The sequence below is a fragment of the Chloroflexus islandicus genome, from assembly GCF_001650695.1.
Classification (GTDB): domain Bacteria; phylum Chloroflexota; class Chloroflexia; order Chloroflexales; family Chloroflexaceae; genus Chloroflexus; species Chloroflexus islandicus.
The window spans coordinates 1-57,671 of sequence record NZ_LWQS01000050.1; the positions used below are offsets into that span (position 1 = coordinate 1).

At 62.7% G+C, this 57,671-nt stretch carries 38 protein-coding genes; 22 read left to right on the forward strand and 16 right to left on the reverse strand.

All coding sequences use genetic code 11. From position 1 onward, the window contains the following. Positions 1-282 precede the first annotated feature (282 nt). From cbiB to A6A03_RS09420, 14 genes are all read left to right on the forward strand, one after another. Entirely contained in the window at positions 283-1,230 is a 948-nt protein-coding gene (gene cbiB, locus A6A03_RS09355; RefSeq protein WP_066786925.1) for an adenosylcobinamide-phosphate synthase CbiB, read from the forward strand. After that, positions 1,223-2,620 carry a sirohydrochlorin chelatase gene (locus A6A03_RS09360; protein WP_066786928.1) on the forward strand — a complete coding sequence of 466 codons (1,398 nt, stop codon included), beginning with the start codon at positions 1,223-1,225 and terminating at the stop codon, positions 2,618-2,620. Before cbiB ends, A6A03_RS09360 begins: the two co-directional genes overlap by 8 nt. Then, positions 2,617-3,141, forward strand: a complete 525-nt coding sequence (locus A6A03_RS09365) for an NAD(P)H-dependent oxidoreductase (protein WP_066786931.1) — start codon at positions 2,617-2,619, stop codon at positions 3,139-3,141. The genes A6A03_RS09360 and A6A03_RS09365 overlap by 4 nt, the downstream gene beginning before the upstream one ends. Beyond that, positions 3,138-3,797 (forward strand): precorrin-8X methylmutase, encoded by a 660-nt coding sequence (locus A6A03_RS09370; protein ID WP_066786933.1) that lies wholly within the window; start codon positions 3,138-3,140, stop codon positions 3,795-3,797. Before A6A03_RS09365 ends, A6A03_RS09370 begins: the two co-directional genes overlap by 4 nt. A gap of 498 nt (positions 3,798-4,295) precedes the next feature. Then, positions 4,296-5,531 (forward strand): cobalt-precorrin-5B (C(1))-methyltransferase, encoded by a 1,236-nt coding sequence (locus A6A03_RS09375; protein ID WP_066786937.1) that lies wholly within the window; start codon positions 4,296-4,298, stop codon positions 5,529-5,531. Then, on the forward strand, positions 5,528-6,754 hold the full coding sequence (locus tag A6A03_RS09380; RefSeq protein WP_066786944.1) for a bifunctional cobalt-precorrin-7 (C(5))-methyltransferase/cobalt-precorrin-6B (C(15))-methyltransferase: 1,227 nt from the start codon (positions 5,528-5,530) through the stop codon (positions 6,752-6,754). The genes A6A03_RS09375 and A6A03_RS09380 overlap by 4 nt, the downstream gene beginning before the upstream one ends. A 302-nt stretch (positions 6,755-7,056) precedes the next feature. Next, on the forward strand, positions 7,057-7,779 hold the full coding sequence (gene cobI / locus A6A03_RS09385; protein ID WP_066786946.1) for a precorrin-2 C(20)-methyltransferase: 723 nt from the start codon (positions 7,057-7,059) through the stop codon (positions 7,777-7,779). Next, on the forward strand, positions 7,776-8,579 hold the full coding sequence (cobM, locus tag A6A03_RS09390) for a precorrin-4 C(11)-methyltransferase (RefSeq protein WP_066786948.1): 804 nt from the start codon (positions 7,776-7,778) through the stop codon (positions 8,577-8,579). Before cobI ends, cobM begins: the two co-directional genes overlap by 4 nt. A gap of 112 nt (positions 8,580-8,691) precedes the next feature. Beyond that, a complete protein-coding gene (cobJ, locus tag A6A03_RS09395) occupies positions 8,692-11,028 on the forward strand; it encodes a precorrin-3B C(17)-methyltransferase (protein ID WP_066786952.1) in 2,337 nt (778 codons plus the stop codon). 791 nt (positions 11,029-11,819) lie between these two features. After that, positions 11,820-12,602 (forward strand): uroporphyrinogen-III C-methyltransferase, encoded by a 783-nt coding sequence (gene cobA / locus A6A03_RS09400; RefSeq protein ID WP_066786955.1) that lies wholly within the window; start codon positions 11,820-11,822, stop codon positions 12,600-12,602. Beyond that, positions 12,599-13,987: a cobyrinic acid a,c-diamide synthase CobB gene (locus A6A03_RS09405; RefSeq protein ID WP_172812298.1), complete on the forward strand. Its 1,389-nt coding sequence runs from the start codon at positions 12,599-12,601 to the stop codon at positions 13,985-13,987. The genes cobA and A6A03_RS09405 overlap by 4 nt, the downstream gene beginning before the upstream one ends. 319 nt (positions 13,988-14,306) lie before the next feature. Next, positions 14,307-14,858 (forward strand): bifunctional adenosylcobinamide kinase/adenosylcobinamide-phosphate guanylyltransferase, encoded by a 552-nt coding sequence (gene cobU / locus A6A03_RS09410; RefSeq protein WP_066786958.1) that lies wholly within the window; start codon positions 14,307-14,309, stop codon positions 14,856-14,858. Further along, a complete protein-coding gene (locus A6A03_RS09415) occupies positions 14,840-15,913 on the forward strand; it encodes a pyridoxal phosphate-dependent aminotransferase (protein ID WP_066786960.1) in 1,074 nt (357 codons plus the stop codon). The genes cobU and A6A03_RS09415 overlap by 19 nt, the downstream gene beginning before the upstream one ends. Before the next feature lie 30 nt (positions 15,914-15,943). Next, positions 15,944-17,419, forward strand: coding sequence for a cobyric acid synthase (locus A6A03_RS09420; protein WP_066786963.1), 1,476 nt, complete (start codon positions 15,944-15,946; stop codon positions 17,417-17,419). On the opposite strand, the gene A6A03_RS09425 is transcribed toward A6A03_RS09420, so the two are convergent. The 3 genes from A6A03_RS09425 to A6A03_RS09435 all read right to left on the reverse strand — a co-directional run bounded on the left by A6A03_RS09425 (position 17,411) and on the right by A6A03_RS09435 (position 23,766). Continuing rightward, the gene (locus tag A6A03_RS09425) at positions 17,411-18,415 is read right to left on the reverse strand and encodes a tetratricopeptide repeat protein (RefSeq protein WP_066786966.1); all 1,005 of its coding nucleotides are present in this window, start codon (positions 18,413-18,415) and stop codon (positions 17,411-17,413) included. The two genes, A6A03_RS09420 and A6A03_RS09425, sit on opposite strands and share 9 nt — an antisense overlap. Positions 18,416-18,439: 24 nt before the next feature. Beyond that, positions 18,440-19,864, reverse strand: coding sequence for a tetratricopeptide repeat protein (locus tag A6A03_RS09430; RefSeq protein ID WP_066786969.1), 1,425 nt, complete (start codon positions 19,862-19,864; stop codon positions 18,440-18,442). A 242-nt stretch (positions 19,865-20,106) separates the two neighbouring features. Further along, the gene (locus tag A6A03_RS09435) at positions 20,107-23,766 is read right to left on the reverse strand and encodes an SDR family NAD(P)-dependent oxidoreductase (protein WP_066786971.1); all 3,660 of its coding nucleotides are present in this window, start codon (positions 23,764-23,766) and stop codon (positions 20,107-20,109) included. A 187-nt stretch (positions 23,767-23,953) separates the two neighbouring features. Here A6A03_RS09435 and A6A03_RS09440 point away from each other — a divergent pair, with 187 nt between their 5' ends. From A6A03_RS09440 to A6A03_RS09475, 8 genes are all read left to right on the forward strand, one after another. Continuing rightward, positions 23,954-25,297 carry a cytochrome P450 gene (locus tag A6A03_RS09440; RefSeq protein ID WP_245668928.1) on the forward strand — a complete coding sequence of 448 codons (1,344 nt, stop codon included), beginning with the start codon at positions 23,954-23,956 and terminating at the stop codon, positions 25,295-25,297. A 56-nt stretch (positions 25,298-25,353) separates the two neighbouring features. After that, on the forward strand, positions 25,354-26,340 hold the full coding sequence (ygfZ, locus tag A6A03_RS09445; protein WP_066787036.1) for a CAF17-like 4Fe-4S cluster assembly/insertion protein YgfZ: 987 nt from the start codon (positions 25,354-25,356) through the stop codon (positions 26,338-26,340). Beyond that, positions 26,337-30,308 (forward strand): GAF domain-containing protein, encoded by a 3,972-nt coding sequence (locus A6A03_RS09450; RefSeq protein ID WP_066786977.1) that lies wholly within the window; start codon positions 26,337-26,339, stop codon positions 30,306-30,308. Before ygfZ ends, A6A03_RS09450 begins: the two co-directional genes overlap by 4 nt. A gap of 743 nt (positions 30,309-31,051) precedes the next feature. Beyond that, the gene (locus A6A03_RS09455; RefSeq protein ID WP_245668930.1) at positions 31,052-33,778 is read left to right on the forward strand and encodes a VWA domain-containing protein; all 2,727 of its coding nucleotides are present in this window, start codon (positions 31,052-31,054) and stop codon (positions 33,776-33,778) included. A gap of 58 nt (positions 33,779-33,836) precedes the next feature. Then, positions 33,837-34,160, forward strand: a complete 324-nt coding sequence (locus tag A6A03_RS09460; protein ID WP_066786986.1) for an ATP-dependent Clp protease adaptor ClpS — start codon at positions 33,837-33,839, stop codon at positions 34,158-34,160. Between the two features lie 373 nt (positions 34,161-34,533). Continuing rightward, the gene (locus tag A6A03_RS09465; RefSeq protein ID WP_245668931.1) at positions 34,534-36,063 is read left to right on the forward strand and encodes a serine hydrolase; all 1,530 of its coding nucleotides are present in this window, start codon (positions 34,534-34,536) and stop codon (positions 36,061-36,063) included. Continuing rightward, positions 36,060-37,982, forward strand: a complete 1,923-nt coding sequence (locus A6A03_RS09470) for a hypothetical protein (RefSeq protein ID WP_066786990.1) — start codon at positions 36,060-36,062, stop codon at positions 37,980-37,982. The genes A6A03_RS09465 and A6A03_RS09470 overlap by 4 nt, the downstream gene beginning before the upstream one ends. A 38-nt stretch (positions 37,983-38,020) precedes the next feature. After that, entirely contained in the window at positions 38,021-38,365 is a 345-nt protein-coding gene (locus A6A03_RS09475) for a hypothetical protein (RefSeq protein ID WP_245668932.1), read from the forward strand. A gap of 55 nt (positions 38,366-38,420) precedes the next feature. On the opposite strand, the gene A6A03_RS09480 is transcribed toward A6A03_RS09475, so the two are convergent. From A6A03_RS09480 to A6A03_RS09550, 13 genes are all read right to left on the reverse strand, one after another. Beyond that, positions 38,421-40,004 (reverse strand): choice-of-anchor I family protein, encoded by a 1,584-nt coding sequence (locus A6A03_RS09480; protein WP_066786993.1) that lies wholly within the window; start codon positions 40,002-40,004, stop codon positions 38,421-38,423. A gap of 192 nt (positions 40,005-40,196) precedes the next feature. Continuing rightward, on the reverse strand, positions 40,197-42,572 hold the full coding sequence (locus tag A6A03_RS09485; RefSeq protein ID WP_066786994.1) for a LamG-like jellyroll fold domain-containing protein: 2,376 nt from the start codon (positions 42,570-42,572) through the stop codon (positions 40,197-40,199). Between the two features lie 119 nt (positions 42,573-42,691). After that, positions 42,692-43,300 carry a 3-isopropylmalate dehydratase small subunit gene (gene leuD / locus A6A03_RS09490; RefSeq protein WP_066786997.1) on the reverse strand — a complete coding sequence of 203 codons (609 nt, stop codon included), beginning with the start codon at positions 43,298-43,300 and terminating at the stop codon, positions 42,692-42,694. A gap of 65 nt (positions 43,301-43,365) precedes the next feature. Next, entirely contained in the window at positions 43,366-44,790 is a 1,425-nt protein-coding gene (gene leuC / locus A6A03_RS09495) for a 3-isopropylmalate dehydratase large subunit (RefSeq protein ID WP_066787000.1), read from the reverse strand. Beyond that, positions 44,787-45,662, reverse strand: coding sequence for a prephenate dehydratase (pheA, locus tag A6A03_RS09500; RefSeq protein ID WP_066787003.1), 876 nt, complete (start codon positions 45,660-45,662; stop codon positions 44,787-44,789). The genes leuC and pheA overlap by 4 nt, the downstream gene beginning before the upstream one ends. Before the next feature lie 47 nt (positions 45,663-45,709). Further along, a complete protein-coding gene (locus tag A6A03_RS09505) occupies positions 45,710-47,416 on the reverse strand; it encodes a 2-isopropylmalate synthase (protein WP_066787005.1) in 1,707 nt (568 codons plus the stop codon). A gap of 980 nt (positions 47,417-48,396) precedes the next feature. Then, positions 48,397-49,419, reverse strand: a complete 1,023-nt coding sequence (gene ilvC, locus A6A03_RS09510) for a ketol-acid reductoisomerase (protein ID WP_066787007.1) — start codon at positions 49,417-49,419, stop codon at positions 48,397-48,399. A 99-nt stretch (positions 49,420-49,518) separates the two neighbouring features. Continuing rightward, positions 49,519-50,058 (reverse strand): acetolactate synthase small subunit, encoded by a 540-nt coding sequence (ilvN, locus tag A6A03_RS09515; protein WP_066787009.1) that lies wholly within the window; start codon positions 50,056-50,058, stop codon positions 49,519-49,521. 37 nt (positions 50,059-50,095) lie between these two features. Continuing rightward, positions 50,096-51,838 carry a biosynthetic-type acetolactate synthase large subunit gene (ilvB, locus tag A6A03_RS09520; RefSeq protein ID WP_066787011.1) on the reverse strand — a complete coding sequence of 581 codons (1,743 nt, stop codon included), beginning with the start codon at positions 51,836-51,838 and terminating at the stop codon, positions 50,096-50,098. A 626-nt stretch (positions 51,839-52,464) separates the two neighbouring features. Then, a complete protein-coding gene (locus A6A03_RS20355; protein WP_156525309.1) occupies positions 52,465-53,346 on the reverse strand; it encodes a hypothetical protein in 882 nt (293 codons plus the stop codon). A 964-nt stretch (positions 53,347-54,310) separates the two neighbouring features. Then, positions 54,311-55,438: a hypothetical protein gene (locus A6A03_RS09540; RefSeq protein WP_066787022.1), complete on the reverse strand. Its 1,128-nt coding sequence runs from the start codon at positions 55,436-55,438 to the stop codon at positions 54,311-54,313. Positions 55,439-55,549: 111 nt separating this feature from the next. Beyond that, a complete protein-coding gene (locus A6A03_RS09545) occupies positions 55,550-56,599 on the reverse strand; it encodes a glycosyltransferase family 4 protein (protein ID WP_066787026.1) in 1,050 nt (349 codons plus the stop codon). A 250-nt stretch (positions 56,600-56,849) separates the two neighbouring features. Next, on the reverse strand, positions 56,850-57,227 hold the full coding sequence (locus A6A03_RS09550; RefSeq protein WP_066787029.1) for a 6-pyruvoyl trahydropterin synthase family protein: 378 nt from the start codon (positions 57,225-57,227) through the stop codon (positions 56,850-56,852). Positions 57,228-57,671: the final 444 nt, after the last annotated feature.

Genomic DNA, 57,671 nt, shown 5'->3' on the forward strand with positions numbered 1-57,671 from the left:
GGGGGAGGGGGGAGAGGCCCCCACCCCCGGCCCCTCCCCCGCTGGGGGAGGGGGGATTGGCCCCCACCCCCGGCCCCTCCCCCGCTGGGGGAGGGGGGTTAACGCAAGGGCGCGGAGGGATATATGTCATTGCGAGGGCGTGGAGCGCCCGAAGCAATCTCCCGCTCATACGAGAAGAATGTTATGGAGTGCGGCAGTTTGACTGCCGCAAACGCATTGGCTGAAGTTCGCTTGGTCTGGCGTGCGGCAGTTTAACTGCCGCAGTCCATAAATACAGTATCTATGCCACCTCTACCTCACCTCATCCAACAGCGCGCCGCAGCGGCGTTAGCAGCCTTAGCCATAGATGCCGTTTTCGGCGATCCGCCCAACCACCTGCATCCGGTCGGGGTGATGGGGCGCTGGTTGCGCTGGGGTGAACGGCTGGCGCCGGCTGCGCCGGGGGCGCGGTTAGTGTGGGGGGCGGTGTGGCTGGCCGGTGGTTGGGTGGTGTTCGGCGGTGTCGCCGTGCTCGCACCGCGCCATTGGCTGGCGCATGGGGCGCTGGCGTCGCTGTTGTTGGCCTATCGCGGTCTCGATCGGGCGGTGGCTGAGGTGGAAGCGGCTTTGGCGGTTGGTGATCTGGCCGAAGCGCGCCGGTTGCTCGGTTGGCATTTAGTGAGCCGGCCAACCAACGATCTGAGCACCGCTGAGGTGGCTGGGGCGGCGATCGAGTCGCTGGCCGAGAATCTGAGTGATAGCGTAGTGGCGCCGTTGCTGGCCTTGCTTGCCGGTGGGTTGCCGGGGATGGTGATCTATCGCTTGACCAATACTGCCGACGCGATGTGGGGTTATCGCACCGAGCGGTTCGAGCATCTGGGCAAGGTTGCGGCTCGTTGCGATGATGGGTTTAATCTGGCGCCGGCCCGCTTGACGGCGCTGCTGATTGCGCTGGCCGCGCAGCTTGCCAACCGGCGCGGCGGCGCGGCGCTGGCGGTGGCGTGGCGTGACGCGCGTCGCACCGCTTCGCCAAACGCCGGCTGGCCGATGGCGGCGATGGCCGGTGCGCTGGATACGGTGTTGACTAAGCGTGATCACTATGCGCTCGGCGATGGCCAGCGCCTGCCTGATGCCGCTATGATCGGCGAGGCGCGCCGGTTGGGACGGTTGGTGATGGCGCTGGTCAGCATTGGCTGGTTGGGAGCTTTGGCGTTCGCACGTTTCACGAATCGAGGTCGCCACGATGACTGATACCGCTCTGTTGCTGATCGGCCACGGCACCGACGATGCCGCTGGAGTAGAGGAATACCACCAACTGGCCGCGTTGGTGCAACAACGGCTCGATCTCTTTGTCCAACCTTGCTTTCTCGAATTGGCCGATCCACCGATTGGGCAGGCGATTGACGCTTGCGCTCGCGCCGGTTATCAGCGCATCGTCGCATTGCCGCTCTTGCTCGGCGCTGCCGGCCATCAAAAGAACGATATTCCGGTCGCGTTGCGCGAGGCGCGCGCGCGCTGGCCCGAACTCACCATCCACTATGGCGCGCCGCTAGGGGTGCAGTATTCACTGCTCAAAGCCCTTGGCGACCGCTTGGCTGAAGCTGAAGCGGCAGCGCCGCCAGTACCGCGCGCTGAGACGGCGCTGGCCTTGATTGGCCGTGGCAGCAGTGATCCCGATAGCAATGCCGATGTGGCCCGCATGGCCCGCTTGCTGTGGGAAGGGCGCGGTTATGCGCGGGTATTGTACGGCTTCTACAGCATCACTACCCCGCGCGTGCCGGAAACGATCGATGCCTGTATCGCGCTCGGTGCGCGGCGGGTGATGATCATTCCATACCTGATCTTTACCGGGCGGATTTTGCAACGGATTGAGCAGCAGGTCATTGCTGCTCGCCAACGCTATCCCGATCACGATCTCGTCCTCACCGGCCATCTTGGTCTGCACGAGGGAGTGATCGCGGCGATCGAGCAGCGGTTCCGTGAAGCGGTGCAAGGCCAAGCGGCGGTCAATTGCGATGTGTGCAAATACCGCCGCCTCTTCCCCGGCTTTACCGCCGATTTTGGCCGCCCGCAGACCAGCGATCACGATCACGGCCTGCGCGGCGAGCCGCCGGCGCGCGGGATCGAGGCGATCTTACCACCTCGCTACCGCGGTGGCCGTCCGGTCAGCGCCGCGCCGATGACCGCGGCGCCGCTGGTGTTCGATGAACAGGGGCAGGTGGCATGGGATCGAGTGTGGGGCGGGGATGACCCCAATAACCCCTTCTGCGAATTGGCGCTGGCCGGCGGCCCGCCCCATCGCGGCACCCTGCTCGAACCGGTCGATCCGGCTACGGTGCAGGCCGATCCCGCCGGCTATGCTCACGTGATTGCCGAACTCTCCCGCGCGCTGACGATGGTGACTGACCTGCCGGTGAAGACCGATGTCGCTCCCGGCTGGATCGGCCTCGTTTGCGAGAGTGAAGAGATGGCGATCTGGCTGTTGCGGGCGATTATCGTGGAAAATGTCAGTGTGCGGCGTGAAGATCGGGTCTTGCTGTTGCCGGCGGGGCCGCAGTTCCGGCTCGAAGCCGAGATCAAGAATGTCGTGACCGCTGTCGCCAAGACCTACCACTACTGGAAGGAGCATATCCGCCAATGACTGATGTGACGTGCCGCATCTTTATTTTGCACGATGTTGGCGATCACGTGGCCCAATTAGCCCAAGCCATCGCCGCCGGCGTAGCGACCGTTCCCGGCGCCGAGGTGAAGGTGCGCTTGCCTAACCACGCCACCAAAGCCGATCTGCTCGAAGCTGACGGGATCATTATCGGTACGCCGAACTGGACGGGTATCAAGGGCACGTTGAAGCGCTGGCTCGACACGACCGGCGATCTGTGGGAAGAGGGAAGCTTAGCCGGCAAAGTAGGCGCGGCCTTTACCAGCAGCGCCGGACGCCATTCCGGCACCGAGTTTACCCTGCTCTCGGTGTTGCACTGGATGCTCGGCGGCGGCATGATCATCGTTGGTCTGCCGTGGACGCCGCTGATGGAGCAGGCCGGTTCCTATTACGGTGCGACGTCGGTTGGTGAGATGACCGAAGCCGATCTATTGCAGGCGCAAGCCTTGGGCCGGCGGGTGGCGCAGGTTGCTTTGCAGTTGCGCCGGGGAGCGAACCTATGACCGAGCACGTGCCTGTGGCTGGCGCCGAGATCGCCGCTCGCTCGTTCGCGATCATCCGCGCCGAGCTGGCCGAACGCGGGATCACCTTGCCGCAACCGTTGGCGACGGTCGTCGAGCGGATCATTCACACCACCGCCGACTTCGAGTTCGCCACGATGACCCAAGCTAGTCCCGGTGCGATCGAGGCCGGCGTCGCTGCGTTGCAACGCGGTTGCGCGGTGATCACCGATGTGCAGATGGCGCGGGTTGGCATCGACCAGCGGCGGCTGCACCGCTTCGGCGGCGTGGCGCACTGCTTCAACGACCTGCCGGACGTTATCCAACTCGCTGCGGCGACCGGTCTCACCCGCAGCGCCGCCGCCTTGCGTTGGGCCTACGAACAGGGCCATCTGGCCGGCGCGATTGTGGCGATCGGCAACGCACCGACCGCCTTGTTCGAGCTGCTCGATCTGCTTGACCGCGGCGCGCAGCCGGCGTTGATCATCGGTGTGCCGGTTGGCTTCGTCAACACCGCCGAAAGCAAAGCGGCGCTCATGGCCCGCCAAGATGTGGCGTGGATCGTCACCGCTGGTCGCAAAGGCGGTTCACCGGTGGCGACGGCGATTGTCAATGCACTGCTGCGGTTGGCGCTCGGTGAGGACAACCGCGATGTGTGACGTTAAGGCGCAGAGGGGGCGAAGGCGCAGGGACAATAAACGCAAAGGCGCGAAGGGCGCAGAGAGCGCAAAGAGTTTTAACGCAAAGGCGCGAAGGGCGCAGAGAGCGCAAAGGGTTTTGGGGGATGGCAACCAGTACGCCAACCTCTGCGCCCCCTGCGGCCTCTGCGGTAAAAAACCAGCAAGCGCGAAGGGCGCAGAGAGCGCAAAGAGTTTTAACGCAAAGGCGCGAAGGGCGCAGAGAGCGCAAAGGGTTTTGGGGGATGGCAACCAGTACGCCAACCTCTGCGCCCCCTGCGGCCTCTGCGGTAAAAAACCAGCAAGCGCGAAGGGCGCAGAGAGCGCAAAGGGTTTTAACGCAAAGGCGCGAAGGATGCAGAGAGCGCAAAGGGTTTTGGGGATGGCAACCAATACGCCAACCTCTGCGCCCTCTGCGCCCCCTGCGGTACAAACCACCTGCGCCCTCTGTGGTGAAACATGGACATACGGAGACACGCGATGGCCGATATGGTTCCGCCCCGCAACAAACGCGGTTCGCGCACCGGCTACACCACCGGCAGCAACGCCTCAGCCGCCGCCAAAGCGGCTGCAATTGCCCTCTTGAGCGGGCAGTGGCCGGCGCAAGTGACGATCACCTTGCCGATTGGCGAAACCGCGACGATGACACCCGCCGTCACCCGGCTCGATGAGAACGGCGCCTATTGCTGTATGCGCAAAGATGCCGGTGACGATCCCGATGTCACCCACGGCGCGTTGATCTGCGCGCAGGTGCGGCTCGTGACCGCGCCGGGCATTCATCTGGAAGGCGGCGAGGGGGTGGGGCGGGTGACGCTGCCCGGTTTGGGGTTGCCGGTCGGCGGGCCGGCGATCAACCCGGTGCCGCGCCAGCAGATTACCGCTAACGTCCTCGATGCTGTGCGTGAGTATGCTCCCGGCGGCGAAGCGTTTCTGGAGCAGGCCGGGCTAGAGGTGATTATCAGCGTGCCCGGCGGCGAGCAGATCGCGCAAAAGACGCTCAACCCGCGCCTTGGCATTATCGGCGGGATTAGCATTCTCGGCACCACCGGCAAGGTCTTTCCCTACAGCACCGCTGCGTGGCGGGCCAGCGTGATCCAAGCGGTCGAAATGGCGGCTCGCAATGGCGTCCAGAAGATGATCCTCTGCACCGGTGCCCGCTCCGAGAAGTTTGCGATGCGCATCTTTCCTGAGCTGCCAGAGATCGCCTTTGTCGAATTGAGCGTCTTTACCGGCGATGCGCTTAAAACCTGCATTGCCCATGGCGTACCGTCAGCCGTGTTTGTGGGCATGATCGGCAAGATGATCAAGACCGCGCAAGGTTATATGCAAACTCACGTAGCCGGTAATCAGGTCGATTTCGCCTTTCTGGCGCAGGTCTGCCGTGAAGTGGGTGCGCCGGACGAGTTGGTGCAGGCGGTGGCGCAGGCGAATACTGGCCGCCATTTTCTTGAGTTGTGCCAGCAGTATGGCCAGCAAGCGCCGTTGCAGCGGATCGTCGATTTGGCCCTCGACCAGTGCCTGCGCTTCATTGCCGCCCACGGCGGCGCGATGGATTTCGAGACCATTCTGGTCGATTTTGATGGCACGGTGCTGGCTCGCGCTGCGGCAGTCGCTGCCGATCACGCGCATCCTGCGACTCTGCCGCCGCCGTTGATCGAGCGCTTGCCAACCGATCCGTTGCCCGAAGATGATACGATCGTGGAGGGTGAGCCATGAGCCGGCGCGTGCCAATTCTGGTGGTCGGTCTGACCGATGCCGGCGCTGATGGTTTGCCGGCTAAGCTTCTTCAGCGGATCGCCCGCGCCGATCTGCTGGTAGGCGGGAAGCGCCATCTGGCTGCGTTTCCTGAGGTGGCCGCCGAGCGGCTGGCGGTCGAAGCGAGTGTGGAGCCGGCGCTGGCCCGGTTGCAACAGGCGTGGGAAGCTGGTCAAACGGCGGTGGTGCTGGCGTCAGGTGATCCGCTCTGGTACGGCATTGGCGCCAGTTTGCGGCGGGTGTTTCCGCCCGAAGCGCTCGACATTGTGCCGGCTCCGACTTCGGCCCAACTCGCCTTTGCCGCGCTGGCCGAGCCGTGGCACGATGCGGTCTTGCTCAGTGCCCACAACCGTCCGGTGGCCGCGATGATTCCGGCGGTACTGGCCGCGCCCAAAGCGGCGATTCTGACCGATCGCCAGCAGACGCCGGCAGTGATCGCGCAAGCATTGATCGCTGCCGGGATGGATCCCGCCAGCCGCTGCGCGGTCTGCGAGCAGCTTGGCGGGCCGCGCCAGCGCGTCGTCTCCGCTACCCTCGCCGCTCTCGTCACCGCCGAATTTGATCCGCTCAATGTGCTGGTGGTCTGGAACGACCGGCCCGTGCGTCCCATCCCTCCCGGCCTGCCTGACGAGGCTTTCAGCACCGAAGCCGGCCAGATCACCAAGCGCGAAGTGCGTTTGCTTAGTCTGGCCGAGCTGGCCTTGCAACCCGGCGAGGTGTTGTGGGACATCGGCGCCGGTAGTGGTGCGGTGGCGATCGAGGCGGCTCGCGCCTGCCCAACCGCACGGGTCTACGCGGTCGAGCGGCGTGCGGTGTTTGTCGAACATATTCACGCTAATCTGCGCCGTTTTCCCGCGCCTAACCTGCACGCGGCCCACGGCGAAGCGCCGGAGGCGTGCGCCGATTGGCCCGACCCCGATGCGATCTTCGTCGGCGGGAGCGGCGGGAGGTTGGAGGCAATCATCGCGCTGGCCCAGCAACGGCTGCGCGCCGGCGGCCGGCTGGTGCTCAACCTCGTGACCGCCGGTCATCTCGCTACGGCGCTGGCCCTCTTGCCGGCGGCGCGGGTGGTGCAAGTGCAAATCAACCGCGGCGCGCCGATCCAGTCCGATCTGCGCTTTGCCGCACTCAATCCGGTCTTTATCGTGACATGGGTAAAGGCGCAAAGCGAGCAAAGACGCTAAGAACGCTAAGGTTTTAAACGCAAAGACGCTAAGAACGCGAAGATTTTATGGAGGTAGCAAAAGCGTGCTTATGCCAAATCTCAAAAAACCTTGCGCCCTTTGCGGAGCCGGACAGCCGTCCGGCTCTACAGCGCCTTTGCGTCTTGGGGAGCCGGACAGCCGTCCGGCTCTACAGCGCCTTTGCGTCTTGGGGAGCCGGACAGCCGTCCGGCTCTACAGCGCCTTTGCGTCTTGGGGAGCCGGACAGCCGTCCGGCTCTACAGCGCCTTTGCGCACTCTGCGCCTTACAGTTAGGTGTTGGTATGAATGCTGAACTCACTGCGGTCGGGCTTGGCCCCGGCGACCCCGAACTGATTACGCTCAAAGGCCTGCGCGCTGTGCAGGCGGCTGATGTCATCTTTGCGCCGCAGAGCCGCGACGGCGATGCTAGCATTGCGCTGCGCATCGCGACGCCGTGGATCGATCCTTCCCGCCAAGAAGTGGTGACATTGCCGCTGCCGATGACGCGCGATTCCGGCCAACTACGTCCGGCGTGGCAAGCCGCCGCCGAAGTGATGGCCGCGACCCTCGGCGCCGAGCGGCGCGGGGTCTATCTCTTGCTCGGCGATCCGCTGCTCTACGGCACCTTTTTCTACCTGTGGCGCGAGTTGCGGGTGTGCGCTCCCACCCTGCCGGTCAAAGTCATTCCCGGCGTCACGTCATTCGCCGCCGCTGCCGCCGCCGCCGGCATGCCGCTCGCTATGGCCGACGAGCGGCTGATTGTGCTGCCGGCCAGCTACGAGACTGATGCCGCCACCTTGCAGCGCCTCCTCACCGAGTTTGCTACGGTTGTGTTGATGAAGGCCGGTGCTGCGGCGCCGTCCATCCTCACGGCGCTTGAACAACTTGGCCTCCTTGACCACGCCCTCTATGCCGAGAGAGTGGGACTGGAGGGTGAATTTATTACGCGCGATTTGCGGACACTCGACCCGCACCATCGCCCGTACCTGTCGCTCGTTATTGTTCGCCGCGGAGAAGTGCTATGACCTACCCCGTCGTTCCCGGAACTGTCTATTTTGTCGGGGCCGGCCCCGGCGCGCCCGATCTGATTACGGTGCGCGGGCGTGATGTGCTGGCCCAAGCCGATCTGATCCTCTACGCCGATAGTCTGGTTGACGCGGCGCTGCCGGCGGCGTATGCCCGGCCTGAAGCCCGGATCGTCGGTTCGGTTGAGATGCACCTCGACCAGATTGTGGCGCTGATGCGCGAAGCGGCGCAGGCCGGGCAGGTGGTGGCGCGCTTGCACAGCGGCGACCCGGCGCTGTACGGTGCGATCCACGAGCAGATGGCCGCGCTTGATGAAGCTGGGATCCCGTATGAGGTCGTTCCCGGCGTGACCGCCGCTTTCGCCCTCGCGGCCCGTCTCGGCGTCGAGCTGACCGTTCCCGAATTGGTGCAAACGATCATCTTTACCCGGCCCGCCGGACGTACCCCCTTGCCGGAGCGCGAGCAGCTCACCCGGCTGGCCGCGCACGGTGCTTCGCTGGCAATCTACCTCGGCATTACCCGGATTCAGCAAGTGGTGGAAGATTTGCTGGCTGGCGGCGCTTACACGCCGGATACGCCGGTCGTAGTGGCGTACCGGGTGACATGGCCCGACGAAGAGATTATTCACGGCACGCTCGGCGATATTGCTGCCAAAGTCAAAGCGGCTGGCTTCACCCGGCAGGCACTGATTTTGGTTGGCGCGGCCCTTGATCCGGCCCACAAACGCACCGATCGGCCAACCAGCCGACTCTACGATCCAACCTATAGCCATCGTTTGCGCCGGCGGGTAGGGACATAGCGCGATGCCCAAGGGCATCGCAACGCGATGCCCTTGGGCATCGCAACGCGATGCATTGGGTATCGCAACGCGATGCCCCTACCCGTTGGCGTTGACATCATTTGAGGTTCTTATGACCAACATCGCTCTCATCGCTATCACCCGTGCTGGGTTGGCGCTGGCCGGTCGCCTCGCCCCGGCGTTGCCGGCCATTGTGTGGGTGCCGGCCCGCTTTGCGGCTGAGCTGCCCGCCGCCATGCCCTATGCGACCGTCGCCGAAGCGGTGCAGACCGCGTGGACGTCGGCGCGGTCGATTGTCTTCATCGGTTCCGCCGGGATTGCGGTGCGTTCGCTGGCGCCATTGCTGCGCGCTAAAACCGTTGATCCGGCAGTGGTTTGCCTCGACGAGCAGGGCCAGTTTGCGGTGCCGTTGGTGGGCGGCCATCGCGCCGGCGCGAACGAACTCGCCCGCCGGTTGGCCGCGCTGACCGGCGGCCATGCCGTATTGACGACATCCAGCGATACCCAAGGGTTGCCGGCGCTCGATCTGATCGGGCGCGATCGCGGTTGGCGGCTGGCCGCCGATTCGGCGACTACCCACGTCATGGCGTGTCTGGTGAATGGCGAGCCGATCGGGGTGTGGGTTGATCCGGCGTTGCCAACGGCGCGTGATGTGCTGGCCGCCGAACTCGCCGCTGTGCCGGCAGTCGAATGGGTCAGCGAACCGTCTGCTCTTGCCAGTGACTATTTTGCCGCCGCGATTGTGGTGTCCCACCGCCGCTTGGCTGACCTGTGGGAGTCGCTGCGTCCCAAAGCCTTGCGCTATCTGCCGCCAGTCTTGGCGGTGGGGATTGGGTGCCGGCGCGAGACGCCGGTTGGCGAGTTGGCCGAGGCGCTAGCGACGACGCTGGCTGAGGCCGATCTACTGCCGGAGTGCGTTGCGACCATCGCTACCGCCGAGCTGAAAGCGACCGAGCCGGGGATCATCGCGCTCGCGGCCCAACTTGGCGTCCCGCTCACCATCATCTCCACCGAGCAGTTGCGCGCACTCGACCCAGAGGGTTTTAGCCCCAGCGCTGCCAGCCGGTTCGAGTTGCCGGGTGTGGCCGAGCCGTGCGCGGTAGTGGCGGCGCATGGGCCGTTGCTCGCGCCGAAGCGGTCGTTTGCCCGTTGCACCGTCGCCGTTGCCTTGCGCGCACCTGTCGCCAACCCGTGCGATGCCGCTCCCGCTGCCGGCCAACTGGCGCTGGTCAGCATCGGGCCGGGTGATCTGTCCCAGCTCACAGTTGCGGCCCGGCAAGCGCTGGCCCATGCCGAGGTCGTCACCGGCTATGGCCGCTATATCGACCTCATCCGTCCGTTGCTGCGGCCCGACCAAGAGGTCATCGTCACCCCGGCGATGGGTGACGAGATGGGACGGGCGCGGGCCGCCATCGAACTGGCGCGGGCTGGCCGGCGGGTGGCGCTGGTCAGCAGCGGCGACATCGGCATCTACGCGATGGCCGCACCCGTCTTCGAGATCTTGCACGCCGAGGGATGGACTGGCCGCGATCCCGTTGTCGAAGTCATTCCCGGTGTGAGCGCATTTCAGGCGTTGGCGGCCCGCCTTGGCGCACCGGTCAATCACGATCTCTGCCTGATCAGCCTCAGCGATTTGCTCACCCCATGGCCGCTGATCGAGCGCCGGCTGCGCGCCGCGGCCCAAGCCGATTTCGTGATTGCGCTCTACAATCCACGCTCGCAAGGGCGGAACTGGCAATTGGCCGCGGCCCTCGCCATCGTGCGCGAGCATCGTCCGCCGCAAACGCCGGTCGCGTTTGGCCGCCAAGTCACTCGCGCCGATGAGCAGGTTACGCTGACCACCCTCGCCGAAGCCGATCCAGAGCAAGCCGATATGTTGACGGTGGTGCTGATCGGCAATAGCCAGAGCTTTGCCCTAGCCGGCCACATGGTGACGCCGCGTGGCTACACCACCCGCGCCGCTGCGCCAACCCCAACCGCCGCCGCCACACCCGCGCCGGATTACCCAATCGTCTTGACCAAACCGTCGCACATGCCGGCGGTGGTCATTGGCGGCGGCGCTGTCGGCGAGCGCAAAGTGCGCAGCCTGCTCGCCGCCGGCTTTCCAGTGCGGCTGATCAGCCCCACCGCCACGCCGCAACTGGCCGAATGGGCAGCGGCGGGCAGACTGATCTGGGAACAGCGCAGCTATCAAGCCGGCGACCTCACCGGCGCACGGCTCGTCTTCGCCGCCACCGATGATCGCGCTGTCAATGCCCGCATTGCCGCGGCAGCCAGCGCCGCCGGCGCACTCTGCAACGTCGCCGATGATCCCAGCGCCGGCGATTTCCATGTGCCGGCAGTGCATCGCAGCGGCGGCATCACCATTGCCGTGAGCAGCCATGGCGCCGCGCCGGCCCGCGCCGCCGCAATCCGCGACGCGATTGCCGAATGGTTGGCGGAAGCGTGATGTAGCTGTATGGAGTGAAGCAGTTTGCCTGACGCGCAAGGGTATGGAGTGCAGCAGTGTGACTGCCGCACTCCATAAACGGCAAGGTGCATTGCGATGCATTGCGATGACATTCCAAGCGAGCGTATGGACTGCGGCAGTGTAACTGCCGCCAGAATGACATTCCACAGTGTGGCAGTGTGACGGCCGCACTCCATAAACGGTAAAGTGCATTGTGATGCGTTGCGATGACATTCCAAGCGAGCGTATGGACTGCGGCAGTGTAACTGCCGCCAGAATGACGTTCCACAGTGCGGTGTTGAGTGCGGCAGTGTGACTGCCGCACTCCATAAACGGTAAAGTGCATTGTGATGCGTTGCAATGACATTCTAAGCGAGCGTATGGAGTGCGGCAGTGTAACTGCCGCATGAATGACATTCCGAAGTGCGGTATGGACTGCGGCAGTGTGACTGCCGCACTCCATAAACGGCAAGGTGCATTGTGATGCGTTGCGATGACATTCTAAGCGAGCGTATGGAGTGCGGCAGTGTAACTGCCGCATGAATGACATTCCGAAGTGCGGTATGGAGTGCGGCAATTTGCCTGCCGTGCAACGGTATGGAGTGCGGCAGTGTAACTGCCGCATGAATGACATTCCGAAGAGCGTATGGACTGCGGCAGTGTAACTGCCGCACTCCATAAATGGCGAGGTGCATTATGAATTGCGATAACGTTCTCCATTCCGGCCCGATCCGTGGTAATTCGTTTCCATCAGTGTTCATCCGTATCCCATATCCAACCCGGAGTAGCTTATGACCGGTAAAGCCTATCTCGTCGGCGCCGGCCCCGGTCGCGCTGACCTGATTACTGTGCGCGGTTTGGCTGTGCTGCGCCAAGCCGATGCCGTCCTCTACGACCGCCTGATCGCGGCGAGCCTGCTCGACGAAGCGCCGCCTCACGCCGAACGGATCTTCGTCGGCAAGCGGCCCGGCCACCATTCCGTGCGCCAAGACGGGATCACCGAGACGCTGGTGCGCTTGGTGCGTGCCGGGTTGCAGGTGGTGCGGCTGAAGGGCGGCGACCCCGGCGTCTTTGCCCACCTGACCGAAGAAGCGGCGGCGCTGGCGGCTGCCGGTCTGCCCTTCGAGATTGTGCCGGGAGTCTCCTCGGCGCTGGCGGTGCCGCTCCATGCCGGGATCCCGCTCACGTGGCGCGGCGTCGCCTCCGCGTTTACCGTCGTCTCTGGTCACGAAGCTACGCCGCACGGCTGTAGCGGGATCAGTTGGGCCTTGCTGGCCGCGTCGCCGACCCTCGTGGTGTTGATGGCGCTCGAACGGCTGGCGCAGGTGTGTACCTATCTGATCGCCGCTGGCCGCAATCCCGATACGCCGGCGGCGCTGATCAGTCGCGGCGCCAGCGCCGATCAGCGCGTGCTGCGGGCCACGCTCGCTGCCTTGCCGGATCGCCAGCAAGCGGCGCAGTTGCCGCCGCCGGCTGTGCTGGTGGTGGGTGAAGTGGCGTCATTAGCCGATACGTTGGCGTGGTACGATCCGGCCCAATTTCCTGCCAATCCAATGTTGTGGGACGACCTATGATCCACCTGCCCCGCCTGCTATTCGCCGCGCCGATGAGCGGCAGCGGCAAGACGACCATTACCGCCGGCCTGATCGCCGCCTTGCGCCGGCGCGGTCTGCGCATCGCGCCGTTTAAGTGCGGCCCTGACTACATCGATCCCGGCTACCATGCTCTCGCCGCCGGCAGGCCGTGCCACAACCTCGACTCGTGGCTGATCCCGCCTGACCAGATCGCCGGTGTGCTGGCCCGCCGCAGCGCCGAGGCCGATCTGGCCGTGATCGAAGGGGTGATGGGTCTGTTCGATGGCTACGCCGGCGATGACGATACCGGCAGCAGCGCCCACATTGCCCGCCTCACCGCGACGCCGGTGATCATTGTGCTCGATGCGCGCGCGATGGCCCGCACCGCCGCGGCGCTGATCGCCGGCTTGCGCGATTTCGACCGCCGGCTCCAAATCGGCGGCGTCATTCTCAATCGGGTTGGTAGCCCGCGCCATGCTGCGCTGATCCGTGATGCCGTCGAGCAGACGGTCGGGGTGCCGGTGTTGGGCTATGTGCCGCGTCACGATGCGCTCACCTTGCCCGAACGCCATCTCGGTTTGGTGCCGGTGGCCGAGCCGGGCCGCTGGCAAGAGTGGCTCGATGAGGCGGCGGCGCGGGTTGAGCAGACGGTTGACCTTGACCGGCTGCTGGCCATTGCCCATACCGCGCCGCCATTGCCCGTGCCAGTGCCAACTGTGCTCGCGCCGGTGAGCGGTGTGCGACCGGTGATCGCCATTGCCCGCGATGAGGCGTTTAATTTCATCTATCCCGATAATCTCGATCTGTTGCAGGCCGCTGGGGCGGAACTCGCCTTTTTTAGCCCGCTCCACGATACCGCCTTACCGGCAGGGACAGCGGCGATCTATTTGTGCGGCGGTTTTCCTGAACTCTTTGCCGCGCAACTGGGCGCCAATCAGGCGATGCTGGCCGCGATTCGGGAAGCGGCGGCAGCCGGGATGCCGATCTACGCCGAGTGCGGCGGCTTGATGTACCTGACCGAAACGCTGATCGATCAGCACGGCCAAGCCTTTGCGATGGCCGGTGTGTTGCCCGGCCATTCGCGCATGACGCCGCGCCTCACCCTCGGCTACCGCACGATCGTGGCCCAAGCCGAGACGTGGCTGTGGCGCGCTGGCGAAACGGTGCGCGGCCACGAGTTTCACTATTCGGTTTGGGAAGCGCGGCCCACCGATCTGCCGCCGCTCTACGCTTGCTTGCCTGATGCAATGCGTCCGCAACCGGCCAGCGAAGGGGTGGTGATTGGGCAGACGCTGGCGTCGTACATTCATTTGCATTTTCTGGCCTGCCCGTCCATCGCCGAGCGGTTTGTCGCCGCTGCCAGCACATTTGTTAACGCACAGTAGAGCCGGACGGCTGTCCGGCTCCGCAGAGGGCGCAAAAGGGTAAACGCAAAGGCGCAGGGAACGCAAAGGGCGCAAAGGATTTTGATTGTAAGGGTGATAGAAGCAATGTTACGGTTAGCCTCTAATCTAATTAGTGTTTTCATTAAAATGCTTCAAATATCAGTAGTTAAGAATATGTAGAATATGGCAACAACCATGCTATTACCAACATTACAAAACCCTCTGCGATCGTCGCGCCCTTCGCGTCTTTGCGTTAAAACTTCTGCATCTTTGCTCCCTTTGCGCCTTTGCGTTTGCGCCTTCATGATTGAGGTGGCTGATGAGTACAGTTGTCCTCTTTACCGGTGGCGCCCGCAGCGGCAAGAGCCGGTGCGCCGAGCACTACGCGGCCCGCTTGAGCGAGCAGGTGATCTATCTGGCGACCGCTACCGCCGGCGACGATGAGATGCGCGAGCGGATTAGCCGCCATCGCGCTCGCCGCCCGCCAACGTGGTCGACGCGCGAAGCGCCGGCCAATGTCGCCGCTGCGCTCGCCGATTTGCCAGCGGGATCGGTGGTGTTGCTCGATTGTTTGTCGCTGCTGGTGAGCAATCTTTTGCTGGCTAATGAATCCGATCCTGAGCCGGCTATCAATCGTGAACTCGACGATCTGCTGGTGATGGTTGACCAGCGTGATCTGACACTGATCGCCGTCACTAATGAAGTTGGCATGGGGATTGTGCCCGCCTATCCGCTGGGCCGGCAGTACCGCGATCTGCTCGGTCTGGCTAATCAGCGCGTTGCCGCCGCCGCCGCCGAGGTTTATCTAGTTGTCTGCGGTATTCCGGTCGAGCTGCGCGCACTGGAGGCAGCATGGAACCGCACCCCGTAGCGCATGGCGCGCTCGATGAAGCTGAGTTGGCTCAGTTCGGCTTGCACCCCGATCAGGTGATCGATTTCAGCAGCAACATCAATCCTTTCGGCCCGCCTGCCGCCGTCTTGGCCGCCTTGCGCGCGCTCGATCCGGCTCCGTATCCCGACCGGAGCTGCCTGCGTTTGCGGCAACAGTTGGCGCAGCGCCACCGCTGCCGTCTTGAGGCGGTGGTGGCCGGCAACGGCGCGAATGAGTTGATCCATCTGGCGGCGCGGGCCTTGGGGGCGCCGGGAACAACCGCGCTGGTGGCGGCTCCGGCCTATGGCGAGTATGCCCACGCTTGCCGGCTGGCCGGGATGCAGGTGGTGGAGGTGCGCAGTACGGCTGCGACCCAGTTTCAACCCGATCCGGCGGCGCTATTGGCGGCGATTGAACGGTTGCAGCCGCGCTTGCTGTGGCTCTGCTCGCCTAACAATCCGACCGGCGTGCCCGTGGCAATCGCGACCATCGTTGAATTGGCCCACGCCTGCGCCCGCTACGGCGGCTGGCTGATTCTCGACCGGGCCTATCTGTCGTTGGAGCGTGATGTTGCCGGTCACGATCCGCTCGATGACCACGCGCCGGCCAACCTGATCCGCATCTATTCGCTCACTAAGAGCTATGCGGTGGCCGGTTTGCGTATCGGCTACGCGATTGCTGAACCTGAGCCAGCGAGCACGATTGCCCGCTGGCAACCGGCGTGGAGTGTGAGTAGCGCGGCGCAGGCGGCGGCGCTGGCCATGCTGGCCGATACCGCGTTTTTGCCGGCGACGCTGCCGCGCTTGTGGGCCGCCAGCGATGAATTGGCCGCCGGGTTGCGCCAGCTCGGCTTAACTGTGTGGCGGTCAGCGCTGCCGTTTATGCTGGTGCAATGCGCTGATGCCGCGCTCACCCGCCGCCGGTTGCTGGCGCACGGTTGTGTGGTGCGCGATTGCACGTCGTTTGGCTTGCCGGAGTGGGTGCGCATCGCTCCCCGCCTCCCGGCAGACAATGCGCGCTTGGTGGCGGCGTGGCGAGAGATAGCGTCGCTGTGACGTTACACCGCTGCCTTGGAGGAGATACGTATGCCTGCACCTGTCTTGATGGTGGTTGGTACCGCTTCATCGGTTGGCAAGAGCACGCTGGTGGCGGCGCTCTGCCGGTTGGCCGCCCGTCGCGGGTTGCGGGTGGCCCCGTTCAAAGCCCAAAACATGAGCAACAACGCCGCTGTGACGGCTGATGGCGGTGAGATCGCGCGCAGCACGGCGGTGCAAGCCGCGGCTGCCGGCATCGCGCCGACCGTGGCGATGAATCCGATCTTGATCAAGCCTGAAGGCCAGCGCCGCAGCCAGATCGTGGTCGAAGGCAAGCCGTGGCAAACCCTCGCTGCCGCCGATTTTTGGCAACGCAAGGCGCTGCTGTGGCCGGTGATCACCCGCAACCTTGATGCGCTGCGCGCCGAATACGATCTGGTCATCGCCGAAGGGGCCGGCAGTCCGGTTGAGCTCAATCTGAAGGCCGGCGATCTGGTCAATATGCGGGTAGCCGTCTATGCCCAAGCCCGCACCTTATTGGTCGGCGACATCGATCGCGGCGGGATCTTCGCCCAACTGCTCGGCACTTTGATGCTGCTCGAACCGGCTGAACGCCGGTTGATCGAAGGTCTGATCGTCAACCGCTTTCGCGGCGATCCGGCCTTGTTCGTTGATGGCGTGCGCATACTGGAAGAGCGCGGCGGCGTGCCGGTGCTAGGGGTGGTGCCGTGGATCGAGGATCTTGATCTGCCCGCCGAAGATGCGGTGGCGCTCGATCAGGCCCGACCGGCTCCGGCGCACGGTCTCGTGATTGCTGTCATCCGCTTGCCGGCCATCGCCAATTTCGACGACTTCGACCCGCTGGCCCGCGAGCCGGGGGTGACGGTACGCTATATTGATTACCCTTCGCAATTGGCCGGCGCGGCGGCAGTGATTCTGCCCGGCACCAAACACACCCTCGCTGCCCGGCGCTGGTTGCGCGAACGCGGGTTTGATGCGGCGCTGCGCCAGTTTACCGGCGCGATTGCCGGCATCTGTGGCGGCTACCAACTGCTCGGCGAGCGCATCAGCGATCCGCTGGCGGTTGAGGGAGCTGGCGGCGAAGACGACGGTCTCGGTTTGTTGCCGGTCGAAACCGTCTTTGCCCCCGACAAACAGACCACCCAAACCGTAGCGAAGGCGCAGGCGGCGTGGGCCGGCGCCGCCGAACTGCATGGCTACGAAATCCACATGGGCCGCAGCCGCCGGCTTGGGGAAGCGCAACCGTTGCTGCGCATTGTCCGGCGCGGCGCAACACCCGCCGCTGACGACGATGGGTGCCAGAGCGTCGATGGCCGGGTGTGGGGGTGCTATCTGCACGGCCTGTTTGCCAACGACGAGTTTCGGCGGGGATGGTTACGGCAGTTAGGCTGGCAACCGGCGTTCGATCCTCTACCCCAAACCGACCCGCTTGACCGGTTGGCCGATCAAGTGGCGGCGGCATTGGGTTCACCGGTACTCGATCGCCTGTTCACCATTTCACCGTAACGGCCAGCCTTCGCCACCGGCCCACAATCGTACCGGCACGCGATTGGCCGGCAGATCGAACAGCACCGGCACACTGCGCAAGCCGCTCTGCGGCGCAAAGGCGTCTTCGAGCGCCAGATCGCCGTACAACCCGCGCCCAAACTGGTCGAGATACTGGCGCGAAGCGTCCGGCAAGGGGGCATAGCGTTGCCCGCTCTCATCTTCCACCGCGAAAAGGGTGGCGGGCAACACCCGCTCGACCGGCGCTTCGTTACTCACCGCCAACAACGCCACCAACAGGTGTCCCGTTGGCCGGATTGGGCCGAGTTCGCCGTCAATCACCACCACATCCTCGCGCCGCAACAACCCGATCTGCCACTGATCGTAGGTGATCAGTTGTCCCAGCGTGCGCGTGTTAGGTTCCGGCGACGGGGTTGGCGGCGGCGACGGGGTTGGCGGCGGCGGCGAGGGTGTCGGCACGACAGGCGTCGTCACGACAATCCCCGTTGGCAATGGCGTTGGCAGCGGCCCAATTGCCGCCAGTGTGGGGGGCAAATTGGTGGGAAATGGGGTTGGCGGCAGCGACGTAACCGGTTGGCGCTGCCACCAGCTCACCGCCAGCAAGCCCGCGGCGATCAGCAAGAGCATTGCCGGCAGTTGCCATCCCAACCGGCGCTGGTGAGGCTGGCGTTCAGCGCGCGGCTTGGCTGGGGCCAGCCGTGGCGGCAGCGCCGGTTCTACCACTCCTCCCTCCTTGTCCAAGGGAGGGGAGGGCGGGAGGGAGGGTTGAATCTCTGTCGCTACGGGAAGAATGTTTTCAACCCGGCGTAGCGCCTCATCGCGTTCGGCAGCGGTTTCCGCCACCCGGGCCAACCCGATCCACACCCGCCGCTCGTGCGGCGCGATCCGGCTCAGAGCGCGAAAGATGCGGCGTGCCGCCACAACATCACCGCGACGCGCTGCCAGCGCGCCGCGGTGCAGCCACTGCTCAAGATCGAATGTAACCTCGTCCCCCACCCCGCCTCCGTGCCATCACCGGCGTTACACCCGGCTCAGCACCAACCAACCTTGATTGGGATTGCTGCGGGCAAAGAAGACCAGATCGGTTGCGTCAGGCGCAACATCGAACAAGATCGCCACGCTGCGCACAAACCCATCGGCAGGCACCGGTTCGCTCTGGCTCAAGTCGGCATTCACACCGCGGATGACATACGCATCCGACGCATCAAGTCGCGGTGTCCACACCCGGCCTTGCGCGTCTTTGAGCACGAAGAAATCGAGCGGGATCGGCTGGGCTTGGCCAGTAGTATTGCGCACAAACACTAGCACCACCACGAAGCGACCATTGTTCGGCGTTACCCCATTGAGCGACCCGATAATTGGCGCGGCGTAGGTGGGTTGGTTAAAGTCATACGCCCACCCATTGCTGACTAGCTCGGTGCCGGGACTGACCAGATCGGGGTTCGCTTGGGCCGGATCGACCGCTGGCGGCGGTGGCGGCGCCGGTTCTGGCGTTGGCTCGACAGTTGCTGCGGGGGTTGGTTCCTCACTAGCAGCAGCCGTTGGCGTTGGTTCACCGGCTGGCGGCGTCGTCGGCGCCAAGGTTGACTCGGCAGTCGCCGCCATACTGGTTGCAGCTTGGCTCGTCGCCTGTGCCGGCGGCACCGTGGCGGTGCGGTTGCGCTGTGACAGGAAGATGAACCCAAGCCCGATACAACTGATCAGCAGCACGGCGATCAGAGCCATCGTCAACGGCGTTAATCCCTTTTTGGCCGGTACCGTCTCTTCTTCCAGATCGTCATCGCGGCGTGGGGGCGGGCCAGAGCGCCGGAACAAATTGCCGAAATTCAAGCCGCCGCTGCGCGCTGGCTTGGCTGGTTTGGCCGGCTTGCTGCTACTGCTCCCGCGGGCCCAACTGGTGCTGGGCCGGCTGGACCGGCTAGGTGGCGGCTCGCTCGAACGGCTAGGGCGTGAGGGGGCCGGCGCTGGCGCTTGCTCGTTTTCGGCTGCGCTGCCCAGCGTTGGCGCGGGCCGGGGAACGTCAGGATCGCGCCGTACCGGGCCCGCATCGGTCGCCATCACCTCTGAGAGGGCATCGAGTTGGGCAAAGGGGTCGTCTTCGTCAATGTCGGGCATTGCCGGTGCTGCCGGTGGTGGGGTGGCCGGCGCCGGCGGCGTGGCCGGAGCGGCGGGTGCAGCGGGGGGCGCGGCGGCGGGTTTGGGGGTAACACCCAACGCCTGCAACCCTTTCAACGCCATGTCATTCTTGGGATCAAGGCGCAACACTTGCTCGAGTGCGGCCTGTCGCTCTTCCCGATCCTCTGCAACGCCGGCCAGCCAGAGCCACCCCTGAATATTCTCCGGATGTTCACGGGTCAGCAGGCGGAAGAGCTTGCGTGCTTCGTCCTTTTCCCCTTTACGCGCGGCCTCAACGCCAAGCTGCAAGATGCTGTCGGGATCCGCCATGACCTATCCTTCCTTTTACTCCCGCCTGAAGGCAGCGATCAGGATTCTGCGGTAATCGCGCCTATTCTAGCATGGATACTAGCAACGGTCAACACTTTTTCGTGTTAATGTCGCACGCATACGCGCTAGATACTGTACATGGCTGTTAAAAGTGCAAAGAGTTTTTTGCCGATCAAAGCAGAGAGAGACGTTGCATTGCAACGTCTCTCCATTTCGCAGGTTATCCGGCCATTATCGCCTGCTTACACCGTAATCGCGCGGCCGCGGTGGATCCGTCCAGCGTAGCGCGTGTCGGCTTCGGGCGGTAGCGGCGCCGTCACTAGCAACACCGCTTCGATAAAGCGTTCCAGCTCTTGCTGGCGCTCACGCGGATCGCGTGGCTCTTCGGCCCGCGCCCGCCGGGTCAAATCGACCTGATTGATCAAAATCCGTTGCGCCGTGCGCTCGCTCTCGACGCCGACGGTGGCGGTGAAGGCGTGCAGCGTGGTTTTGACGAAGTTGGCCAGCGCGAATTGCTCGGTGGTCGAGGTTGCGGTCGTTTCTGGCGTCACCAGCGCGAGACTGGCCCCATCGCTGAGTGCGATCTTGCGCGCCACCCGGAAGTGGTGGGTGAGCTGGTGCTCGCACAACTCGGCAAAATCGGCCTCGCTCAGCACCGTGCTCCAGTCGCTGTCTTTGCGGCCCACCAGCGGCGCGGTCGGCAGCGGGCGGAAGGGGGTGCAGACCACTGGCCCCGGCCGGCCATAGGTAGCAATCGCCTGATCGATCGCGGCTTCGATCTGATCACCAGCGACGATGATCGGCAACCGGCCAGCCTCAACGTGATCGTGCAACAGATGGCGCATAGTCTCGGCACCGGCTTCGGTCTCGACAATCATCACTACCTGCCGCGCGCCGTACCGTTCCAGATAGGCGCGGGCCAGCAGGTTGAGATGCTCGGTGAGGTGTTCGCCAATCAGATACACGGTGGTGCCAACCAGCTCGGCCAGCCGTTCTGGGGCCGGCAAGCCGAACAGCTCGCCGCCGGTGGGGGTGCGCTCGTAGCGCAAACCACCCGACGGGTGGAAGGTTTCGCCGCTGACGTTGCGGTCGGCGAGGTAGTAGACCGTCGCCATCGCCACGTCAAACTCGGTCGGCATCCGTTGCAGGTAGAGCATGCCCATCACGCCGTCGCGCACCTTGCGCGCCTCACGGTCGATTTGGGCGCGGGTGAAGAAGGGATCGGGCGGCGCCGGCAGATGGGCGAAGATGTCGGCGGGCAACTGATAACCGCCATTGACCAAGCGCGCCAGCAGCTTGGCCGCGATCGAGCGGTTGAGCAAGGCACTGCTCGACGAAGCCGCCGGATCGCCCTCGCTGCGCAGGCGCTTGGCCAGTTCGCGCAACGCTGCCGGCGCTGCCGGGTTGTGTTCGAGGGCCGCAACATCGTTCGGCAAGAGCAGCTCGACCAGCTCGCGCATTGGGCGCGCGTCGGTGCGGGCCGCGGTAATGAGGGCGGCGTGCAGATCATTGAGCCGCTTGTTTTCCAGAATCAGCCGCGCGCGCCGGGCAAACAGGCCGGGCCGCTCGCCGGTGCCGCGCAAGCGATCACCCTCGACTGGCCCCGGCGCGATCGCGTTGATCTGCACCTCTGGGCCGAGGAAGCGGGCAAAGACCTCGGCCATCGCCCGTTGGCCGGCCTTCGAGACGGCGTAATCCGAGCGGTTGGGGTAGGGGATGGCGGCATCCTTCTCGCCGCCGAAGTATGACGACACGTTGAGCACGTAGCCGCTGCCCTGCTTCTTCATCAGCGGGGCAAGCTTGCGCATCAGCGAGTAGTTGCTGATCAGGTTGGCGTAGAGGGTATTGCGCCAGCCCTCGACCGGCATATCGATTGCCATCTCTTCCACGCCGGCGATGCCAGCATTGTTGATCAGGTAATCAACCGTGCCAAAGGCGGCCAGCGTGCGCTCAACCAAGTCGACGAGCTGCTCTTCGCTGCTCACATCGCAGCCGGGCGCGATCTGCACCCGCTCTTCCACATCGGTGTACCCGACTTCGGCTAGCTCGGCCCGGATCGTGGCTTGGATCTGTTCGAGCTTGTGGCGATCGCGCGCCGCCAGCATCACCCGCGCCCCGCTCAACGCCAACAGCCGCCCGATCTGGCCGCCAATCCCGGCGCTGCCGCCGGTAATCAACGCCACTTTGCCCAGATGCAGACCGATCAAGCTCTCGGCCCAACCGACGGCGGCGCTGCGCGCGCCGGTCGTGGCGCTAATGTTGGCAGGAATCGTCAACGTGATCTCGTTGATCTGGCGCTGGCTATGCAGCAACTGGGCCGTCCACGCGCAGGCGAACTCAAGCCCTTCGAGGCTGCGGTTGTTGAAGCGCACAATCTGGTTAGCCCACACCGCTGGCAAGACATGCTCGCCATTAGCGACCGCCCGCTCGTAGTCGAGCGCCGCTTCGTGCCGCCACACCCGGATCAACTGCTCGATTGCGGCGCATTGGATACGGCCATAGGTATTGCCGCCCGCTTCCGCCCCATTCGAGAGGAAGATCACCCGCGGGCCGCGCGCGCGCGCTCCCGGTGTCAGGCGCTGCGTTTGCCAGTAGCGCGCCAAGCGGCTGGCAATCACGATCGAGCCAACAATTTCGTTGGCGAGGAAGTTCATCACGTTGCCGTCATCAACCTCGATCACCTGTGTGGCCGGTTCGCGGCTGGCAGCGGGCAGGATCACCGCCGCGTGAATGCCGCCGGTATTCTCGCCGGCCCAGTCAAAGATGGCATCAATCGTCGCTGGATCGCGCGGATCGAGTGGCAAGGCAATCGGCGGCGTGAAGGCGTCGCCGGCCAAGCGCCGGCTCTCGTTAATTGCCTGCTCAAACTGCTCGATCGCGGCTTCCGAGCGGAAGCCGATAATCACTTCACTGCCGCAGGTGCGGAGCATTCCGGTCAATGCCATAACCTCTTCGATCTGATCGCCGGCGCAGATTAGCGTCGTGCGCCCGCTGGCATCGATCGTGCGCAGGTCGGTGCGGGCCAGCAAGCTGGTCTCGCTGCTGGCCGGCAACTCCATGCCGTGCGTCACCTCAATTGTCTCGCCGGTCAGCGCCGCAGCTTCATCGCTGGCCAGAAAGACCGCGGCGTCGGTGACATCGCCAATGGTGGGGAAACGGCGTTCAAGTTGGCCGTGATCATCGGGCCGGTAGAGCCGCATAGTGGCAAAGAACTGGTTAGCCGTATCGCCTTCTGGCCGCCCTTTGAGCTCATCCATGCGTTGGAAGACGGTGCGGATCCGCTCGCTCTCAATTGGGCCGGGGAGGATGGTGTTGACCCGAATCCCGCGCGCGCCAAGTTCGCGCGCTGCGATCTGGGTTAGGGTATTGAGGGCTGCTTTCGGTGCGACGTACGGGATGCGCCCGTAGTATTCGGCGCGCGAAAAGATGGTCGAAATGTTGATGATCACGCCGCCAGCCGGAATATGTGGCGCAGCTACCCGCATCAGATGCCATCCCATCCCCAACAAATTCGCAACGCTTTCTTGCAGCGTCTCGTCGGCGCCGGGGCCAAGATCGGCGGCTGTGAGCGGAATCTCGGCTAACCGCCGCTGCGCGCCAGCGCTGCCAGCATTGTTGACCAGAATGTCGATCCGGCCATGCCGGCCAATGATCGCCTCGATGCCGGCTCGCACCGCCGCCGGATCGCCGCCATCCATCACTTCGAGATCGATCCGTTTTGCAGGCACCCCCGCTTCAGCGCGCATCCGGTCGGCTAACGCCGCGAGTTTGGCGCTGTTGCGACCACTAATGACGACGGTTGCACCCTCGGCCAGAAACCGCCGAGTCATATCACTGCCAATGTTGCCGGCCCCCCCGGTAATTAGCGCAATCTTTCCTGCCAGACGCCCTGTCACGCTCATGCATTCCCCCATCGCCAACGGTTCATCGTCGACTATTGATTGATGCTTTACCGATGGGTATAGTATAACATGACGTTGTTCTAAATTTCACGCACGGTTGACGCTTTGCGGCATAACGTTAAGAGCTGGCAAGCATGGTATTATAATCGCTACCATTGACAGGTTGCATTACTCGCACCGGGAGGTTATGATGGCCCGGTTCCCTTCCCCACGCGCTATCCGCACGCTTCAGCAACTCCGCCGCGATCCGCTCGCGTTACTCGCTGATCTCGCCACGCGCGGCGATGTGGCGCCGTTTCGCGCCGGCCCGCAAGCCATGCTGCTGGTCAATCATCCAACCCTCATCCGCGAGGTGTTGGTGACGCACAATCGTGCCTTTGTTAAGGGGCGGGTGTTAGAGCGGGCGAAACGGTTGCTGGGTGAAGGCTTGCTGACCAGCGAGGGTGAGGTGCATCTCCGCCAGCGCCGGTTAATCCAGCCGGCCTTTCATCGCCAGCGCATCGCGGCCTATGGCGCGGCGATGGTGGCGGCGGCGGCGGCGCGCAGTGCGCGTTGGGCCGATGGTGCTGTGCTTGATATGAGCCGTGAGCTGCAGGCGATCACGCTGCGCGTGGTCGGTGAGACGCTCTTTTCCGCTGAGACGGAAGCCGACGCTGCCGATGTCTTTGCCGCGATGCACGATCTGGTAGCGATGTTTGATCTGGCGGTGCTGCCGCTCGCCGACTGGTTGATGCACTTGCCCTTGCCGCCGGTGCGCCGGTTTCAAGCGGCCAAAGCCCGCCTTGATGCGATTGTGTACCGGATCATTGCCGAGCGCCGCGCCAACCCGGTCGATCGCGGCGACCTGCTCTCAATGCTGCTGATGGCGGTCGATCACGAGGGTGATGGCTATCGCATGACCGATACCCAGTTGCGCGATGAGCTGCTGACCATCTTTCTCGCTGGTCACGAAACGACGGCCAATGCCTTGGCATGGGCTTTGTATCTGCTAGCGCAACATCCTGCAATCGCTGCCGCGTTGGAGTCCGAACTCGACACCGTGCTTGGCGATCGCTTGCCAACCGTGGCCGATCTGCCCGCGCTGCGCTACACCGAGTGGTTGTTTGCCGAGGCGCTGCGGCTCTACCCGCCGGCATGGCTGATCGGGCGGCGCGCCATTGCGCCGGTGACAATTGGTGATATGCGGGTCGCGCCGGATACCATTGTGTTAATGAGTCCGTGGCTGATGCATCACGATCCGCGCTTTTTCCCCGACCCGTACCGGTGCGATCCGTTGCGCCACACCCCGGAAGCGCAGGCTGCGCGTCCGAAATTCGCTTTCTTCCCGTTTGGCGGCGGGCCGCGCAACTGTATCGGCGAGCCGTTTGCGTGGATGGAAGGGGTGTTGGTGTTGGCGACGCTGGCCCACCGTTGGCGTTTTGAGCCGGTACCTGAGCATCCGATCGCGTTGCAGACTGGCATTACCTTGCGCCCGCGCTACGGGATGCCGTTGCGGCTGCGGTTGCGTCAGTCGATCGTAAGCCGTGCATGATACAATGAAGTGAGATGATCGTTTTCAATGATGATACAGATGGCAAGAGAGCTGCGATGAATGAGGCAGTGATGTCCGGCTACGAGGCGGTGTATGCTGGCGCCGTAGCCATTGATGAATCAGACCGGGGCCGGTTGTGGATGCGGGGCCGTGATCGGGCCTCGTTGTTGCATCGTCTCTCGACCAACCATATCGAGCGGTTGCAAGCCGGCCAAGGCACGTTGACCGTACTAACCACGCCGATCGGGCGGATGATCGATCTGTTGCGGGTCTATGCGCTGCCCGATGCCTTACTGTTAGAGACCGGCCCTAGCCATGGGGGGCCGATCTTGCGTCATCTGCGCAAGAATATCTTTTTTAACGATCAGGTGACGGTGGCCGATGCCGGCGCTGAGTTAGGCCAGATCGGCCTCTATGGGCCGCAAGCCGGCCAAATTATGCAGGCGTTGGGGTTGCCGGTTGAGGTGCCCCGCTACGGCATTGCCAACGGCGAGTGGAGTGACGCGCAGGTGTTGGTGGCGCGCTGCGAGCCGCTTGGCGGTGACGGCTATACCCTCTACCCGCCGGCGACGCACACGGCGGCGCTGCTGGCGGCATGCCAAGCGGCAGGTGCGACCATCCTTGATGCGGATACGTTTGAGATTGTGCGGGTCGAACACGGCTACCCGCGCTTTGGCCGCGAAATCACCCTCGACTACATCCCGCTCGAAGCCGATCTCTGGCGGGCGGTGAGTTTTCAAAAGGGGTGTTACGTCGGCCAAGAGATCATTGCGCGCATGGAGAGTCGCGGGCGGATTGCGAAACAATTGCGCGGCCTGCGGTTGCCGGCAGCCCCCCAATCCCTGCCGGCAAAGGTCGTTGCCGATGGCAAAGAGATTGGCGACCTGACCAGCGCGGTCTGCTCGCCGCGCTATGGCTGGATCGGGTTAGCCTATCTGCGGAGCGCCTACGCTGAACCTGATGTCACCGTGTTTGTTGATGATCAACCGGCCATCGTCTGTCGCCTACCGTTTACAGCTACAGCACAGGTTCACGACCAATGACTCGCATGGCACGCCGTCGCCAATTGATCGGCGATCTCGAACGCCAGCGCGATGCACTGCGCCGCCAGCAAGAGCGCGATCAACAAATTTTGGCGGCTCTGTACGCGATAGGGTTGGCTGCGCGTAACCGCCCGTCGCTGCGCGTGATCTTTGAAACGATCGTGCGTGAATTGCACAAGGTGTTCGATTTTGATGCCTGTTACCTTGCCTTTTGCGATGAACGGCCTGAACTGTTCAAGGCTGCCCTTTTGTATGACGAAGGCCAGATTGATTTTCTCGAAAACCGCGAATATGGCTACCTGACCGGCCTGATTGTGCGCCGGCGCGAGCCGATGCTTTTCCGCGATCTGTTGGTCGAGCGCGATCCCGGTTTGCCGCCAGTACCCTTTGGCAACACCGCCAAACTCTCGCGTTCATGGATCGGCGTGCCGCTGATGATTAGCGAAGCGGTGGTCGGGGTGATCTCGCTGCAAAGTTATCAGCCGAACCTCTACACTCACGAGACGCTCGATCTGTTGCAGCGGATTGCTAATGTGATCGCGTTGGCGCTTGAGAATGCGGTGCTGGTTGAAGAGCAAGAACGGCTGAGCCGCGAATTGGCGGCGCAACTGGCGGCGCGGCGTGAAGAACTCGCTGCCCTGAGCGCGCTCGCTTCGACGCTGGTCGATCCGCGCTCGCTCGATGAGTTGCTCGAGCAGGCGTTGGCAATCGCAATGAGTACGTTGCATTTCGAGGCCGGCAATGTGCGTCTGCTCGACCCGACCGGCACGCTCTTGGTCTTGCGCGCGCAGCGCGGATTTAGCAAAGAATATATCGAACAAACCCGGCACATTCCGCTTGAAATCAGCCCGCTACGCGAGGTGGTCACGCAGATGCAGCCGCGGATCGTGAGCCGTGAATGGTATGCCCAGTATGACCCGGCCACGTTTCCGCTCCATCTCTTTCCCCGCTTTGAATCGACGATTAACTTGCCGCTAGTGGTGGGCCGGCATGTATTGGGCACCTTAAGCTTTTTCGGTTTTACGCCGCGGGAAATCGCGCCGCACGAGCTGGTGTTGGCCCAGTCGGTGGCAAATCAGATCGCGATCCTCGTCGAGCATAGTCGCTTGACTGAAGAGCGTGAGCGCCAGATCGCCGAGTTGCGCGCAATGCGCGAAATTAGTCTGGCGGCTTCAACCACGCAGACTGCGAGCGATCTGTTGCAACGCACTGCGGCTGAGCTGCAATCATGCTTAGAGTTCGATGTCTTTTCAATGGTGATTTACGATCCGGTACGCCACTTGATTAGCGATGGCATTACCCTTGATGAGGGTCAACTCTACACCTATTGGATCAGTCATCCACCGCCACCCCGTTCGCTGACGGCGCGGATTCTGCGTGAGCGCCAGCCGATCTTCCTGCGCGACCTGCCGGTTGAAATCCGGGCTTGGGCTGATGTCGATAACGTGATCATTGGCGCCGAACGCACCGCTCGTTCGTGGATGGGCTGGCCGCTGCTCGATCGCGATGGGCGCGCCATTGGCATGGTGAGCGTGCAGAGTTACCGTTCGCATGCCTTTACGCCGCGCGATATGGAATTTCTTGGGAATGTGGCGGCGCAGTTAGCTTTGCACGTGCAGAATGTTACCTTGCTGGCGCAACGAGCGCGCCAGATTGCCGAGTTGCAAGTGATCAATCAGATCGGTAAGCTGGTGGCCGCCTCGTACGATCTGAGCCGGATTCTGAATGAGGTTCGCCAGATCGTGGTTGATCTGACCGCCGCCTCGGTCTTTTATTTGCTTCTCTGCGATCCGCACTCGCGTCTGGTGCGCTACGCCATCTTTATGGAGCATAACCGTCCGCTTGGCGAAGAGCTGATGGGCCGGCGGACGCCGCCGGATTCGTTGACCGATTGGTTGCTGACGAACCGGCAGCCGCTGCGCTTTGATGATTTGGCGGTTGATCACCAGCGGATTGACGAAATGGGGATCAAACCGCAGCCGATTGGCTCGGCCCACCTGATGCGATCGTGGGTTGGGGTGCCGATATTAGCTCACCACGAGGCAGCTATTGGCGTGGTCGTGCTGCAAGATGAGCGTCCTTATCAGTATGATGACGGCATGATTGATTTTCTGGCCCAAATCGCCAGCTTGATTAGTCTTGCCGTGCAGAAGGTGCAGTTGTTTGAAGAGCGCGAGCGGCAGGCGCGCGAGAATGCACGGCTCTTTGAGTCGGCGCAAGCCCATGCGATCGCTGCCGAGCAGCAAGCGGCCCGTATGGCGTTGGTCAACCGGATTGCCGGCTTGCTCGCGGCTCGTCTCGACCAACAGGCGATTCTCGACATTGCTGCCCGCGAGTTGGTGCAGCTTTTTTGGGCCGATCATACCGGGTTGGTGCTGTTTCACGACGACGAGACCGGCGAAGTTGTGGCCGAATATCCGCCGTCCGGCATTCTTGGCGCGACGATCGATCTGCGCCATAATCCGTTGGTTGAGGCGCTCTGCACCGCGCGTCGTCCGCAAGTGATTGTCGATATCGAAACCGACCCGCGCGCGGTGGTGTCCCGCGACCGCTGGCGCGCGATGGGGTTGCGCTCGCTGGTAGTCGTGCCGTTGATCAGCCGTGATCGGGTGTTTGGTTCGATCTCGTTTGACAGCTTCGGTGAGCCGCGGTCGTACACTGAAGAAGAGTTGGAATTGATGATGACAGTGACGACCTCGGTTGCGACCGCTTACGAAAATGCGCTCCTCTTCGCCGCTGAGCAAGAGCAGCGGCGCACGGCTGAGACGCTGCGCGAGGTGGCGCGCGTGCTTAGCTCAAGCTTTGATCCTAATGAGGTGTTGCAGCTCGTGCTGGCCGAGCTGCGTAAAGTGATCAATTACGATACGGCCACGATCATGCTGATTGATGATCAAGTGTTACGGATTGTGGCTGCTAGCGGTTGGCCGCCTGAGGAGATGCCGCGCGGGAAAATCTTGCCGCTCGAAGGCAGCGGCGCCGGTCAGGTGGTGCGCGAGCGCCGGCCTATGTTAGTGGTGGCGCCGCCTGATGGCACGATCTGGCCGCCCGGTGATATTGGCGAACGCATTTTGTCGTGGCTTGGCGTGCCGCTGATCGCCAAAGGGCGGGTGTTGGGGGTGCTCAATATCGATTCGTATCGCCGGTATGCCTTTAGCGAGCGTGATCTCGATGTCGCGTTAGCGTTTGCCAATCACGCAGCGTTGGCAATCGAGAATGCGCAACTCTATCAAGAATCGGTGGCGCGGGTCGAACAAGAACTGGCAATTGCCCGCCAAATTCAATCGAATCTCTTTCCGCGCGAACTGCCGGCGTGCCCCGGTCTCAGCGTGGCGGCCCGTTGTTTGCCGGCCCGCGAGACCGGCGGCGATTTCTACGATGTGATTGATCTCGGTTCGCGCATTGGGGTCATTGTTGGCGATGTCAGCGGCAAGTCATTGCCGGCGGCGATGCTGATGGCCGTGGCCCGTTCGACGGCCCGTTCCGAGGCGCGCAATCACGAGTTGCCCCGCTTGGTGTTGGCCGAGACCAATCGCTGGTTGGTGGATGATGTGCCGCGCAATGCCTTTGTCGCGTTGGGGTATGCGTTGATCGACCCGATTGAGCTGCGGTTGACCTTGGCTAATGCCGGCCAGTTAGCGCCCTTGTTGCGCCATGCCGATGGCCGCATGACGTTTCTCGAAACGGCTGGCGCACTGCCATTAGGCGTACAGCGCGATACCCGCTACAATCAGATCGAACTAGAGCTGGCTCCCGGCGATACCATCGTCTTCTACACCGATGGCATTGTCGAAGCGCAGAATGCCCAACGCGAATTGTTCGGCTTCGACCGGCTCGAACAATTGGTGCGCCACTGGGGTTATTTGCCGCCCGAAGCCCTGCTTGATCGCCTGTTGGCGGCAGTGCAAGCATTTAGCGAAGGGCGAATGGTTCACGATGATATGACCCTCGTTGTAGTGCGGGTCGAGTAGGGGCAGCGCGTTGTAATGTCCCCACCCCAGCCCTCCCCCACTGGGGGAGGGAGTCGCTCTTCGTGTCCCCTGATGTCATTGCGAGCCGCGCGTAGGGGCAGAGCGATGCTCTGCCCCCGCGCGGCGCAACCATCTCCCGCGCGCACGGGAGGCGTGCGCGCGGGCATCTGTTCCGATGAAGGAGGAGATTGCTTCGGTCGGGCGCACCCAGCAGAGCTGGGTTGCGCCGCTCCCTCGCAATGACAGAAGGAAAGTGGCGCTGCGCCCCCTCGCAATGACAGGTTGAGGGGCGAACAGAACGCATGAGCGTAGATGTCGTTCACGGCTTTGCGATGAGCCGGTTTACCCACACCCCCAGCCCCTCTCCCACTGACGCGGGAGAGGGGCGCTGCTGCGTTCCGCGCCGGTCATGCTTAGCCCGCAATCCAGCGGCTCCCCCTCGCTCGCCGTGAGGTGGGAGAGGGGGCCGGGGGGTGAGGGCTCGCAGCCCGCGCAGCGCAGCCATCCCCCGCCAGCACAGGAGCAACCCGCTCAGGCATCCGTTCCGCTGAAGGAGAAGATTGCTTCGGTCGGGCGCACCCAGCAGAGCTGGGTTGCGCCGCTCCCTCGCAATGACAGAAGGAAAGTGGGCGATTGCCGCGGGCGCTGCGCCCTCGCGCACTGACAGGCGATGATCCCAGCAAGTGGTATACAATGTTGTTGGCTGGCTGGCGATCCACCGCAACCGCTGAACGGAGGTCATTGTGCTGAGTGTGATTGAGCCGGCAGCTCTTTGGCTGTTTGCGCTCGCCATTCCTTTGCTGTGGTTTATGTGGCTTGGTCGCGCCGATTTGCGCCGGCGCCTTGGCCGGGTGCGTATGTTGGCGCTGGTCGTCGTGCGCTTGGCGCTACTCGCAGCGTTGGTGTTGGCGTTGGCCGGTTTGCAGGTGGGCCGTCCGGTGCAAGCGACTGCCACGGTGTTTCTGATTGATGCAAGCGATTCGGTGGCGCCGGCCCAGCGTGCTGCCGCACTGGCGTATATCGAACAGGCCCTCGCCACCGCCGATCCCGATGACCGGATGGCGGTGATCGTCTTTGGCGCGCGCGCGGCGGTTGAGCGCGTCGCTGAGCCACCCCGACCGCTTACCCGGCTGGATTCGCTGGTGATTGCGTCGCGCACCAATATTGAAGATGCAATTCAGCTTGGGTTGGCGATCTTGCCCGGCACAATGCACCAACGCCTCGTGTTGCTCTCAGATGGCGGTGAAAATGAGGGTGATGCGCTGGTCGCTGCCCGGCTGGCCGCAGCTCGCGGCGTGCCGATCGAGGTGGTGCCGCTCTTGGCCGAGCGCGGCCCTGATGCGCTGATCACTGCGTTGATTGCGCCAACGACGGCTAGCGTTGAGCAAACGATACCGCTTACCGTACAGATTGATAGCGAAGTGACCGGCCCGGCAACGGTGCAGCTTATCGTTGATGGCCAGTTGGCAGCAGAAGAGCCGGTTGAGTTGGCTACTGGTCTTAACCAAATCACGCTCAATTCGCCGGCGGGCGCTCCCGGTTTTCGCCAGTTTGAGGCGCGTTTGATCGCGCCATTCGATGCCCAACCGGCCAATAATCGCGCCGTAGCGTTCACCTTTGTCAGCGGGCCGCCGCGGGTATTGCTGATCACGGTTGATCCCGAACGCGCCGCAGCGTTGGCTGCCGCATGGCGCGCGACGGGGATTGACGTCACGGTTCAGGCGCCAATACAGATTTCGGCTAATCCGCTCGATCTGCGCGCCTTCGATGCGGTTGCGTTGGTTGATACGCCGGCGGAAGCGGTTTCAACGGCCCTGCAACGCGCTTTGACCGCGTATGTCCGCGATTTGGGCGGCGGATTGCTGGTAGTAGGGGGAACCCAGTCGTTTGGCGCCGGTGGTTGGCGGCGGTCGCTCCTTGAGCCGATCTTGCCGGTGGCGCTCGATCCGCCATTGCGCGAAGAGCGGCCCGATCTGGCGCTGGTGTTGGTGATCGACCGTAGCGGCAGTATGAGCGAGCTGGTTGATGGCCGGCGCACCCAACTTGATTTGGCCCGTGAAGCTGTTTATCAGGCCAGTCGCGGCTTATCGCGACGTGATCAGATCGCCATTATCGCTTTCGATAGTTTCGCTGATACCCTGCTGCCGTTGCAGCCGCTGCCCGATCTGTTCACGATCGAAGATGCGCTCAGCCGGTTGGTCGCCGGTGGCGGCACCAATATTCGCAGCGGGGTGGTGCTGGCCGCCGAGACGATCGCGCAAGCGAATGCCCGCATTCGCCACATGATTCTACTCACCGATGGCATCTCTGAAACTGATTATGCCGATCTGGTGGCCGATCTGCGCGCGCAGGGGGTGACGGTCAGCACCGTAGCGATCGGGCTGGATACCGATCCGGCGCTTGAGCAGGCGGCCCAAATCGGCGGCGGGCGCTACTATCTGGTGCAACGGGCCGGTGCGCTGCCCCAGATCTTTCTCGAAGAGACGGTTCGCATCGCTAATCGTGATTTGATCGAAGAACCGTTTGTGCCGGCGCTGGCTTTGCCATCCCCGTGGCTGCGCGATCTTGGCCCGCTGCCGCCGTTGCGTGGCCGGAATGCTGCCGATCATCGCTCGCTGGCCCGCGCGTTGTTGGTGGCCGATGACGGCGCACCGCTGCTGGCTACGGCACAGGTTGGCTTGGGGCGCGTGTTGGCGTGGACGAGCGATCTGAGTGGCCGTTGGGCGGCGGCGTGGTTAACGTGGCCTGAATTTCCTCGCTTTGCCGCCAATCTGGTTGCCGAGACGCTGCCCCTCAGCGGCGGGGAACGGTTGTCACTCGTTGCGTCGGTGATTGCCAATCGCGCCGAGATCGATCTCATCGCGCTTGATGAGCGGGGCTTGCCGCTGGAACTTGGCGAGATCCGCAGCCGGGTGAGCGGGTTGGCAATCAATTTTGAGCTAGTGTTTACCCAAGTCGCTCCCGGTCGCTATCGCGCCATTACGACGATTGATCAGGCGGGAGCGTATCTGGTGCAGGTTAGCGCGCTCGATCGCGCTGGCCAGCCTCTCGGCAGCGCCACCGCCGGCTTCGCCGTGAGCTATTCGCCCGAATATGGCCGGTTTGCCGCGAACCCCGGCTTGTTGGCCGATATTGCTGCCTTGACCGGCGGCAGGGTCGATCCGCCGCCAACTGCGCTCTTTACGCCTACTACCCGCGCCGTATACGATGTCTGGCCCGTGACAATTCCGCTGCTCTGGTTGGCGCTGATCCTGTTGCCGCTTGATATTGCCCTGCGCCGGCTGTTCGTGCCGTTGCCCGAATTTACTGCTGTGCCGGTCAAACGTCCTGCCCGCCGGGTGGCCGCGCCTGATCTGCCGGCGCCACCGGCTTCCCCGCCCCCGCCAAAGCCAGCGGCTACCCTCAGCGACGAAGAGCGGATTGCGGCATTGCTGGCGGCCAAACGGCGCCGGCAACGCAAAGAGCAGTGACGCTTTATGTTATACTGCCAAAAGGTACTGGTTCTCGCTGTCACCGTCGGAGCAGCCCATGCCAACTGAACAACCAACAGTCGTCGTGCGGCCCGCCGTTACCTTTGCGGTTGCCAGCGATGAAGAGCTTGAGCGTCCATATCGCGTCATTGTCGAAAATGACGACGTGACGCCAATGGATTTTGTTGTGATCGTGTTGCGCGTCTTTTTTGAACTGGATCTGGCCCGCGCCGAACAGGTGATGCTTACGGCGCATTACGAAGGGCGCGCGCTGGTGACGGTGTTGCCGTTCCAAGAGGCGCAAGAGCGGGTCTATCAGGCGCATCACGCTGCTCGCGAGGCCGGCTATCCGCTCACGTTCTACCTTGAACCAGATCAGTAACTGGCTACTTGTGGATTGATGAACGATGCCTGTTGCGCTTTTACCCCGCTCGCTTCCCCTTGGTAGCGGGAAGTGCGCGCTGTTCTGCTTGGCAGAAGCGACGCGCAACCTTTTGCCCAAAGGAGTTTCGCGTAGGCTAGCAAAAGGGTTTCCTTTCCCTAACGGGTTGAGAGGTGGACAGACGATTGGGTCGATCACAGCCGTTGATCGCTGTACAATACCGCAACGCTTGGCGCTGCACCCCCCTCCCGCGCCGTTGGGAGAGGGGCTGGGGGTGAGGGTACACCAGCTCATCGCAACGCCATCAACCCTTGAACCCTAACGGGAGAGGGTGAAACTAACAATTGCCCACCAATCTACACCACAAAGGAGCATGAACACGACCATGAACCTCCGGCCCCGTTTTCTTGCCATCGCCCTGCTCTGCGTGGCCATCCTTGCCGGATGTAGCTCTGCTTCCCGTCCGTTACCCGCCGATGCGTTGATCGCTGCGGCGCCAACGCCATCGGCAATCACTCCTGTCACCCTACCGCCGTTAGTGCCGGTCTATGCTGCCGGTACCGAAGTGGCCGGTGTGTCAATCGGTGGTATGACTACGGTTGAAGCGGAAGCGGCCCTGACCGCCGCGCTAGCTGAACGTGTTACGCCAGTGCAATTGGTCGCCGGCGAGTATGCAACGACGATCGAGCCATCCTCGATAAACCTGCTTCCCGATGTGCCGGCAATGCTAGCCGCAGTGCAGCCGGCGTTGGGCAGCGATCAGCCAATTTCGGCGCCGTTGCAGCTCACCTTTGATAAAGCAGCCTTGCGTGAACAGATAACGGCGTTTGCTGCTGCATCGGCCAGTGCGCCAGAATTGACCGTCATTACCGCGACCGAGGTGCTCTCGCGCAGCTTTGCCTATCGGCCCGGACGTGCGATTGATCTCGAACGTTCGCTGGAGATTGTCAGCGGTTTGCTCAGCCGTGGCCAACTCGCCGATCCCATTTTCCTCACTCGCTGGCCTACTGAGCCGCCGCACGCTTCGCCTGAGCAGCTTACCGAACAGCTTGAAGCGATAGCCGATGCATGGGATGGCGTGATCGGCGTCTACCTTTATGATCTGGCGACCGGCACAGAAGTGGCGGTGAATGCGCGCACCGTATTTTCCGCCGCCAGCACGATTAAGACGGCGATTATGCTGTATGGCTACACTAAACTGCCTGCATTCAGCGAACGCCAATGGGCAAGCATGCGGGCAATGATCATTGACAGTGATAATCTGGCCGCCAACGATATTTTGGCGGCGGGAGCCGGTGGCACAAACACCGAGACGGCCTTCCGCGGTGCCGAGCAAATGAGCGATATGCTGGCTGATCTCGGTCTTGACTATCTCCATCTCTACATTCCATTCGAGGCGGTCGATTTTATCCGGCTTTACAATGTCAAGTTCCGCTGCGGGCCGCCAGATCCAGTTGGCGAACCGCCTTATGCCGAGACTGGCTGCGCGTTGCGGGCAACGCCATACGCGATGGGCCAGCTCTACCGGATGATCGATGAGTGCGCGCGCGGCGAGGGCGTATTGCTGGAAAAGTTTGCCTTGCTCAACCCTGATCGCTGCCAAGAGATGCTCGATCTGCTGGCCGAGAATGCCGACGATACCCGCATGGTGGCTGGCATCCCCGCCGGGGTGCGCGTCGAACATAAGTCGGGTTGGATCGAGCACACCCAAGCCGATGCCGGTATCGTCCGCTCACCCGGTGGCGATTATGTACTGGCGATCTATGTCTACAAGCCGCTCGGCGACCAATGGGCTTGGCCGGATGAAGTGCTGGGCGGGGCGATTGCTGATGTTAGCCGGCTGGTGTACACTGCCTACAATCCGGTACGGCTTGACGGGCTAGCAGCAGGAGAAACGCCATGAGCAGCTTGCCTATGAAGCGGATGGTGCTCTACAAACACGGGGTGGGCTATTTTGAGCGGCGCGGGACGTTGAGCGGCGAGACCCTGACCCTCAGCTTTCCGCTTGAGGCGATGGATGATGTGCTCAAGAGCCTGATCGTCATTGACCGCAGCGGGCAGGTGCGCAATATCGATGTGGCTACTCCCCAAGACCGCGCTGCACTCATCGCGCGCGGCAGCATTCACCTTTCGGATAAGCAGAGTTTGCTCGATCTGCTGCGCGATCTGCGTGGGCGCATGGTGCGCTTGACCTTGACCGGCAAGCAGGGCGAGACGATCAGCGGGTTTGTGATCGGGGTGGATGTGGAAGCCGCAGAACCGCTGCGGCGGGCGCTGGTGAGCCTTTATTTGAGTGACGAGCGCGCGGTGCGTCCGATCCCACTCGATGAGGTGGCGCGCGTTGAGCTGCTCGATGACGCGGCCAACAATGATCTCGCCTTCTTCTTGCGCGCCGCGCACAACGATGAGCGCAACCGCACCGCTACCATTCACCTCACCCCCGGCGAGCACGATCTGCTGGTGGGCTATGTCGCGCCGGCGCCGGCATGGCGGGTCAGCTACCGGCTGCTCTGCGAGGATGGCGACGATGGCACGGCCCGTTGCTTGTTGCAAGGCTGGGGCCTGTTCGATAACCAGTTGGAAGAAGACCTCGTTGATGTTGAAGTGACGCTTGTCGCCGGCCAGCCAGTCTCGTTTCGCTACCGGCTCTACGAACCGCAGACGCCTGAACGTCCGCTGATCGGCGATGAAGCGCGTCCGCAACCAAAGGTCGCTTCGCCGCAGGATCGGCGGTTACGCGCAATGGCATCAATGGAACCGGAGATGCTATTTATGAAGGCTCCCCCGCCGTCAGTCTCGATCGAGGCGATGACCGAGAGCGCCGCGCCGGTCGCGGCTGGGGAAGAGCGCGGCGCGTTGTTTGCCTATCGCGTGACCCAGCCGGTGAGCGTTGGCCGGGGCAAGTCGGCCATGGCGCCGATCCTTGGCGTGACGTTGGCGGGCCGGCGCGAATTGGTCTACAACCGCTCGCGGCGCGAACGCCACCCATTGGCCGCCATCCGCCTCACCAATGAGACGGGCTTAACCCTCGAACAAGGCCCGGCGACAGTGTTGGTCAACGGCGAATACGCCGGCGAGGCGGTGCTGCCCTTTACCCGCGCTGGCGCCGAACTGACCGTCTTTCACGCGGTTGAGCTGGGGGTGACGGTGGAAGAGTCCTCATCCACCACGCAGCAACTGCACAGTCTCCGTCTCCAAGATGGCGATCTGTTCCTTGACGAGTATCAGCTTCGGTTCCGGCGGTATACGATCACCAGCACAATCGCCGATCCTTGCACAGTGATTATCGAGCATCCCCGCACCGAGAACACCGAATTGGTTGACACCCCGCCGCCGCTGGCCGAAGCCGGCAAACTGGCCCGGTGGCAGGTGGCCGTTCCTGCCGCTGGCAAGGCGGAACTCGTCGTCTGCGAGCGCCGGCTGCTCTCGCGCCGGCAAGAGATTCGCAGTCTCAGCGGCGAACGGTTGCAGGAATTCCTCCGCGACAAGGTGCTCGATCAAGATACCTTCCAGCAACTCTCCGCCATCCTTAATCTCTTCCGCCAGATCAGCGCCGCCGAACAAACGATTGCCGAACACGAGCGCGAACGGCAGCGCATCTTTGAGCGCCAGCAGCGGCTGCAACAGCAGATTGCCCCGCTGCGCAGCGATGGCGAAGAGGGCGCACTGCGCCAGCGCTATGTGGTGACATTGGCCCAGCTCGAAGATCAGGTCGAGCGGATTGAGGCTGCGATCGCCGAGCAGCAGGCCTTGATCCAAAAGCTGCAAGAGCGGATTGAGCGCCGGTTGCGCCGCCAAAAAGAGTTGAAACCTGCTCCCTAATGCGTATGATCCGCGATAGCCGAACCCTTTTGTTTATCGTGATTGCGACGCTCATCGGGTGGGCGGTTGCCGCTGCCGCTTACTATACTGTCGGCGATACCCGCAACGCTGAGGTTTTGCGCTGGTTGGCGCTGGCGATTTTCGCCACACCGCTTGCCGTCTTTCTCGGTTGGATGGCCTCGCGGCGTGATGAATGGCGGTTGGCGGCAGCGTGCTGCGGTGCGCTCTACTTCTTTACCCCCTTTGTCGCGGCCCGTATCGAGACGATCCTTGCTCCCGAAGCTGCTCGCCAAACGGTTGGCCCGCATACTGTCTATTTCATGAGTGTTTTGGCCTTGCACCTGATTGGCGGGCTAGCGTTGGCGTGGTGGCGGGGGAGATAGCAAGAATCGCCCCTTCTCTCACCACACGAGAGAAGGGGCGAGGGTTGCGAACTACTCAATTCGCCTCGTAGATGCTCACCGTTCCACTGACCTCGTTTGCCACGAGCAACAGCGGTTTGCCGGTCGGGCTTTGGTTGGCTGGCACAAACTTCACAATCTCAGGCCCGCTGTCTGGCCCGACGGCGGCGCTGCTGAAGTCACGGTTGTTGACATATTGCACAAACGTTGGCGCTGCTGGGTTGCTGATGTCGAAGATCATCACGCCCCCCTGCCGTTCCAACCCGATGAAGGCATACGTCCGGTTGCGGATCGCGCCGAGCGCGACGCCTTCCGGTTCCGGCCCTTTGTTGTCGCTGCGCGTGTCGAAATCGTTGGCGCTGTTGTTGCTGTTGAAGAAAGCAGGGTACGTCTCGGCTACGATCCGCTCGATCTGGTCGCCGCTGTCGAACACCAGCCGGCCTTCGGCATCCCAAATCGAGAACGAACGAGCGCCAAAGACGTGAATCTGGTCGAAGTCGCCGTCGCCATCGAGATCGCCGCTAGCAATGCTGACGGTCAACCGGCCTAGCGCCGCATTGTTCTTCAGCGCCGTCGCGTTGGGGAAGGCGGTGGGATCAAGCCGGTACCGGCTCGCGCCAACCCGCACCTCTTCCGCGTAGCCAGCATACTCGCGCGCATCGCCTTCGTTCGCAGTCACGAGATAGGTCTGCCCGCGCACGCGGTAGCTTGCAATCGCGTCCGGCTGATAGATGCCAAACACCGGCCAGTTGACGATGTTGATCGCATTGTCGCGGTCGCTGGCGTCAATCCCATTCCCCGGCAGGCTGTGATCTTTCAAGCCAAGCGAACGCACCCACTCGATGCAGAAGTAGCGCAGATCGATCTTGGCGATCGCATTGTTCTCTTGCAGCGTCACATACGCAAACAGGTTATCCGGCGTCACCGTGATGTATTCCGGCTCCAGATTCTTCTGCACTGCATCGGCAGCGGTAGCAGTCGGCCCAAAGATACGGGTCGCCGGGTCGAACTGGTCGCGGTACATGCCGCCAACTTCAAACTCGGCAAAGCCAAGGTGGATGACATCGCGATCGCTCAGGCGGCGGATATTGCCGCTGACCGGGATAATACTGATCGTGCCGTAGGGATCGATCGTGTAATCGTCGCTCGGCTCACCTTCATTTGCTACCAGCAACAGCCGTCCGTTGGGGGTGAAGGTCAGCATATCAGGCAATGCCCCCACTTGCACCCGATTCAGATAGGCGCCATTGAGGTCAAAAAAGACTACAAAACCGGGATCAGTCTTCGGATCGGCTTCCACTGCCACCGCCACCAGATTGCCGCGCACAGCGACGCTGTTCGGCCCGGCCCCATACGGCGATAGATCGATCCGGCTCAGCCGGGTAGGTGTACTTGCGTTGCTCAGATCGACAATATCGAGCGAGTTGCTGGTACTATTCGTGGCGAACATGCGGTTGCGGCCAAAGGCCACCGTTTCCCCCGACAAATTGCCAAGCCCGGTAGTGTAGCTGGCGAGCAGGGTAAAGGTAGGGGCTGGCGATGCTGCGAATACCGGCAACGGACTGATCGCGCCAATCAGCAGCGCGACGGCGACAAACATGGTCAACCCACGGAGACGCATAGTGGCAATTCCCTTACTCAAGGCGGACACTTGCGTCTACTACTATATACATTGCCGGTTAAGCCCATGTAATGAGCATGTTAAGCGTGGGTAGGATTGCGATCACGGCGCCATACGCGGGGGGTAGCGCGGATGTAATCACGGATGCGTTCAAGGGTGGTATTACAGGATCTTGCTCGTTCGTGCCTCGTGTTACCTCCCCACCACCGGCACAAATACCTGATACCGCCTCCCAATCTCAATCGGCTCGCTCGTCAATCCAGCGCCATCGCGGAAGCGCACAAACAAGCGCGGGAGTGCCGTTTCATCCCACCGCCAGCGCACTTCTGGCAATAACGGCAACCACGGCGCGTCAGCAAAGCTTGGTGTGGCGCTGAATTGCATCTCGATCGGAAGGTCGCGATCGGCGGCGTTGATGGTGAGCCGTACCGCCGCCTCCTCGATCCATTCGGTATTCAGTTCTACTTGTGGTGGCAGGTTGAGGTCTACCGTCTGTGAGACAACCGTCGTATTGCCGGCCCGGTCGAGGTAACGCACTTCGACGATGTGCTCGCCTTCGATCGCCGGCAGGCTCCAGCGGTAGCTGTCGTAGTAGGGCATTGGGTCGCTCAGCTCGCCGTTGATGCCGAGGATGACCGCTGCGATCCCGCCGTTGTCATCCAGCGCATTGGTGTCGATGCGGATGGCGCGCTCGGTCACGGCGATCGGTTCTGGCGCGAGTGGCGGCGTTGTCGCGAGTACGGCGATCTCGGCAGTGGTCAGGGCGCGCGCAAAGATGGCGAGTTCGTCGAACCGCACTCCGGCGGCGGCGCCGCCGCTGCTGAAGCGGCCAAGGTGCAGGTGCGCGCCGGTGATGATTGGCAAGACGGTGTTGCTGCGTTCAGCGACTAAGGTACCATCAATGTACAGCGCCTTCGTACCGCTGGTTGTGTCCCAGCTCACGGCGAAGTGATGCCATCCCGTCGCTAAAGTGTCCGGCGCGCTGAGCAGATCTTCACCGCTGCTGGTATCCCCGACCGTCCAGAATGTCCATTGCGCGCTGCCGTCGGGGCCGAGCCGGTCGCGACGCAGGGCTAGGGTGCCGGTGTAGACCGGCGCGCCGTCCGGGTCGGCGCTGGCGGCGAAGAGGTAATGGCGGTTGAGGCTGTTGGTTGGGTAGCTAGCTGGTACTTCGACCCACAGACTGATCGTGCCGCGTTCGAGATCGAGGTTGCCGGTGGTGGGGAAGGCAATTTCCGCCCGGTCGCTGCGCACCGCTTGCCCGAACCGGCCCGGCCCAAAGCTTGGCGTGCCGTTGATCTGCGGCAACCCCTGCCCGACGGTTTGCAGCGGGTGGCCGTCGAAGGTGACAGCCAGCAGCAGATCAGCCGGCGGCGCGACCCGCATCGTCCCGACCGGCGGTGTGGTATCGCTCGGCGGCGGCGTGTAGTCGGGAGGCGTAAAATCGTACATCCCGATCAAATCAGGGTGCCAGAGCCACGTGCTGGCCGCGCAGCCAGCATACGCCGGGCATGGGTCGGGGCCGGGGCCGTACCAGCCATACGGATCGATCTGTTTGCGAATGCCGCCTTCCCAACGCCGTACCTCGAAGTGCAGGTGTGGCGTGCCGCTCACGCCGCTGGCCCCGCTGACGCCAATCTGCTGGCCGGCGGTGACGCGCACGCCATTGCCGTTGGTGAAGATCGGATCGAGCGCGCTAAGATGCCAATACACCGTCTCGTAGCCGTTGGGGTGGACGATGACCACGCCTAACCCGCGCGATTCGTTGAAGGCATAGGCAGTGCCAGCGGCGGCGGCGAGGATGGGGGTGGCGAACGGCGCATCGGGGAAGACGTAATCGTGGCCGTCGTGGCTGTTGTATTGCACATTGCGCCGGCCCAGATAGTCGATCATCTCGCTGTTGCCGTCGCCGCCGAGATCGACCATCGGGTACATGTGGTCAAAGTAGGCAAGATGCGTGACCCGCGTGCCCAATGGCCACGGCGCGCGCAGCCAGCCGGTGACATCCGCCGCAACGGTGGCTGGCGGCGCGAGTTGGCCATCGAAGTAGCTGCGCAAGGCTGCGTGCGTCGCTTTGATGGCCGCTAACCACTCAGCCGAATCGCGTTCTTGCGCCAGAAAGCGCTTGATCGCAATCCATTCCGCCGGTTCATCGAGCGAGAGGGTCAGCGTCAAGCCGTCGCGCAGCCGGACGGTTGGCGGTTGTTGGTATGGCCCCAACCCGGCGCGCAGTTCGCGGTTCGCCCACTCGATCTGCGCGGCAAAGCCAACCGGCCCGTGCGTGCCGAAGGGTTGGGTGATCGCTGCGTCTGGCGGGGTGGGATTGCTGAGCAGACCGGCGGTCGCTTCGAGCAGGGCAAGAGTTAAGAATGGGCTAACCCCGTAGTAGTTGCTCTGCTCTTCGATGATCTGGGCCGCGCTGCGCCCGTCAATGCGGAGGTCTTTCAATGGGCCGGGTTGCTTGGCCAGAAACTCAGCCACATTCCATCCACCCGCCGGTTGCGCGTGCAACGGGGTTGCCGAGAACATGAGACAGAGAATCAAGAACCAGCGGGCAAGTCGATGCATGGGACGATTGGTGCGATGCGCAGAATCAGCCCGGCGCTGCTGCTCTTACCTATAATAACGCATGCAGCGCCGGTTGGTTGCATAGTAAACGTAGCGATTATGAGTAGTTGGCACATCCATCAACCGGTGGTCTTCACCGGTTGCGGGTGGCTCGCTTCGTAAGCGGTAATAGCTTCCGCTTGGTTGAGCAAGAAGCCGAGCTGGTCAACCCCGTGCAGCAGGCAGTATTTGCTAAAGGCATCGATCGGGAAGTTCACCTGCCGGCCATCGGGCAGCGTGACCGTCTGCGCCGCCAGATCGATCGAGAGCGCCATCTGCGGGTCGTTGGCGTACATGGCTACCAGCTCGTCGTAGATCGCCTGCTCGATCGTCACCGGCAGCAAACCGATCTTGAGCGCATTGCTGCGGAAGATGTCAGCAAACGAGGGTGCAATGACCGCGCGAAAGCCGTAGTCTTGCAAGGCCCACGGCGCATGCTCGCGCGAACTGCCGCAACCGAAGTTGCGCCCGCTGATCAGGATCGTCGCGCCTGCCGCTTCGGGCCGGTTGAGCGGGAAGTCGGGATTGGGCGCGCCATCGGGCAGATAGCGCCACGCCTCGAACAGACCGGCAGCCAACCCGCTCTTATCGGTGACTTTGAGGAAGCGCGCCGGAATGATCTGGTCGGTATCGATATTTTCAACCGGCAAGACGACCGCTTTGCCGGTGATGGTTGAGATAGGTTCCATGCGGTTCTCCTTAGGGCAATGCGGTGCATGACCCTTCCTTAGGGTAATGCAGTGCATTACCCCTACTAATTCATCAGCGTGCGCGGGTCGGTGACGACGCCGGTCACAGCGGTGGCGGCGGCGGTCAATGGGCTAGCGAGCATAGTGCGCGCTCCCGGCCCTTGCCGGCCCTCGAAGTTGCGGTTCGAGGTGCTGACCGCATACTTGCCCGGCGGCACCTTATCGTCGTTCATCCCCAAGCAGGCGCTGCAGCCAGCTTCGCGCCATTCGGCCCCTGCCTCTTTGAAGATGCGATCGAGACCTTCCGCTTCGGCGGCCCGTTTGACTTGCTGCGAGCCGGGCACGACCATCACCCGCACCCCCGGCGCCACCTTGCGCCCGCGGAAGAATTGGGCCGCTTGGCGCAGATCAGAGAGCCGCGAGTTGGTGCAAGAGCCGATAAAGACCACATCCACTGGGTGGCCCAACAGTGGCTTGCCCGGTTCTAGACCCATATAGGCCAGCGCCTTATCGAGCGCGGCCCGGCTGCGCGCGTCAGGCATATCTTCCGGGCGTGGCACTGGCGCGTCGATGGGAATGCCCATACCGGGGTTGGTGCCGTAAGTAATCATCGGCTTCAACTCGCTGGCTGAGAGGGTCAATTCGTGGTCGAAGACCGCTCCCTCGTCGGTGGGCAAGGTGCGCCAGCGCGCCACGGCGGCCTCGAAATCGGCCCCTTTGGGGGCGAATGGCCGGCCAGCAATGTACTCAAAGGTGGTGTCATCGGGCGCAACCATCCCAGCCCGCGCTCCGCCTTCGATGCTCATATTGCAGATCGTCATCCGCTCTTCCATCGAGAGCGACCGGATCGCTTCCCCCATATACTCAAAGACATAGCCGGTGCCGCCACCGACGCCGTATTTAGCGATCAGCGCCAGAATAATATCTTTCGCCGTCACGCCGGGGCCGAGCCGGCCATCAATCCGCACGGCGCAGGTCTTGGGCTTGCGCTGCAAGAGGCACTGGGTCGCCAGCACGTGGCCGACTTCCGAGGTGCCGATGCCAAAGGCCAGCGCGCCGAACGCGCCGTGGGTGCTGGTGTGGCTATCGCCGCACACGATCGTCATCCCCGGCTGGGTCAGCCCCTGCTCTGGCCCGATCACATGCACAATACCCTGATTCTCATCACCCAACTCAAACAGCGGAATGCCGAACTCGGCGCAGTTTTTGCGCAATTGCTCAAGTTGGCTGATCGCCATCGGGTCAATCACCGGAATAATGCCGAGATGGTTGCGCGGCGTGGTCGGCGTGCTGTGATCCATCGTCCCCAGCGTTTTGTCGGGCCGGCGCACGCGCAAGCCGCGCTGGCGCAATTCGGTGAATGCTTGCGGCGACGTCACTTCGTGGATCAAATGCAGGTCAATGTAGAGCACTGCCGGCGTCTCCGGCGTCTCTGGCCGCACCAGATGCGCGTCCCAGACCTTTTCAAACAGGGTGCGCGGTTTGCTCATCTCTCCTCTCCTTGCCGCGATGGGTGGTGGTTGCCGTTCGCGCCTTGCCAGCGCGGGTAGCTGCCGAAGATTTTTAGCATCCCGGTGTGCTGGCGGATGCGCTCAAGGGCGCGGGCAACGTGCGGGTCGCGGTGATGGCCGTTAATGTCCACTAAAAAGATGTATTGCCCTAAGATAGCACGAGTCGGGCGCGACTCGAGTTTCGTCATGTTGATGTTTTCCGCGGCCAATTCTTGCAATGCGCCGACCAGACTGCCGGGCCGGTCTTCGCGGGTAAACCCAAAACAGAAGCTGGTCTTGTCATCGCCGGTAGGTGGCGAGTCTTCGCGGGCCAGCACAATGAAGCGGGTGACATTGTGCGGGCTATCGGCGATCTCGCGGGCTAAAATGCTGGCCCCGACCAGCTCGGCGGCGCGCAAAGTGCCGATCGCTGCCGCTGGCCGCTCGTCGGCCAATGCCTCAGCAGGAGCGGCTGAGTTGCTCAGCGAGGCGACCGTCGCCACGCCGGGCAAGCAGCGTTCGACAAAGCGCCGGCATTGGGCCAGCGACTGCGGGTGGGCATAGAGCACCTTGATGTCGCTCAGTTGCAAGCCGGGCCGCGCCAGCAAATACTGGCGGATCGGCACCACAATCTCGCCAGCGATCTGCAAGTTGGTTTCGTGGATGAGCAGGTCGAGCGTATAGCTCACGCTGCCCTCCAACAGATTCTCGATCGGCAACACGCCAGCGGTCGCTGCTTCAGTTTCGATCGCCGTCACCACCGCCGGAATGCTGGCCAGCGGCAGCAAGCGCGCATCGCGACCGGCTGCGTATGCCAGCGCCGCTTCTTCGCTAAAGGTGCCCGGCGGGCCAAGATAAGCAATCGTATCCATGGTGTTTGTTATCCGGTGGGGGTGACGCACCCGTCACCCCCACGCCCTTATCCCAACGTGCTCCCGCCGAAAATGTCCACCGGCAGCGTGCCGGCTTCGCCGCTATACCCGGCGGAATAGGCCATCGCCTCGGCCTTAATCCGCTCTTGGCGGGCGGCCAGCATCTTGTTCAACGCCGCCATATACGCTTGGGCCGCAGCGACAATGGTGTCGGTATGGACGCCGTAGCCGCTAAAGATTTGCTGCGCTTGCCGGCGACCGGTCAGGCTCGTTGCGGTGCTGCTGCTCTCGTTCAGGCGGGCCGGCGCACCCTGCTCACGAATGCGCACCGTCACCTCGGCCACCGCATCCAACCCCTCGGTAATCGCGTTGATCGAGAACTCGATCAGCTCGTTCGGGCGCTGAATAATCCGGTTAATCGCTTGATAGACCGCATCAACCGGGCCGGTGCCCTGCGCGCTATCAATCTTAGTTTGGCCATCGGGGCCGATCAGGCGCACGGTGGCGGTCGGGATCATGCCCACTCCCGAAGCATACTGCACGTGATCGAGCTTGTACAACTCTGGCGTATGCTGCATCTCACCCGCGATCAAGGCCTCGATGTCGCGATCGTCCACTTTCTTCTTGCGATCGCACAAATCCTTGAAACGGGTGAACACGTGCTGGAACTCGTCATCGTTCAGCGTATAGCCCTTCTCTTCGAGGTACTTGCGGAAGGCGTGGCGGCCCGAATGCTTGCCCAGCACCAGCGTATTGCTGTCGAGACCGACCGTCTCGGCGCTCATGATTTCGTAGGTCTGGCGATACTTCAACACGCCATCTTGGTGGATGCCCGACTCGTGGGCGAAGGCGTTGGCGCCGACGATGGCCTTGTTAGGCGGCACCGGCACGCCGATAAAGCTGCTCACCAGCCGCGACGTGCGAGCGATTTCGCGCGTCTCGATCCGGGTGCGCAAGCCGTAATACTGCTGGCGCGTATGCAGCGCCATCACCACCTCTTCGAGCGAAGCATTACCGGCCCGTTCGCCGATCCCGTTAATCGTACACTCCACCTGCCGCGCGCCGGCCCGCACACCCGCCAGCGAATTGGCCACCGCCATCCCCAGATCGTCGTGGCAATGGGTCGAGAGAATGCAGTTCTCGATCCCCGGCACATGCTCGCGCAGATCGCGGATCATCGCGCCGTACTCGTCGGGGGTGAGATAGCCAACCGTATCGGGGATATTGAGCGTGGTTGCGCCGGCTGCCACCGCCACTGCCACCGCCTCGCGCAAGAAGAGCGGATCGGTGCGCCCGGCATCCATCGGCGAAAACTCGACATCCTCGCACAACGAGCGGGCATAGCTCACCATCTCGTGGATGAGTTGCAGCGCCTCGGCCCGCGTCTTGCGGAACTGGTATTCGAGGTGGATGTCAGAAGTTGACATAAATGTATGGATGCGCTTCTTCGCCGCGGGCTGGATCGCGCTCCACGCCTTGTCAATGTCGTCGCGGTTAGCGCGGGCCAGCGCCGCGATAATCGGGCCATCGGGCGTACCGATTTCGCGGGCAATCTCATGCACTGCGGCCCAGTCGCCGGGCGACGCGGCGGGGAAGCCGGCCTCGATAATATCCACTTTCAGGCGCGCCAATTGGCGAGCGACCTCCAGCTTCTCTTCCAGCGTCATAGTGCAGCCGGGGGCCTGCTCGCCATCGCGCAGGGTCGTGTCGAAAATACGGACGTAATCTACGCTCGGTTCGGTGGTGTTGGTCATTGGTGCCTCCTGATATGTATCGTTGGTTCATGTCCTTGCGAGGGGCGGATCGTCTCCTGTCCTTGCGAGGGGCGAAGCCCCGAAGCAATCTCCCGCTTCAGCGGGATGGATGCCTGAGCGCATCGCTCCCCCTTTCCTCCTGTCCTTGCGAGGGGCGCAGCCCCGAAGCAATCTCCCGCTTTGGCGGGATGGGTGTCTGAGCGCATCGCTCCCGTGCGCGCGTTCAGGGGGCGGACAGCACATCGGCTCCGGCGCCCGGCCCTGAAGGGCCGGGCTAGGGGTACGAAGCCCGCTGCGCGGGCTGACGGCCCTCATCCCCAGCCCCTCTCCCACTAGCGCGGGAGAGGGGCGGGCAAAGTTCAGCGTTGAGGCAGCGCCTCCTGTCATTGCGAGGGCGCGCAGCCCCTGCTGTCATTGCGAGGGCGCGGAGCGCCCGAAGCAATCTCCCGCTTTGGCGGGATGGATGCCTGAGCGTACCGCTCCCGTGCGCGCGTTCAGGGGGCGGACAGCACATCGGCTCCGGCGCCCGGCCCTGAAGGGCCGGGCTAGGGGTACGAAGCCCGCTGCGCGGGCTGACGGCCCTCATCCCCAGCCCCTCTCCCACTAGCGCGGGAGAGGGGCGGGCAAAGTTCAGCGTTGAGGCAGCGCCTCCTGTCATTGCGAGGGCGCGCAGCCCCTGCTGTCATTGCGAGGGCGCGGAGCGCCCGAAGCAATCTCCCGCTTTGGCGGAAGGGGTGCCTGAGCGCACCGCTCCCCCTGTCCTCCTGTCCTTGCGAGGGGCGCAGCCCTGAAGCAATCTCCCGCTTTGGCGGGATGGGTGTCTGAGCGCATCGCTCCCGTGCTCGTGGGGGATTGCTTCGCCGGGCGGGGCATCGCCCCGTGATGCCCCTAGCCGGCTCGCGATGACATAGGTGCGTGTATAGTTTGTGCAGGTGCAATCCGCTCATGCGGGGGCAAGGCATGGCCTTGCCGCTAACGCTTTACGCCCCGCCCTCACCCGGCTTGACTTCGCGCGGGTTGACGAAGGGCATCATGCGGCGCAATTCACGGCCAATCTGCTCGATCGGGTGGTTGATATCGGCTTGGCGATAGGCGTTGAAGCGAGGCCGGCCATTGTGATTCTCGTCGATCCAGTCCTCGGCGAAGGCGCCGCTCTGGATGTCGGCCAGAATCTGGCGCATTGCTGCGCGGGTCTGATCGGTGATGATCTTAGGGCCGGCGGTGTAATCGCCCCACTCCGCGGTATCGCTCACCGAATAGCGCATGTAGTTGAGACCACCCTGATAGAACAGGTCAACGATCAGCTTCAGCTCGTGCATGCACTCGAAGTAGGCCACTTCCGGCTGGTAGCCAGCCTCGACCAGCGTCTCGAAGGCAGCCTTGACCAGCGCGCTGACGCCGCCGCAGAGTACCACTTGCTCGCCGAACAGGTCGGTCTCGGTCTCTTCGGCGAAGGTGGTGCGCAACACGCCGGCGCGGGTGCAGCCGAGGCCCTTGGCGTAGGCCAGCGCATCCTCAAACGCGCCGCCGGTCGCGTCTTGCTCAACCGCAATCAGCGCCGGCACGCCGCCGCCCTGCACAAAGACCTCGCGCACGCGGTGGCCGGGAGCTTTGGGCGCGACCATGCTCACGTCGATCCCTGCGGGCGGCACGATTTGGCCAAAGCGGATGTTGAAGCCGTGGGCGAACATCAGCGTCTTGCCCGGTTCCATCGCTGGCGCGATGTGCTCGCGGTACAGATCGGCTTGCCCAATGTCAGGGGTCAAAATCATGACAATCTGCGCCTCGCGGGCCGCTTCGGCGACCGTCATGACCTTCAAGCCCGCCGCTTCGACCTTGCTCCAGCTCTTCGAGCCGGGGTACAAGCCAACCCGCACATCGAGGCCGCTATCGGCAAGGTTGCGGGCGTGGGCGTGGCCTTGGCTGCCGAAACCGATAATTGCGATCGGCTTGTTCTTCAAGCGGTTGAGATCGGCCTGATTGTCGTAGTACAGCTCTGCCATGTTGTGTTATTCCTCATACTCATGCGGCGACCATCCGCCGCGCGCGGTAGGTAAGAACCACTGAGACGCCCGTAAGGGGCGTCTCAGAGGATCGCACAATTAGTTAAGCGCCGGTACAGCTACGCCGTTGGTGGCCGGCTCAACATACTCGCCGGCATTGTGGCCGCGCGCGCCGCGTACCATGGCAATGCGGCCAGTGCGCATCATCTCTTTAATGCCGTAGGGGCGCACCACCTCAATGAAATTCTCAACCTTGCCGGGGGTGCCGGTCATCTCGATAATCATCGTGTTCGAGCCAACATCAACGATCCGCGCCCCAAACACGCTGCACATCGAGATGATCTCGTGGCGGGCCGCCGGCGGTGCATGCAGCTTGATCATCGTCATCTCGCGCTCAACCGTCGGGTCGTCGGTGACATCGCTCACCTTCAGCACCTCGATCAAGCGGTAGAGCTGCTTGACGACCTGCTCAACATGCTCTGATTCCACCACAATGGTCAGCCGGCTCACGCCGGGGGTTTCGCTATGACCAACGGCCAGACTCTCGATATTGTAGCCGCGGCGGCGGATCAACCCGATCACGCGGCTCAGCACGCCGGGCCGATCTTGCAAGAGGGCGACGATGGTATGCTTCTTCATGGTTGCGACTCCTTAGATGACGGTAATGATTACGCCCTTACGCCTGCGACTCCGAGAGGATCATCTCGCCAATCGACTTGTTCTGCGGCACCATCGGGAAGACGTTGACCTCGCGCTCGACGCGGAAGTCGATCAGCACCGGGCCATCGGTGGCATGCGCTTCGTCGATGGCGGATTGCACATCTTCGCTCCGCTCGACGGTGATCCCCTTCCAACCGTAGGCTTCGGCCAGCTTGGCGAAATTGGGGCCAGACAGGGGGGTGCCGCTGTAGCGCTTGTGCTCGAACAGCTCTTGCCACTGGCGCACCATGCCGAGGTAGCCGTTGTTGATCACCGCCACCTTGATATTCTTCAGACCCTCTTGCATGATCGTCGCCATCTCTTGGTTGGTCATCTGGAAGCCGCCATCGCCGACGATCGCCCACACCGTTTCGTTCGGGTAAGCAATCGCCACTCCCAACGCCGCCGGCACCGCGAACCCCATCGTGCCGGCGCCGCCCGAGGTGATATGGGTGCGCGGGCCTTGGTTCCAGTCGATCAACTGGGCCGCCCACATCTGATGCTGGCCGACGTCGGTGACGACGCGGTAGTTGCCGCGCGCGTTGAGGGTGCGGCTCAGCGCCTCGTAGACATCGTGCGGCGGCAGCGACATATTGGCCATCGCGGCCCGGTTCTTGTACTGCTGCTTGCCCTGATGCTTATCCTGCATCTCGCGGATGTGCTCCATCCAATCGGAAGCGTGGGTATGCAACTCGGCCAGCTCGCTGGGCGGCGGCAAGTCTTCGAGCAGCGCCTGCAACACCAGCCGGGCATCGCCGACGATCGGCACATCCACCCGCACATTCTTGCCGATCTCAGAGGGATCAATGTCAACGTGGATAATCCGGGCGTTGGGGGCGAAGGTGCTGGCCTTGCCGGTCACGCGGTCATCAAAGCGACCGCCGATGTTGAACAGCACATCGCACTCTTGGATCGCGCGGTTGACATGCACCCAGCCGTGCATACCGGGCATGCCGATCGCGAGCGGGTGATTTTCGGGGATCGCGCCGATGCCATGCAAGGTGGTAATCACCGGAATGCGCAGCCGCTCGGCGAACTCTTGCAGCTCGCGGTGGGCGCCAGCCATAATGATCCCGTGGCCGGCGATAATCAACGGCTTCTTGGCGCTGATCAACAGCTTGATCGCTTCGCGGATCTGGCGGCGGTTGCCCTGATAGGTCGGCTTATAACCGGGCAGGTTGAGCTTGATATCCCAATTGGGCACCGTCGTCTTCTGCATCGCATCTTTGGTGATGTCGATCAGCACCGGGCCGGGCCGGCCAGTGGTGGCGATGTGGATCGCCTCTTTGAAGACGTAGGGAAGTTCATCAACATTCTTCACCAAATAGTTGTGCTTGGTGATCGGCATCGTAATGCCGGTGATATCGGTCTCTTGGAAGGCATCTTTGCCGAGCACGTGGCTGCCGACTTGGCCGGTAATCGCCAGCAACGGCGTGCTATCCATCATCGCATCGGCAATCGGGGTGACGAGGTTGGTCGCGCCGGGGCCGCTGGTGCCGATACAAACGCCGAGCCTGCCGGTGGCGCGGGCGTAGCCTTCGGCGGCGTGGCCGGCCCCCTGCTCGTGGCGGCAGAGCACGTGGCGCAGCCGGTCGCGATAATCCCACATCGCATAATAGAAGGGCATAATCGCGCCGCCGGGAATGCCGAACATCACTTCGACCCCCTCGCGGATGAGGGCCTCACACATAATCTGGGCGCCGGTGAGTGGTTTGGTCATCGAACTACTCCTGTCGTGATGTGTCTGGAACAGAACCTGTGTGCGCAGCCGTACCCAACGGTGGCAAGCGCAGCGATGCGCTGTACCGTTGGCGACGACCGATCCAACAACCGACGGGCCACAGCAGTGGGGCGTTGCGCCGCTGCTCACCTCGATGTGAGCGGCCAGCCGCGGGGCAATGCGCTGGCGAGGCGGCGGTGAACGAAACGTAGGTTAGCGACGCCGGGTGATCACTGCCGGCGCAAGCGCGAGTCGCGGCTGCAACGCACGTTGTTGCCAAAAGCTGATAATGATGGTGATGAGCCGCATCGCGTATCCTCGCACGGGTACTAAAAAACCTCCCGCAGGGCGGGAGGTTCAGTCTTGCATCCTGAGCCGGGGCTTTGTGACCATCCCCTCCCTAAACACGTTTGCTCCACCCGCCAATAAGGCTAAGGAGGAGTACGAGTACGAGGAGGATAAGGCTTACAAAGTGAGCGGCCATAGATTTGTGTACTTTGCCTAAATGACGATCCGCGAAGAGGATACCACAGCGTGAGCGGTTTGTCAACAGGGAAAGTTGACCCTCGTTTATCAAAGAGTGCGGCAGCCCTTCCTGCCGCACTCTATGCGCTACGAGTCGAGCGTTAGAGGAACGTAATCACCACTAAGGTCTTGGCGCCGGCTGAGGTGATGCTAATCGATACCTCACGCCCATCCTTAGTGAAGGTAAGTTCATACACGCCGCCTTCCACCTCAACGCTATCGCCTTGCCCCCATCCCCGCACCGGCATTTCGGTCTTGTAGAAGGTGGCAATGCTGGCAGCCGCGCCGGCAGCGTCAAAGGTGATCACGCCGGGAGCCTTCACCACATTACTAATATTGGATGGCAGCGGAATCTCGTCCTCAGCCGCCGTTGCGCCAGAGGCGCTGCCGGATGCGCTGCCGCCGGTGGATGCGCTGCCAGAGGCACTGCCGCCGGTGGTAACACTGCCGGACGCGCCACTGTCCGAAGCGCTGCCGCTCACGGTGACGCCGCCGGCAGAAATGCTCGCCGATGCACCACTATCCGAAGCACTGCCGCCCACGGTGACGCCGCCCACGGTGACGCTCGCCGAGGCGCCGCTATCCGAAGCGCTGCCGCCAATCGTGACATTGCCAGTGGTAACGTTGCCGGAGGCGCCGCTGTCAGAGGCATTGCCGGAGACGTTGGCATTGCCGGTAGTGACATTGCCCGCTGCGCTGCTGTCCGAGGCACTGCCAGAGACGTTGGCATTGCCAGTGGTGACATTGCCGTATGCGCCGCTGTCAGAGGCATTGCCGGAGACGTTGACATTGCCGGCGGTAACGTTTCCGTATGCGCCGCTGTCCGAGGCGCTGCCGCTCACGGCTACGTTGCCAGCGGTAGTATTACCAGAAGTCGAGCTGCCAGCCGCCGGCGCAGGATTGCTGGTTGTGCCGCCGCAAGCGGCCAGCAATGCAATCAAGCTCAGGCTGAGCAGAGCGGTCAGGATTTTAGCCAGATTCATCGAAATCTCCCCTTGCGCAGTTGTGTGATGGTTCTGGTTTGAGTACTGGTACATTAGCGGTGGATGAGCGGAGAGACCGCACGCCGTTGTGCTGGCGCTTCCCCGGTGGACAGGGAGAGAATGCATTCTCTAAAATGATAACGTTTTAGCATGCCGAGAGCACTATAGCATGCGAGAGAGGGTCTCACAAGGGAGAGCAAAGATGAAAAGTTTGTCAGGATAGCAGCGAGATCGCTCTCAAGGCGGGTTTAGAAATGGTATATAATTCCACCATGTGGAATATTGTAGGTTGGCAGGAAACGTTGCTTGGCGCTGTGTGCCAATCGTCATCTAACGCATTGGTACGCGATTGTTGCGTTAGGATTGGTTGCGAGCTTCATCACCGGTTGTCAACCGGCATTGCGTGGATTGCGGGATGTCATGTTTGTTAGGAGTGGATACGACTCACGATGCATCTTCCATTCGAGATGCAAATAGCCGGTATGTAGCCAGTGAATAGGGTTTGTCTTCTTGCCAACTATGTGTTTGCTTGGCAAAAAGAAACGATAAGCAGCTTCATAGAGACGCTTGGTCTGTAACGTGCGTTTCGGTGCTGTTCTGACAGTCGTTAAATGACCCATAACGGTATCGCTCTGGCTGATTGCTCGCAATGGCATCCTCCTCTGTGTCCGTATCTAAACGATTGGTGCTGACAGTGCCTTGCACCCTGTTGGCTTGCGCGGATGCGAAGCTCCGGAAGCAACCTCTTTCTCTGGCGAGATGCTGCCGTTGAGGAGTGCTGCGCCACCTATGGCGGCGCGCAATGGCAAGCGGGCCGACATCGCCTTCCTGCCGGCATTGATCGCGCGCGAGCGGCACGAAGAAACCGTTCGGTAAAACGACACCCCTAGCGAGGATACGCTAGGGGTGTCAGACTTGAGTATGCCACAGCGTTCTACGAAAGAGTGATGACCTGCCTCTGCGCCTACGACGACGCGAGCAAAATGATCACCGACGTCTTATTGTTGTCGGTTGAGATCATGACCGTCGCGGTACGACCATCTTTGCTAAACGTGAGTTGGTAGGTGTCGCCGTATTGGCTGGTTTCACCCGCCTGCCAACCGTTCGCAACCATCTCGGTCTGGAAGAACGTGGCCATAGTTGCTGCCGAGTCGGTCGTCTCAAAGCTGATCAACTCACCCATCCGCATCTGATTGCTGATGTTGGGCGGCAATGGAATGTCAGCGCCGGTTGCTTGCAGTTGCTCGCATACTTCAGGCAGGGTGAGAGTTGTATTGCCGGTGAGCTTGGTAACGTTGTACTCCCAGCGCAGATTGCTGAGTGCGCCGGGCAGCGGTGCACCGCTTTCATCGAGTGCATCGCCGGTGATCGTGCCGGTGAGTTCACCTACATGGCGGACAACGACTGCTGGGTTGGATGATACCCAGATTTCACCGTTGGCTTGCCCTTGATAGCCAAGCGCTTGCTCGGTGAGGTTGAAGGTGTAGCGGTCGGTGGTAAAGCCATTGACGCGCACGCCGCGTTCGGCGAGCCGGGCATCTTGCAGATCGCCAATCAGCGAATCAGGTGTCAAGATGCTGCCGGTGAACATGTCGCTGCCGGTAATGTTCAGGCAGTTCCGATCAGAGCCGCTCTCGACATACTGGTACGCTTGGGCGCCGATTTGGAGGTAGATGATGCGCGATACTCCGGTATCCGGCGAATCAGACTCAATGGTGAGGCTGCGATCGCCGTTTTGCAGCCAAATTTCGAGGAACGACAGTTTGATCGGTTCATCGGCTTGGCCTTCGGTCTTCAGCAAACCGTCAATCTTCATCTCGACCTGCACATTGCCGAGCGCCGTAACGTCGATGTCGGTGTTCGTGACCGGCGGGCGTTCGGTTGCGCCTCCCGCAGCGGCGGTTGGCTCGGTTGCCGTCGTTGGCGCTGCGGTAGCTGCTGGATTTGCCGCTGCTGTTGGGCGTGGTGTGCGCGTAGGCGGGGTTTCCGTGGTTGGGGTTGGCGACGGGTTGCTGGCTGCGCCACCGCAGGCGGCGAGGAGCACAACCAGCATGGCGCTCAGGAGGGTAAGGGCGACTCGGTGGATATACATTAGAGTTCCCCTTTGCAGAACCAGTTACAGTGTGGGCAGGTCTATACCACTTGTTACTGTAACACCCGTCGATCGCTCTCACAAGAGGGGTGGCAAAGGATGACGATTTTGTCAGAACGTAGGCGGTTGCTGCTTCCTAATCGTCCATAACACTGCCGCCAACAAGCGCTGCGCCGTGTCATCCCAGCGCGGTAAGGCGGCGGCGCGTTGCCACGCTGCGGTGCTGAGGCGCGCGCGCAGGGCGGTATCAGTGATGATGGTGTGTAGCGCAGCGGCCAGCGCTGCTTCATCGTCGGGCGGTACGAGCAGGCCGCCATCACCTACCAGCGCCGGCACTGGCCCGACTGCGCCGGCAATCACCGGCAACCCGCAGGCCAGCGCCTCGGCAAAGACCAAGCCGTAGCCTTCAAAGCGTGAGGGAAGGGCAAAGACGCTGGCCCGTGCGTAGAGGTTAGCTAGCTCATCGTCAGTAAGCGTGCCACGGACTATCACCGGCGCAGAGCAGCTACGCACCGCTTGCCAGACTTCGGCAGCGTAGGCTGAATCGGCCTCAGTCTCGCCGATCAGTTCCAATCGCCAATCAGGGCGTGCAGCTTGCCCCCATGCTCGCACCAAGCCGGCCAGATTCTTGCGCGGGATCCATTGCCCAATCGCGATCACCAGCGGCTCGCGTAGCACGCCTGCCGGCAAGCGGGCCAGCAGACGGTCGCATCCTCCTGACGCAACGAAGACCTGCGCCGGATCAGCTCCGCGTGCGATCAAGGTGGCCGCGCCGTCATCACTCACCGCCACCAGCGCATCGGTGCGCAACAGGGCCTGTTCCCATTCCCGTTCCCGCGGGTCGCTTGCCCCGGCCACTGCCGGCAACTCGTGGATCAGCGCAATCAGCGGACGCTGCGCGCGCCAGTGATCCAGCCACGGCGCAACGACAACCCGTGCCAGCGCATCAACCAGCAGCGCGTCGTACTGGCCGGCGAGCACCTGTGCGCCGGCCAGCGGTGCAGCCGCCAGTTGCCCGGCGACATCCGCCGGCCCTAACACAATTTCGTCAACGCGATGGCCCTGCGCGCGCCAGCGCCGGAAGACTTCGCGGTGGTAGAGATAGCCGCCGGTGAGCCGGTTCGGATCGCCGACGGTGAGAAAGGCGAGGTGCAGATTCATAAAGGTATCGACCGCAGAGGGCGCGGAGGTGTCCTATCTATGGAGCGCGGGCCGCTGGCCCGCATGCTTTTCAATGCCCACGGAGCGCGGGCCGCTGGCCCGCATGCTTTTCAATGCCCACGGAGCGCGGGCCGCTGGCCCGCATGCTTTTCAATGCCCACGGAGCGCGGGCCGCTGGCCCGCATGCTTTTCAATGCCCACGGAGGGCGGGCCGCTGGCCCGCATACTATTGGCGTGGTCTGTTCATTTCTCACTCTAACGCACTGCCATACGCCGCATACGCCTGCGGATTCTCCCAAATCCTCACCGTCAGCGTGGTGAGACCGCTCCCGCGCAGTGCAGCCGCAATCCGTTCCCAACAGTAGCGAGCGACATGTTCGGCGGTTGTGTTCACGTTATGCAACCCTTCCACGGTGCCCAAATCGCGGTAGTGCAGATCGGCCACAATCGCGTTAACCGCTTCGTGCAGACGGGTGATGTCAAACAGGGTGCCATCGGGCTGCAAGTGCGGGCCGGTCACGATCGCCTCTAGCCGGTAGGTGTGGCCGTGCATGCGGGTGGCCGGGCCGAAATTGCCTTCCAGCCGGTGGGCGGCCTCGAATTGGGCATTGACGCCGATTTCGTACATGTGGGTACTCCTGTATCGGACACTAGCCGGGTAGTGGTATGGGTTTGCTTTCGTAGCGAGCTACCACCTTATCGCACAGCCGGTTTCATTTGTCAAGGTTGTGTCTCTGGTTAGAGCAGACAGCGTGCGCGCTCTTGTAGACGCAGGGAGCGCAAAAGGCGTTAACGCAAAGGCGCAAAGCGAGCCAAGACGCAGAGGGTTAACGCAACGACGCAAAGCGAGCCAAGATGCAGAGGGGGTTAACGCAAAGGCGCAAAGGACGCTAAGGACGCAGAGGGTTTAACGCAAAGGCGCGAAGGACGCAAAGAGCGCAAAGGGTTTTGTATCTTTCGCCCTTTCACCCTCTGCGTGTTCAGCACCTGCTGCGGTAAACAACGTATTTTATCTGCGCTCAGATTGCTCCCGTGCTCGCGGGGGATTGCTTCGCCTCGCTGCGCTCGGCTC

Excerpts from the sequence above, each read along its gene's own strand:
- cbiB (WP_066786925.1), top strand. The coding sequence starts at position 283 with ATGCCACCTCTACCTCACCTCATCCAACAGCGCGCCGCAGCGGCGTTA.
- A6A03_RS09360 (WP_066786928.1), top strand. The coding sequence starts at position 1,223 with ATGACTGATACCGCTCTGTTGCTGATCGGCCACGGCACCGACGATGCC.
- A6A03_RS09365 (WP_066786931.1), top strand. The coding sequence starts at position 2,617 with ATGACTGATGTGACGTGCCGCATCTTTATTTTGCACGATGTTGGCGAT.
- A6A03_RS09370 (WP_066786933.1), top strand. The coding sequence starts at position 3,138 with ATGACCGAGCACGTGCCTGTGGCTGGCGCCGAGATCGCCGCTCGCTCG.
- A6A03_RS09375 (WP_066786937.1), top strand. The coding sequence starts at position 4,296 with ATGGCCGATATGGTTCCGCCCCGCAACAAACGCGGTTCGCGCACCGGC.
- A6A03_RS09380 (WP_066786944.1), top strand. The coding sequence starts at position 5,528 with ATGAGCCGGCGCGTGCCAATTCTGGTGGTCGGTCTGACCGATGCCGGC.
- cobI (WP_066786946.1), top strand. The coding sequence starts at position 7,057 with ATGAATGCTGAACTCACTGCGGTCGGGCTTGGCCCCGGCGACCCCGAA.
- cobM (WP_066786948.1), top strand. The coding sequence starts at position 7,776 with ATGACCTACCCCGTCGTTCCCGGAACTGTCTATTTTGTCGGGGCCGGC.
- cobJ (WP_066786952.1), top strand. The coding sequence starts at position 8,692 with ATGACCAACATCGCTCTCATCGCTATCACCCGTGCTGGGTTGGCGCTG.
- cobA (WP_066786955.1), top strand. The coding sequence starts at position 11,820 with ATGACCGGTAAAGCCTATCTCGTCGGCGCCGGCCCCGGTCGCGCTGAC.
- A6A03_RS09405 (WP_172812298.1), top strand. The coding sequence starts at position 12,599 with ATGATCCACCTGCCCCGCCTGCTATTCGCCGCGCCGATGAGCGGCAGC.
- cobU (WP_066786958.1), top strand. The coding sequence starts at position 14,307 with ATGAGTACAGTTGTCCTCTTTACCGGTGGCGCCCGCAGCGGCAAGAGC.
- A6A03_RS09415 (WP_066786960.1), top strand. The coding sequence starts at position 14,840 with ATGGAACCGCACCCCGTAGCGCATGGCGCGCTCGATGAAGCTGAGTTG.
- A6A03_RS09420 (WP_066786963.1), top strand. The coding sequence starts at position 15,944 with ATGCCTGCACCTGTCTTGATGGTGGTTGGTACCGCTTCATCGGTTGGC.
- A6A03_RS09430 (WP_066786969.1), bottom strand. The coding sequence starts at position 19,864 with ATGGCGGATCCCGACAGCATCTTGCAGCTTGGCGTTGAGGCCGCGCGT.
- A6A03_RS09435 (WP_066786971.1), bottom strand. The coding sequence starts at position 23,766 with ATGAGCGTGACAGGGCGTCTGGCAGGAAAGATTGCGCTAATTACCGGG.
- A6A03_RS09440 (WP_245668928.1), top strand. The coding sequence starts at position 23,954 with ATGATGGCCCGGTTCCCTTCCCCACGCGCTATCCGCACGCTTCAGCAA.
- ygfZ (WP_066787036.1), top strand. The coding sequence starts at position 25,354 with ATGAATGAGGCAGTGATGTCCGGCTACGAGGCGGTGTATGCTGGCGCC.
- A6A03_RS09450 (WP_066786977.1), top strand. The coding sequence starts at position 26,337 with ATGACTCGCATGGCACGCCGTCGCCAATTGATCGGCGATCTCGAACGC.
- A6A03_RS09460 (WP_066786986.1), top strand. The coding sequence starts at position 33,837 with ATGCCAACTGAACAACCAACAGTCGTCGTGCGGCCCGCCGTTACCTTT.
- A6A03_RS09465 (WP_245668931.1), top strand. The coding sequence starts at position 34,534 with ATGAACACGACCATGAACCTCCGGCCCCGTTTTCTTGCCATCGCCCTG.
- A6A03_RS09470 (WP_066786990.1), top strand. The coding sequence starts at position 36,060 with ATGAGCAGCTTGCCTATGAAGCGGATGGTGCTCTACAAACACGGGGTG.
- A6A03_RS09480 (WP_066786993.1), bottom strand. The coding sequence starts at position 40,004 with ATGCGTCTCCGTGGGTTGACCATGTTTGTCGCCGTCGCGCTGCTGATT.
- A6A03_RS09485 (WP_066786994.1), bottom strand. The coding sequence starts at position 42,572 with ATGCATCGACTTGCCCGCTGGTTCTTGATTCTCTGTCTCATGTTCTCG.
- leuD (WP_066786997.1), bottom strand. The coding sequence starts at position 43,300 with ATGGAACCTATCTCAACCATCACCGGCAAAGCGGTCGTCTTGCCGGTT.
- leuC (WP_066787000.1), bottom strand. The coding sequence starts at position 44,790 with ATGAGCAAACCGCGCACCCTGTTTGAAAAGGTCTGGGACGCGCATCTG.
- pheA (WP_066787003.1), bottom strand. The coding sequence starts at position 45,662 with ATGGATACGATTGCTTATCTTGGCCCGCCGGGCACCTTTAGCGAAGAA.
- A6A03_RS09505 (WP_066787005.1), bottom strand. The coding sequence starts at position 47,416 with ATGACCAACACCACCGAACCGAGCGTAGATTACGTCCGTATTTTCGAC.
- ilvC (WP_066787007.1), bottom strand. The coding sequence starts at position 49,419 with ATGGCAGAGCTGTACTACGACAATCAGGCCGATCTCAACCGCTTGAAG.
- ilvN (WP_066787009.1), bottom strand. The coding sequence starts at position 50,058 with ATGAAGAAGCATACCATCGTCGCCCTCTTGCAAGATCGGCCCGGCGTG.
- ilvB (WP_066787011.1), bottom strand. The coding sequence starts at position 51,838 with ATGACCAAACCACTCACCGGCGCCCAGATTATGTGTGAGGCCCTCATC.
- A6A03_RS20355 (WP_156525309.1), bottom strand. The coding sequence starts at position 53,346 with ATGAATCTGGCTAAAATCCTGACCGCTCTGCTCAGCCTGAGCTTGATT.
- A6A03_RS09540 (WP_066787022.1), bottom strand. The coding sequence starts at position 55,438 with ATGTATATCCACCGAGTCGCCCTTACCCTCCTGAGCGCCATGCTGGTT.
- A6A03_RS09545 (WP_066787026.1), bottom strand. The coding sequence starts at position 56,599 with ATGAATCTGCACCTCGCCTTTCTCACCGTCGGCGATCCGAACCGGCTC.
- A6A03_RS09550 (WP_066787029.1), bottom strand. The coding sequence starts at position 57,227 with ATGTACGAAATCGGCGTCAATGCCCAATTCGAGGCCGCCCACCGGCTG.